The following is a 44,719-nucleotide window of genomic DNA, read 5'->3' as shown; positions in this document are numbered from 1 at the left end:
GACATCAGGGTGCCCGAGCTCTGCGAGGGCGGGTGCCCCTGTAGGAGCGAGGACGAACACCGCCATCCGCACAACCCGTACTCTCGCAAGCTAACGCTTGATAGCGTCTAGCGCCTCACGCTGAGCCTTCGCAATGCGCTTCTCAGACACCGTGTAGGCGGTACCGAGCTCCTGGGCGAAGAAGCTGACGCGCAGCTCCTCAATCATCCAGTTCACGCGGCGGAGCGCATCCGGCACGATGGTGCCTGCCGGTAGCGACTTGACCGCGTTATCGTAGGAATCCTCAAGATCCTGCACCGTGAGCATCAGCTGGTTGTCGCGGTGTAGGTTCGGGCCGAGCTTCGTCAGGCGCACCTGGGCGGCCTTCAGGTAACGCGGCAGGTGAACCAGCTGGTCGTAGCCGGTCTGCGCCACGAACCCGGGGTAGACCAGGTTCTCCATCTGAGCCTTCACGTCGGAGACGGCGTGCATGGTCGTCAGCGAGGTTGCCTTTTTGATTGCCTTCTTCAGCGCGGTGGCTTCGGAGAGGATTTCGGCGACGAGCTTGGTCACGTCGAAGACCGTCTCGATGAGTTCGGCGCGCACGTGCTCGTAGAGTTCGCTGTATTCGGCGTGCGTGAAGATGGGGGTGTGCGGCACGAGGTGGTCGAGCGCCGCGACGGTGCAGTCGCGAATGAGTTCGTCGATGGAGCCGTGCGGGTTCTGCGTGAAGACGATTTTCTCCTTGTGGGAGAGGTGTTCGCTCACGTAGCGCACGGGCGAGGGCACCTGCAGTTGGAGCAGGCGGATGATGCCGCGACGCTGCGCGTGCAGCTGCTCTGCTTCGGTGGGGAAGATGCGCAGACCCACGCTAGAGCCTTCGTCCACGAGGGCGGGGTAGCCGTTAACCGCCTGGGTCGCGATGATGCGCTGTACCTTGCGGGGGATGGCTCCGTCCGGGAACATGTCGGCGGGGAAGGCAGTGAGGCCGGTGACCTCGCGTACTCCGCCGGATGCACCCGCCTCGGCCTGGGTGCCCTTCGCCGGGTTCTTCGCGCCCTTTGCGCTGCCCGGACGAGCGGAGCCACCCGAGTTGCCCGAGCCGCCTGAGTTGCCTGATCCACCCTGCGCGAGCGCAACCATCTTCGCCATGGCCTCGTCGGATGCGCCGAGCGAGTCGGCGAGGGCGCTGCGAATCTCCTTGTGTAGCTGCTGCTGCAGGGCTCGCAGGTCCTTGCCCTCACCCAGGATTTTGTTGCGGGTGTTGCGCACCTGGAAGCCCATCTTCAGGTGCTCGGGCACGGCGTCCCAGTTGAAGGCTTCGGGTTCGACGACCACGCCGCGCAGGCGGCGCAGTACGAGCGCGAGGGAGGGGAGCAGCTCGTCGGTTGCGGGGGAGTAGTCTTCCTCGAGGGCGGCGCAGGCGGCGCGCGCCACGTCGGGTGCGGGCACGAAGTTGCGTCGAATCGCCTTGGGCAGCGACTTGATGAGCGCGGTCACGAGCTCGTGGCGCAGGCCGGGAATCTGCCAGCGGAACGGTTCGGGGCTCAGCTGGTTGAGGAAGAGAATCGGCACCTGCACGGCCACACCGTCGCGCTTGGCGGCTTCGGTGCGGGCGCCTCCTACACCTGCGGTGGGGGCGTATTCGTAGCGCAGGTCCAGGGTGAGTTCGCCGCTGTCGGTGCGCTGCACCCACTGGCGGGGGAACTGGGAGTCGTCGTAGTCGGCAGCTTCCTCGTTGATGAGCTTTTCGGGGTTGAAGTCCAGGTAGTTGTCGTCTTCGAGGCGTGCCTGCTTCCACCACTTGTCGAAGGCGCGCACGTCGGTGACGTGGGCGGGGATGCGGGCGTCGTAGAAGGCGAAGAGCACGGAGTCGTCCACGCGCAGGTCGCGGCGGCGCAGGCGTGCTTCGAGTTCTTCGACTTCGGCGAGGGCGCGCTGGTTGCGCAGGTAGAACTTGTGCTGGGTGTGCCATTGGCCTTCGACGAGGGCGGACTGGATGAACAGTTCGCGGGCTGCGGCGGCGTCCACGCGGGCGTACTGCACGGGGCGGTCGGCGTAGATGGTCAGGCCGAAGAGGGTGCCCTTGGCGTAGGCGACGGCCGCGCCAGAGCTGAGGGACCAGTGCGGTTCGGAGTATTGCACGCTGATGAGGTGCTTGCCGACCTCTTCGATCCACTGCGGTTCGATGGCGGCGTTGGTGCGCGCCCATAGGCGGGAGGTTTCGACGAGTTCGGCGGAGAGCACCCAGTCGGGCCCCTTCTTGAACAGGCCGGAGCCGGGGAAAATCGCGAACTTGGTGCCGCGTGCGCCGAGGTATTCGCGGGGGCCGCGAGTACGTCCCTTGGAGTCCTTCTCGCGTTCTTCTTTGACGCCCACGTGCGAGAGCAGGCCGGTGAGCAGGCTCTTGTGGATGTCTACCTCGTGCGCGGAGGCGTTAATATCGCGACCGCCGCTGGCGTGAATGTTGGCGGTTCGGCCCATTTCGCGCAGCTGGGCGAAGAGGTCCTGCCATTCGCGGATGCGCAGGTAGTTGATGAACTCGCGGTGGCACATCTTGCGCAGCTGCGAGGAAGAGAGCGCCGCCTGCTGCTCGTTGATGTAGTCCCAGAGCAGCAGGAAGGAGGAGAAATCGGAGGTGTCGTCGACGAAGCGGGCGTGCATCGCGTCGGCTTCTGCGCGCACGTCGGCGGGGCGTTCGCGCGGGTCCTGGATGGTCAGGGCGGCGGCGAGCACCATCATTTCCTTGGCGCAGTTGCGGCGGCCGCCCTCGATAATCATGCGGGCCAGGCGCGGGTCCACGGGGAAGGCCGCCATGGCTCGGCCGATGGCGGTGAGGGTTGCGCTGTTGTTACCGCCTCGTCCCTTGCGGCGGGTACGTTCGGTGAGCGCGCCGAGTTCGCGCAGCAGGTTCACGCCGTCGTTAATGGCGCGGGACGCGGGCGGTTGCACGAACGGGAAGCGCGAGATGTCGCCGGGTTCGCGCACCACGCCGATGGCGATCATCTGCAGGATGACGGCGGCGAGGTTGGTGCGCAGAATTTCGGGGTCGGTGAACTCGGGGCGCGAGTTGAAGTCTTCCTCGGAGTAGAGACGGATCGCGATACCGTCGCTGACGCGGCCGCATCGGCCCGAACGCTGGTTGGCGCTGGCCTGCGAGATACGTTCGATGGGCAGACGCTGCACCTTGGTGCGCGCCGAGTAACGCGAGATGCGAGCGGTACCGGTGTCGATGACGTACTTGATGCCGGGCACGGTCAGCGAGGTTTCGGCGACGTTCGTGGCGAGCACGATACGCGGCCGGGAACCGGGGGAGAACACGCGGTGCTGCTCGGCGAGCGAGAGGCGCGCGTACAGGGGCAGCACCTCGTAGTTCAGGCGCGGGGACTTGAGAACCATGGCCTCGATTGCGTCCTTGGCGTCGCGGATTTCGCGCTCGCCGGAGAAGAAGATGAGGATGTCGCCGGGGGCTTCCTTGGAGAGCTCCTTGATGGCGTCGAGAATTGCGTCGGTGGGGTCGCGGTCTTCGGCCACTTCCTCGTCGTCCAGGTAGGCGTCTTCTTCGCCTTCGAGGGGGCGGTAGCGGATTTCGACGGGGTAGGTGCGGCCGGAGACCTCGATGATGGGCGGCGCGTCGTCGGGCAGGATTGCTTCGGCAATTTCGCGTTCTTCGTCGCTGAGGTTCTCGTCGACGATTCCCTTACCCGGCACGTAGCTGGGGGAGAAGTGGCGGGCGAAGCGCTCGGGGTCGATGGTCGCTGAGGTGATGATGACCTTCAGGTCCGGGCGCTGCGGCAGGATGCGCTTGAGGTAGCCGAGGATGAAGTCAATGTTCAGGCTGCGTTCGTGCGCCTCGTCAATGATGAGGGTCGAGTAGCGGCGCAGCAGCTTGTCGTTCTGAATTTCGGCGAGCAGAATACCGTCGGTCATGAGCTTGATGGCGCTGTGTTCGCCGACCTCGGAGGTGAATCGCACCTGGTAGCCGACGGTTTCGCCAATCTTCTGGCCGAGTTCTTCGGCGATGCGTTCGGCGACGGAGCGTGCGGCGAGGCGGCGCGGCTGGGTGTGGCCAATGAGGCCCTTCTCGCCCAGGCCGAGCTCGAGGCACATCTTGGGAATCTGGGTGGTCTTGCCGGAACCGGTTTCACCCGCGATGATGACGACCTGGTTGTCGCGGATAGCGTTCATGATGTCGTCGCGGCGTTCGCTGACGGGCAGCTCTTCGGGGTAGGTGATGACCTCGGGAATGAAGGGCTCGTAGCGGCGAGGTGCCGGGCGGTTCTGTTGCTGGTTACCCTTGTTACCGCCCTGCTGGTTGCCCTGCTTGCGGGCGCGGTTGGGACCGCCTGCGCGTCGGTTGGAGCGGGAGGCGTTGGAGTTGCGTTCGGAGGTGCCCCGGGAGGAGTTCTTGCGGTCTGCGTTATTCTTCTGGGCGCCGTTCTTCTGTGCACCCTTCTTCAGGGCGCCCTTCTTTGGGGCGCCGTTTTTTACCGCGTTGTTCTCAGTAGTTTTATCTGCGGTTTTTTCACCGGTTTTTTCGGAGGATCGTACCTTTGCCGCATGGATTGCGGCGGCCATGCTCGCCATGGTGGGGGCGGTGCGGGGGGCCTTAGAAGTATCTGCGTGTTTCTTCGTGGATTTCTGCTCAGACATATCCTATCCAGTGTACTCGCCTTGCCCGCGGTGAGCTTGGGGCGTGCTTTGTTTGTCATATTTGGGTTTGTCCGCGGGAACCCCGGGGTGGGTGGTGGTGGAATACTGACACCAGGAGAGCATTTAATGTACAATAAATGACATCAAATGCTATTAAGAGAGTTAATAATTATTCATCTGAATTTTATGCACCGTAGATGCGAATTAACTGCGCTTCTTAACTTTCTTTCGATAGTTTCGTTCAACTGCTACAGTGGTGAATAACACAGTAACGAAGGAGTGACTATGCCATCACCAAAGACGTACCCGGCAACACGTGTTGCAGTGTTGGATTGCTACGAAGACGGACAGCACGAAGAAATTCACCACCGCTGCGAAGAACTCTTCCAAGCCCTCGTTCACGCGAGTCTGCGCACCCACTTTGACCGCCTCAGTGCCGAAGAAACCCTCTACCTGGTCACCGGCGACGGCGAGCGCGTACAGATTTCTCCCGAAATGTACGGGCCCCTCACCTCCGTAGCGCGCGCATTCGCCGACCGCAAGGATGTCTGCGTGGTCCGCCAGGACCGCCTCATGACCACGCAGGAGGCAGCAGACTACCTGGGCGTATCCCGCCCGACCGTTGTTCGCCTGCTGGAGCGCGGAGATATTCCGTTCGAGCGCATTAACACGCACCGTCGCGTTGCTTTTGACGACCTCGAACGTTACCGCCTTGAGCACGAATACGTGAACCGCCGCGTTCGCTAACCTGTCGAACCGCTCAGGCTACACAGCGCGGTTGAGAAATCGCAGCATCTGCTGAACAATATCGGGGCTAAAACAGCGCGAATCCCCGTGTTCGGCATCCGGAACCAGCACCAAATCGGTAGGCACCTGCCGCGTGCGCAGCGCCTGATACACCCGCACCGATTGCTGGTACGGCACACACGAATCACTAATACCGTGCACGAGCATGAGGGGCGTGGCACCGCCGCTTGCACCCTGTGCTAAGGCACTTTCGACCCTTTTCACTCGTTTCAGGTTCACTCGCTTCTGGGGGCGTACCGCATCAATAGGATGCGCACGCTCCCAGTTCTTTTGGGCACGCTCGTTGCAGACACCCGGAACCGCCCGCTCACCCTTGGAAGCGTCGAGTGTAGACGCGTCTGCGGGGACCGGGTAGGTGCTTCCCAGTAGTCGCCATTCGGCGCCGTCATCCTCGGGGTGATCGAGAGCGTAGCCAGCCAGGGGACGATCGGTGAAGATGGTCCTCAAATCGCTGACCCCGTAAAACGAAGCCGCCGCAGCCACCTGCGAACTATGGGACGGGTAGGCGCTCGCCGCCCTGCCCTCAAAGTATTCGTCGTGCTCGGGCGCGCTCGCAGAATCCCCAAATGCGGAATCCTCAGATGCAGAGGCATCGGCGGCGGAATCTCCCGTATACGCAACCATCATGCTCAGGTGCCCGCCGGCGCTTCCGCCCGCTACCGCAATGCGTTGCGGGTCAATACCGAATTCGTGCGCGTTGGCGCGGAAGAAACGCACGGCCTCCTTCACATCGTGCAGGGCGCCCGGGAAGAGCGCCTGATGCGAATACCGGTAGTTGATGGACGCGACCGCCCAGCCTGCCTGCTGAAAAGCGGCGCGCATGAGCGCCTGGGTATTGGGCTGCTCCCCGCCAGGGGTGCGCAGGACGGTGTCGCGTAGGGCCTGGTTGGTGCCGAAGCGCCAGGCGCCACCGTGAACCCACACCAGCAGCGGCGCGGGGGAAGAGATATCCCCTGTCGCGGGGAAGAAATCGTAGGCGAACGCCTCGCGAGTTACCGGCGACTGCGCGCCGTAGTCGGGTAGTGAGTGGGCATCGTAAAAGCCCGCCTCGCGGTAAAAACCGGAGCGGTACTCGGTACTCTCAACGGTCGGCGTGCTCTCAGAAATTTGCATGAAGCAGCGCCGCGTTAGGGAACCAGTACGATCTTGCCGCGGGTGCGACCCGTCGCCACCAGGGCGTGAGCCTGCGCAGCCTGCGAAAAATCAAGCACCTGATCCACGTGCACCTTCAACAGGCCCAAGGACATGAGGCGGGCAATCTCCTGCATCTGCGTGCGGTCCGGGTGAACCGTCAGCCACTGCGCCTCGAAGCCGCGCTCACGCGCAACATCCAGCGGGTCGGGGCTGGTCAGAGTGACAATGCGGCCGCCGGGAACCAGCACCTCCAGCGAATCGAGGAAAGTCTGCTGACCGGTGGAATTGAGCACCACGTCCATGGTCTGGCCCAGTACGGCACGGAAATCCTCGGTGCGGTAATCAATAGGCTGGGCACCCAGCGAGCGCACAAACTCGTGGTTCGCCGCGGAGGCGGTCGCAAAAACCTGAGCGCCAGCCTGAGCCGCCAACTGAACGGCGAGATGACCGACACCTCCGGCACCGGCGTGAATGAGCACGCGCTCACCTTCCTTCAATCGCGCCACTTCGGAGAGCGCCTGGTATGCGGTCAGCGCCGCCAGGGGAGTGCCACCCAATTGCGCGCAGGGAACATCGGCGGGCACCTTCACCAGCTGATGCGCCGGGGCGAGAACATACTCGGCGTACGCACCGGCGGGGGAGGGGAAAGAAACAAGACCAAATACGCCGTCGCCCACCTTAAAACCCGTGTAGTCGCCGGCGGTAGCAACCACGGTGCCGGCAACATCCCAGCCGGGCACGAAGGGCTTGTACGACGGGTCGGCAAGCTGTGCGGCAGGGCCCAGACCCTTGCGGGTGGTCAGATCAATCGGGTTCACGCCGGCGGCAACCGTTTTGATGAGCACGTGACCGCGCACCGGCGAGGGGATAGGCACGTTTGCTTCGTGCAGAACGCTTTCGTCGCCCCATTCGGTGAGCTGAATCTGGCGCATGGTGGTCATCGGGTTACCTCCGCTGTTGTGGCTTGAAGCCGTGCTGATGTGACGGGTGTGCGCGTTTTCCCATTCTCTCAAGGCTGTTAGCGTTGCCACAACAGGGAAGCGGGTAGTGTCCACCCTCTGAGGTTGAAGTCTGAGGTTGAAGAGGGAGCTGGCGGGAACGGTCACCCGGCGCAGGCTTTATGCACAACAGGGTGAGCGGCTCAATAAAGTTGAGTTGTTAAATAAAAAGGAGCCGATACCCGAACAATACGCCTCGGATATCGGCTCCCGTGTTCCCTCTCGAATAAGAACATCGTGCCCCTGAAAGGATTCGAACCTTCGACCCCCAGTACCGGAAACTGGTGCTCTAATCCGCTGAGCTACAGAGGCAACCCACCTATGGTATCAGATAAGCACTAGATAAAGGGTCAGGCACCTGCCGAGGCTTGCTAGAATAGTTTGTTATGACTCCTGAAGAACTCTCCGAAGCCATTGCGCTTGCCCTTGAAGAAACCATTTCCTCCGGCCAGCTGACCCTCGTGGAGGGCGCTGAACTGCCCGCCGTCCGAGTGGAGCGCCCCAAGTCCCGCGAACACGGCGACTGGGCAACCAACGTCGCTCTGCAGCTCGCCAAGAAGGTGGGCAAGAACCCGCGTGAGGCAGCAGCTCTTCTGGCAGAGAAGATTGGCGCCATCGCCGGTGTTGCATCCGTAGATATTGCTGGCCCCGGCTTCCTGAACATCACCCTGGACGCCGCAGCTGCTGGTGAGCTTGCCGCCACCATCGTTGAGGCTGGCGAAGCATACGGCCGTAGCGACAAGTTCGCCGGTAAGACCATTAACCTTGAGTTCGTCTCCGCGAACCCCACCGGCCCCATCCACCTGGGCGGTACTCGCTGGGCTGCCGTCGGTGATGCGCTCGCCCGCGTCCTTGAGGCCGAGGGCGCTAACGTCGTGCGCGAATACTACTTCAACGACCACGGCACCCAGATTGACCGTTTCGTGCGCTCCCTGATTGCCGCTGCCCGCGGTGAGGAGACCCCCGAGGACGGCTACGCTGGCGCGTACATTGTTGACATTAAGGACCAGATTCTGGCTCAGCGCCCCGACGCGCTTGAGGCTGAGAACCCCGAAGAGATTTTCCGCGAAATCGGTACTCACCTGATGTTCGATCAGATTAAGGAGTCCCTGGCGGCATTCGGCACCCACTTCGACGTGTTCTTCCACGAGAACTCCGTGTTCGAAGGCGGCAAGGTGGACGCCCTGCTCGACGCTATGCGCGAGAACGGTCAGCTCTTCGAGGCTGACGGCGCATGGTGGATGCGCACCACCGACTACGGCGACGACAAGGACCGCGTGGTCATTAAGTCTGACGGTAACCACGCCTACGTGGCGGGTGATATCGCCTACTACCAGGACAAGATGACCCGTGCAGTAAACCCCGCTGACGTGGCGATTTATATGCTCGGCGCTGACCACAGCGGCTACGTGGGCCGTCTGAAGGCTATCGCCCAGATTCTTGGTTACCGCGCCGACCAGATTGAGGTCATGATCGGTCAGCTGGTGAACCTGGTCAAGGACGGCAAGCCCGTCCGCATGTCCAAGCGTGCTGGCACCGTGGTCACCCTCGAGGACCTGGTCGAAGCTGTTGGCGTTGACGCAGCCCGCTACGAGCTGACCCGCTACTCGGTGGACACCCCCATCGATATTGACCTGGGCCTGCTGACTTCCAAGAGCAACGAGAACCCGGTCTACTACGTGCAGTACGCTCACGCACGTACCGCCGCTGTGGCACGTAACGCTGCGGAGGCTGGCGTGAAGGTTGAGGACGGCGTGGACACCTCCCTGCTCGACTCGGCTGCTGACGGTGAGCTGCTGGCTGTACTCGGCCAGTTCCCCGCCGCTGTGCGTGATGCCGCGAAGTTCTACGAGCCGCACCGCGTGAACCGCTACCTGGAGCAGCTCGCTTCGGCGTACCACAGCTGGTACGGTGTCTCCCGCGTCGCCCCCAAGGCTGATGAAGAGGTCACCGACCTGCACCGTACCCGCCTGCTACTGAATAACGCAGCACAGCAGGTGCTGGCTAACGGCCTGAACCTGCTGGGTGTGAGCGCACCCGAGCGCATGTAATACTCTCATTTCAACCCCCGACCCGGTGCTACCGGGGCGGGGGTTGAACGTATGCCGGCAAGATAGCTAAGAAAGAGACACGATGAGCGAAGCCCGCGCCCTCTACGCCCCCGAATGGCTCACCTACCCCGAGCACCCCGAGACCCTGTCCCGCACCATCTGGACTGACTCCTTCACCCGCAATGAGCAGGGCGAGCTCTGCATTGATGGCGTGACCGTCAGCGACCTGGTTGATGAGCACGAAACCCCGCAGTACGTCTTCTCCGAGACGACCTTCCGTACCCGCGCCCGCGCCTACCGCACCGCTTTTGAGCAGGCTTTCGCCGCGCACGGTGCGAAGGTAAGCGTCTACTACGCCGGTAAGTCGTTCCTGTCCACTGCCGTGGCGCGCTGGGCGACCGAGGAGGGCCTGTGCCTGGATACCGCCTCCGGTGGTGAGTTGGCATTGGCTCTGCGCGCACAGGTGCCCGGTGCGAACATCGCCCTGCACGGTAACAACAAGTCGGAGGCTGAGATTGCCCGCGCGATCCGTAACGGCCTGGGCCGCGTGGTGGCTGACTCGGTGGACGAGCTCAAGCTCATTGAGCGCGTGTACGCCGAGCTTGCCGCCGAGCGTGTGGCGGAGGGCGAGGAACCCTACGCCCCGGTTCCGGTGCTGATTCGCATCACCCCCGGCGTGCATGCCTCGACCCACGAGTCCATTGCGACCGCACACGAGGATCAGAAGTTCGGCATGTCCCTGCAGCCCGGCACCGCCGCGCTTGCTGGTCTGGATGAGGAGGAGCTGGAGCACTGGGGTGTTGAGTCTACCGATTCTTACGCGGCTCTGGCTGCCGCGATTCTGAATGCGACCGATTCCCTGGATTTCTGCGGTATTCACTGCCATATTGGTTCGCAGATTTTTGAGGCGGAGGGCTTCGAGCAGGCGGCTACTACCGCCCTGGAGTTCATGAACCGCCTCAACCGTGACCTGGGCGTGACCCTGCCGGAGCTGGATTTGGGTGGCGGCTACGGCATCGGCTACACCGAGGCGGATCACCCCCGCTCCATTACCGAGGTGACCGAGTCGATTGCCGCTTCCGTCGCGGCGACCTGTGAGCGCCTGGGCATGGCGATTCCGCACATGTCGTTCGAGCCGGGCCGTTCCATTTCTGGTCCTTCGGGTGCGACCCTGTACACGGTCGGCACCATTAAGAACGTGAGCATTGAGGACGAGAACGGCGAGATTCGCGTGCGCCGCTACGTTTCGGTGGACGGCGGTATGAGTGATAACGCCCGCCCGGTGCTGTACGAATCGGATTATTCGGTGACCCTAGCGAATCGTGCCCCGGCGGGGGAGCAGGTGCTCTCTCGCGTGGTGGGTAAGCACTGCGAGTCTGGCGATGTGGTGGTGCGCTACTGCTACCTGCCTGCTGACCTGCAGGCTGGCGATATTCTGGCGGTTCCGGCGACCGGCGCGTACTGCTATGTGCTGGGTTCGAACTATAACTTCTTGACTCGCCCGCCGGTGATTGCCACCGCTGAGGGTCAGCCTTCGCGCGTGATGATTCGTCGTCAGCGTGAGGAGGATATGTTGGCGCTGGATATGGGTTCGGATATCTAAGAACCCTGTCTGACATCATGAAAAGCCGTGAAGTTCCCGTTTCTGCAATGGACGCCGTGAGGTGGCGGTTGCGGGCGGGGTCTTCACGGTTTTGTGCGTTCACAACATGGCAGAAGATAAGGTTCACCTCATAACTGTGAGGGATACCTCATCTCAGAGAGTAAAAGTCGCAGCTTGAGGCTGCTGAGCCGTCCCCGCCTCTTGATAAAGTGGTTGTTGAGTGCGTGCTCTGCGCCGCATCCACGCCGTAGCCCGAAGAGATACCGGGGCGAACCCGGAACAGACCGTAGAAAGAGACTATCGTGGCTGAAAAGATCAAAGTAGCACTGCTTGGTGCCGGTAATGTCGGTTCCCAGGCTGCTCGCATCCTGGTCGAGGATAACGCCGTCCTTGAAAAGCGCATTGGCGCCCCCGTGGAGTTGATCGGTATTGCTGTGCGCGATACTAATGCATCCCGCCACTGGAATGCGGACCCCTCGCTGTACACCACTGACGCTGAATCCCTGATTGATTCGGCGGATGTGGTCATCGAGCTGACCGGCGGTATTGAGCCGGCTCGCACTCGCATTCTGCGTGCTCTGAAGGCGGGCAAGTCCGTGGTTTCCGGTAACAAGGCGCTGCTGGCTAAACACGGTGTGGAGCTGCAGGCTGCCGCTGATGAGTCCGGCGCTCAGCTCTCTTACGAGGCTGCTGTTGCGGGTGCTATCCCGATTCTGCGCCCCCTGCGTGACTCCCTGGCTGGTGACCGTGTGACCCGCGTTCTGGGCATCATGAACGGCACCACCAACTACATTCTTGACCAGATGGACACCACCGGCGCATCCTTCTCGGACGCGCTGGCTGAGGCTCAGAAGCTCGGCTACGCGGAGGCTGACCCGACCGCTGACGTTGAGGGCCACGATGCCGCGTCGAAGGCTGCGATTGTTGCTTCGCTGGCGTTCCACTCGACTTTCACTATTGATGATGTGCACACCGAGGGCATTACTTCCATCACCGCTGATGATGTTGCTGCCGCGGATGCTGACGGTTACGTCATCAAGCTGCTGGCCATTTGTGAGCGTGAGGGTGAGAACGGCGCTAACATTCGTGTGAACCCGACCCTGATTCCGCGTCAGCACCCGCTGGCGGGCGTGCACGGTGCGTTCAACGCTGTATTCGTTGAGGCGGAGAACGCTGGCGAGCTGATGTTCTACGGTCCCGGTGCGGGTGGCGCTCCGACTGCTTCGGCTGTTCTGGGTGACTTCGTGTCCCTGGCTCGTCGCCTGGTGCTGGGCGGTCCCGGTGTTCCGGAGACTTCCCACGCTCAGCTACACGCAACCAGCTTGGACAACGTGATTTCCCGCTACTCGGTGGGTGTTCTGGTGGAGGACCGCCTGGGTGTTCTGGCGAATATTACCCGTATCCTTGCCGAGCACGGTATTTCGGTGGATTCGCTGCGCCAGTCCACCCCAAAGGAGGGCGCGGCTCAGATTCGTATGGTGACCCACTCGGCGAAGGATTCCGATCTGCGCCGTGCGATTGCCGTGATTGATGCTCTGGACACTGTGCGTGAGGTGAACTCGGTCATCCGCGTGGAATCCGAGAAGCACTAAGGCTCAAAAGCGTTATCTATGTGCGGCACGCGCCGCTCACTAAACGTGCGATGTTCGCTTGCGGGTGCATCGCTCACTAACTAACCCGCGTACCCGCTACCGCGCCGGACCTATGGGAGGTCCGGCGGGCGGGGCGCCAAGATTGAAGGAGAAGCCAATGGCACACGTGTGGCAGGGCGTTATCAATGAGTACCGTGACCGTCTGCCTTTCGCAGACGATGTGAAGGCTGTGACCCTGGGCGAGGGCGGTACCCCGCTGATTCACGCGCCGGCACTGTCTGCTGAGACCGGTAACACCGTTTACCTGAAGTTTGAGGGTATGAACCCGACCGGTTCGTTCAAGGACCGCGGCATGACCAGTGCGATGACCGCCGCTAAGCGTGACGGTGCGAAGGCTGTTGTGTGTGCTTCGACCGGTAACACTTCCGCTTCGGCTGCTGCGTACGCTCTGCAGGCTGGTATGCGCTGTGCAGTGCTGGTTCCGGACGGCAAGATTTCTATGGGTAAGCTGTCTCAGGCTATCGCTCACGGTGCTGACATCATTCAGATTGACGGCAACTTCGATAACTGCCTGGAGATTGCTCGCAAGCTCAGCGAGAATTACCCGGTGTTCCTGGTGAACTCGGTCAACCCTTACCGTATTGAGGGCCAGAAGACCGGTTCGTTTGAGGTTGTTGATACCCTGGGTGACGCTCCCGATTATCACCTGCTGCCGGTTGGCAACGCGGGTAACATCACCGCGTACTGGAAGGGCTACAAGGAGTACTCGGAGCCTTACACCAACCGTGACGGTGAGGTTCTGGAGCCGGTTGCGACCAAGCGTCCGATTATGTGGGGCTTCCAGGCTGCTGGTGCTGCACCGATCGTTGCTGGTCACCCGATTGAGGCACCGGAGACCATTGCGACCGCGATTCGTATCGGTAACCCCGCATCGTGGGAGAAAGCTGAAGCTGCTCGTGACGAGTCTGGCGGCGTGATTGAGGCTGTCACCGATGAGGAGATTCTGGAGGCGCACCGCTGGCTGTCTGCCCGCGAGGGTGTCTTCGTGGAGCCGGCTTCGGCTGCTGGCGTTGCGGGTCTGCTGAAGAAGCACCGCGCAGGTGAAGCTCCCGAGGGTAAGACCATCGTGATTACCGTGACCGGTCACGGTCTGAAGGACCCGCAGTGGGCTCTTGAGGCTGTTAACGGTGTGAAGGTTGAGCCGACTAAGGCTCCCTTCGACGTGGTTGCTGTGGCAGATATTCTTGATTTGAACTAGTCTGTTCATATTACGATGTGCACTCCGTCCCGTGTTTGCGGGGCGGGGTGCACCTGCATGACAGCCCCTTTTTGTATCTTTCACCTATTCACTCAGTACGTCACCGATCGCGAGGTTCTTCTCATGTCTTCCCTGCATATTTCTGATATCCCGGTGGGCGCGTCCGTTAAGGTTCGCGTTCCCGCTACGAGCGCTAACCTGGGTCCCGGCTATGACAGCATGGGTTTGGGCCTTGGCTTCTATGATGAGCTGGTTGTTGAGCGCATTGAGTCCGGCCTGGAGTTTGAGCTCAGCGGTGAGGGTAGCGCGGATGTTCCTCGCGATGAGAGCCACCTGGTCTTGCAGGCGATGAAGGCCGGTTTTGCGGCGGCTGGTTTGGATGAGCTGCCGCCGGTGAAGCTGATTGCTGATAATAAGATTCCGCATTCTCGCGGTATGGGTTCTTCGGCGTCCGCTATTGTGGCGGGTGTGGCTGCGGCGAGCGGTCTGCTGCCGGAGGAGCACCGTCTGAGCCGTGAGCAGATGCTGCAGGTCGCCTCCGATATGGAGGGCCACCCGGATAACGTAGCTCCGGCGATTTACGGCAACCTGTCGGTGTCTTGGGGCGAGATGGGTAACTGGAAGACCGTGATTATTCCGGTGCATCCTGACGTTCACCCTGTGGTGGCTGTGCCCGATTATGAGGTGTCGACGAAGCTTGCCCGTTCGCTGATTCCTGCGCAGATGCCCCACGTTGAGGCGGCGGCGAACTCGGCTCGTGCGGCGCTGCTGGTGCGAACCCTCTCTGATACTCCCGAGTACCTGATGGATGCGACCGTGGATTACCTGCATCAGGGGTACCGCGTGACCGCGATGGAACCGTCGGCTACGCTGGTTGCGTACCTGCGCGGTCAGGGTTTTGCGGCGGTGATTTCTGGTGCTGGCCCGACCGTTTTGACCTTTGCCCACGGCGATGAGCAGGTGCGACAGGTTCAGGACGCTATTGCCGAGTTTGAGGCGACCCACCCTAGTAGCGTTATTGCGGATCGCCGCCTGAACTGGCGGGTTCTTCCCCTTGAAATTGACACTGAAGGTGTTATAGTTACTCAGTAGGACGTTATTAGTTCGTCCTACGTTGAGGTTCGCCCGTCGTTCAATGTAGACCGTCGATACTATCCTTCGTAACGTACTTCCGTTTCCCCTGATGCCTCAGATGCTTTTTGTGTCTGAGCGGGAACCGGCAAGGTTCGGGGGAGTGCCTTTGGGATTCATGTCTTTCTTTATTTCTGACGCATAAGGAAGACTGTTCTGAGGGTTCGGTTTCGCGGCGGGTGCCCTTTCAAAGTGACCAATCCATCCTCTTCATCTCGCGTAGATGGTTTGTATAGATGATGGTTTGGGCTTACCCACATTTGTGATAGAGCGCCTTATCTTCCGTGTGTGCTCGCTGTGTCTGAATCAGCGGGTACGGTAAGAGACGCGAACCGCCTCCAGCGCGGTTCGAGGGAGTCGAAGGTGCAGACTGCTGTTTTCTTTCGGCAGTGTCTAAACCTTTGACCGCGCTATAGCGCCCGCCCGATCTTTATTCTGAAGATTTTCAGGGCTTATAACCAAAGGAATTGTAGTTGGCAAAGAATATTGTTGTCACCGATGAGTACGGTACGGAAGCTGCCGCACCGGAACTTGCAAACTTGAAGGTCGCGCAGCTGCGTGTCCTCGCCCAGCAGCTTGGTATCCGCGGCTACCTGAAGTTGAAGAAAGCTGAGTTGGTTCAGGCTCTTGAGGAGCATCAGCGTGGTGGCGCCGTAGCCGCTCCTGCTGCACCCAAGTCTGAAAAGCCTACGTCTGAAGCACCCGCTGAAGCTGCTGAATCTGCCCAGGATCCCGCTGCTGAGAAGGCTGAAGAATCTAAGCCTCGCCGTACTCGCCGCACTCGCGCCCAGAAGGACGCCGAGGCGAAGGCTGAGAAAACCGAAAACACTGAGGCTGCTGAAGCCCCCGCTGAGGGCGTTGAGAAGGCTGAAAAGTCTGAGAAGCGTACCCGCTCCTCTCGTTACGAGACTCCCGCTCAGAAGCGTGCGCGCGCTCGCCGTGCCGCTGAGGGTGAGGACGCATCGGCTGAGATGAACGAGAAGGCGGAGAAGCGTACCCGCCGCACCCGTAAGGACGAGAATCCCGCTGAGCTTCCTCCGCTGGATGTGCGCGCTGAGCTGGCCGCTGAGCGTATTGGCGAGCGTTCGGAGCAGATTGATCTGCCCGGTAACTCTGCTGAGCTGAAGGCTGCTACCGCTGACGGCACCGCGAGCCTGGACAGCCTGAACGCTGCCCTGGATATGACTTTTGGTACCCCCGACGGTGAGAAGAGCTCGAAGCGTACCCGCACTCGTGAGCGTCGCCGCGATCAGGATGGTGAGCGTACCGAGCGCCGCACTAAGCGTGACCGTCAGGCTGAGCGTGCAGAGCGCAGCACTGAGCGTAGTGAACGTGCCGAGCGTAAGGCTGCTGAGCGTGCAGAGCGTGCCGAGCGCACCGAGCGTACTGAGCGCCGTTCCAAGCGTGACCGTCAGGCTGAGCGTGCTGAGAAGCAGGCTCGCCGCCGCGAGGAGAACGAGCCTCGCCTGAGCGAAGACGATGTGCTGGCACCGATTTCGGGTGTTCTGGACATTCTCGATAACTACGCTTTCGTGCGTACCACCGGCTACCTGCCCGGCACTAATGACGTGTACGTCTCCCTGGCTCAGGTGAAGAAGTACAACCTGCGTAAGGGTGACCACGTGCTCGGCGCGATTCGCGTGCCGCGCGAGGGCGAGTCGAATAACCGTCAGCGTTTCAACGCGCTGGTTCAGGTTGAGGCGATTAACGGTCAGAGCGTTGAGGAAGCAGCGAACCGCCGCGTCTTCTCGAAGCTGACTCCGCTGTACCCCAAGGAGCGTCTGCGTCTGGAGACCACCCCGAAGAAGCTGGGCACCCGCGTGGTGGACCTGGTGTCCCCGATTGGTAAGGGCCAGCGTGGTCTGATTGTGTCCCCGCCGAAGGCGGGTAAGACCCTCATGCTGCAGTCCATTGCGAACGCGATTACCGTGAACAACCCGGACGTGTACCTGATGATGGTCCTGGTGGATGAGCGTCCTGAAGAAGTGACCGATATGCAGCGCACCGTTAAGGGCGAGGTTATTGCCTCGACCTTCGACCGCCCGGCTGAGGATCACACCACTGTGGCTGAGCTGGCTATTGAGCGCGCAAAGCGTATGGTGGAGCTCGGCTACGATGTGGTCGTGCTGCTGGACTCCATGACCCGCCTGGGCCGCGCATACAACCTGGCGGCTCCCGCATCCGGTCGTATCCTGTCCGGTGGTGTAGATTCTGCCGCGCTGTACCCGCCGAAGAAGTTCTTCGGTGCTGCCCGCAATATTGAAGAGGGCGGCTCGCTGACTATCCTGGCTACCGCCCTGGTTGAGACCGGCTCGAAGATGGACGAAGTGATCTTCGAAGAGTTCAAGGGCACCGGTAACATGGAGCTGCGCCTGTCCCGTCAGCTGGCGGATAAGCGTATCTTCCCGGCGGTTGATATTAACGCTTCTGGTACTCGCCGCGAGGAGAACCTGCTCTCCCCGGATGAGGTCAAGATTATGTGGGGTCTGCGCCGTGCCCTGGCGGGTATGGAGCCCGAGCAGGCTCTGGGTGTTCTGACCAACCAGCTGCGTAAGACTGAAAGCAACGTGGAGTTCCTTCTGACGGTTCAGAAGAACGGTCTGCGTCTGGTCGACTAAGGCTCGTATCTCACGCGCCCCACCTCCTCATGTGGGTGGGGCGCGTGAGCCGTTCGTTTTGTGCATCCCCGTTGTGAGGGGTGTGAGATGTCTAGTGCCTGCCCGTGCGGCGTAAAGTGCGGGAGATGGAAGAGAGAACAGAATGTTTGAATCTATTCAGGTTCTGCTGGATGAGCACGCTGACCTGCAGAATCAGCTGGCGGACCCCGCCGTGCAGGCGAACCAGGGTAAGGCACGCCGTGTGGGCCGCCGTTACGCGGAGCTGACCGGTATTGTGACTGCGTACAACAAGTACACTTCGCTGAAGGATGACCTTGAGGCTGCTCGCGAGATGGCTGATGAGGATCCGGACTTCGCGGCGGAGATTCCCGGCCTGGAGGAGGAGCTGGAGGTTGCTCAGGAGAAGCTGCGCCGCCTGCTGATTCCGCGTGACCCGGATGATGGCCGTAACGTCATTCTTGAGGTGAAGGCTGGTGCTGGTGGCGACGAGGCGGCTCTGTTCGCTGGTGACCTGCTGCGCATGTACATGCGTTATGCCGAGAACAAGGGCTGGAAGACTGAGATTATTTCTTCGACCAGCACCGATGTTGGCGGTTACAAGGACGCACAGATCGCTATTAAGGGTTCCTCGAATGAGCCTGCTGAGGGCGTGTGGGCGCACCTGAAGTACGAGGGCGGCGTGCACCGCGTGCAGCGCGTTCCGGCGACCGAGTCTCAGGGCCGTATCCACACCTCCGCTGCTGGTGTTCTGGTGTTCCCTGAGGTGGATGAGCCCGAGGAAATCGAGATTAACCAGAACGACCTGAAGATTGACGTGTACCGTTCTTCGGGCCCCGGTGGTCAGTCGGTGAACACCACCGACTCGGCGGTGCGTATTACCCACCTGCCCACCGGTATTGTCGTGGCGATGCAGAATGAGAAGTCTCAGCTGCAGAACCGTGAAGCTGCAATGCGCGTGCTGCGTGCGCGACTGTTGGCTCACCAGCAGGAGCAGATTGACGCTGAGAACGCGGCGCACCGTGCTTCGCAGGTGCGTACTATGGACCGTTCGGAGCGTATCCGTACCTACAATTTCCCAGAGAACCGCATTGCGGATCACCGTACCGGCTACAAGGCGTACAACCTGGATGCTGTACTGAATGGTGACCTGGAGCCTGTGGTTCAGTCCGCTATTGAGATGGATGAGGCGCACCGCCTCGCTCAGGTGGGCCAGGAACAGAAGTAGTTCTGTATAACTTTCACTTGTTAGTGGCTTTGGGTTTGCGATAGCAGACCGGTATAGGCGCGTGAGTTTAGCTTGATTGCTGAACTCGCGCGCCTTTTTTGCGCCTATCACCGGGCGTCGAGCGGTGAATGACCAAACGCCGCGCGTGTTTGAAAGCTTCACCCTAGACTAGAGGTGTAGCTAGCGTTGCCGTGGGGTTTATCGCGGGTGAGAGCCCCGGTAGCGGTGTTCTTTGAAAAACGAATAGAGAAAAGATGGAAGCCGCTTTAGGGGTGCCGGGCAGCGTAGTCCGGCGCCGGTAATTTTTGAGATTTCGATACTGATGATTTTTGGTTAGCTATTGAGCGAAAGGCAGAGAATATGGGCGTTATTGTTGACCTTCAACCGGGTGATGGAATTCTTGTCGAAATTAGTGATTTGGACGATGGTAAAGACGGACGCGAGCTGCTTGTTCTTGAAGTTGCGGGAGTGGAGGGCTCGAAGTTCTCGGCACGGTTGCTGAACCGCTCTCGTGTTGGTCAACCCTATGAGTATTGGGATGATCGGTACGTCTTTACCGGCGAGGTGAGGGAAGACGATCCATTTGATATTGTCTTGACCTGCTATGACTGGGAGGGCGAGAAGATTAGGTACCCCGTCATCTGCCGGCACGCTTTTTACCTGGGGGCAACTCTCGACCATACCTCCGTCACCATGATGACGAGAGACGGCAAAGGCCGAGAAATCGTATGCCGTATCGGTGACCATGTGCTGACCTCTGACGGCCCGCGTATTGTGAAGGTGGTCTACGAGAACGTGGTTGTGGTGAAGGACCACAACTATGTTTATCTCGGCAGGTATCTGCAGAAGAAGCTGATTTCCAACCACTGGCCGGATGCTAGGCATCAGCAGACGTGGAACTTTGGCGGGGCGGTGGCTTACATCTTACCGATTACTCCGGAGGTGGCGGACTCTCTGAACGCTCTCAAGTATTCAAAGGAATATGCGGAGCTTCAGGAGAGCCATCCGGAGTTCTTTGAAGGGGTGCATAGCGCTAGGAGCTACTGGTTCCGCTGGTATTTTCCGCCGCTGGCTGATGAGCCGTATCCTTCCGAATTGCTGAATGCTACGGCACCTCACATGGTGTTGGCGCTGGTGGATTCGGGGTACTTCTTCAGCAAATCCACCGACGTTTCCCCTCCGGACAGGATTAGCCCGTCCGATCCGTTCAAGGTTTACCCGTCCTGGTACGAGGAACGAGACGATCGGAGCTGGCTGATGCGCACCGCTACCCGTGCGGTTGTTGACCGGTTGGAGTCACTCGCGGGGCTTCTGCACCGGGAAACGAAAGAGACCACGCCGTTCGAGGTTCTTCTTTGGCATGAAGCATCCTATCTAAAGGGAACTTACGAGTACCTGTCTATCGGAATTCCCGGTGAAACATGCGGTGCAGCTTATTGCGATAGTGAGTGCACTTACTGCGGCGGAGGCGACCCAAACTATCGGGGTGAGGACCTCTGGTACTAGGGCGGAGCGTCTACGGGATATCCCCGTAGCGCATAGCGTGTAGGGGAGGGGTGGTCGTGACAGGCTGTTACGGCTGCCCCTCCATCCTCGGCAGATGTAAAGTTTGCTGGGTTCTATTGTCTTCTTTTGGATGACGGATAGTCCGGTCTGAGAAACTAGCTACCCGCATCGACGAATTAGGGAATTGGAGGAATGGTACTCTGTGAGGTGCTACTTAGCGAGGAAATATCGGTTGTGAAAGCAAACAATACGAGCTAGCGTAGCCGCTATTTAGACATGTCCAAGGGCAATTCCTAAAAGGGGATAATTTCTAAAGGTAGAAGAGAGCATAAGGAGAGCTCATGAAGGTGAATGTGCACGACCCGCGCGGGGAAGAACTCGCGCAGGTACTCACGCGCGCCACCGCGGCACTGGCGCAGGTGCCCAGCCCCCGCGTCGATGCTGAGCTACTCGCCGCGCACCTGCTCTACGACGGCTCACGCTCGCGCCTCCAGCACGCCGCGCTCATGGGGGAACGGCTCACCCCCAACCAGGTCGCAGAGTACGAGGCGCTAGTCGCCCGCCGCGTCTGCCGCGAACCGCTGCAACACATCACCGGCTCCGCTCCCTTCTACCGCCTAGAACTGGCAGTCGGACCGGGCGTGTTCGTACCCCGACCCGAAACCGAACTGCTCGTCGAAGAAGCCCTCAAAGCGCTGAACACACGCACCGATTCGGCAACCGGTGCGCTGCGCATCGTCGACCTGTGCACCGGCTCCGGCGCTATCGCCGCGGCAATCAAGAGCGAACTGCCGAACGCCCAGGTGTTCGCGGTGGAACTCTCCGAAGACGCCATCCCCTACACCCGTAAAAACCTGGAGCCGCTCGGCGTGCACCTGGTACAGGGGGACGCTCTCACCGCCCTGCCCGAACTTGCCGGAACCTTCGACGCAGTACTCTCGAACCCTCCGTACATTCCGCCGGCGAATGTACCCGCCGACCCGGAAGCCGCCCTGCACGACCCGGACATGGCTCTGTACGGCGGGGGAGAGGACGGCATGCAGATGCCCTCCGCGATTGCCGCCCGCGCCTTCGAACTTCTTACCCCCGGCGGTCTGTTCATCATGGAGCACGACGACACCCAGGAAGACGCCGTCGCCGAGCTGTTGGCGCGCGTCGGCTTTGAGAGCTGCTACCCGGTGCGTGACCTGAATAATCGTCCGCGTCATAGCGTCGGTTATAAACCGCGCCCACTAGAGCCTTTAGACTAGTAAATGCACCACCTAGCCCGTGCCGGGCTGCATGAAGGCAACGCGTCCGCCCCAGTAGTCAGCTCAGTAGCCAGCTCAGAGCCGGCGAAATACGGTGAACCCCCGGAAGAGTGCTTCCACATGGCGCGTTGTGGGTGCCGGTGTCTCGCCGCATCCAGAAAAACATGAGAGAATAAGACCCGTGACTGCAAAGCTGTACCCCGTAACGACTGAAACTGAGACCCGCGAGGCCATCGAAGCTGCCCGTGAGGCGCTGAAGGCGCACGACACGATTGTGATGCCCACCGATACCGTCTACGGTATTGCCGCCGATGCTTTCTCGCATCAGGGCGTTGCCAAGCTGCTGGCAGATAAGGGCCGCGACCGCACCATGCCGCCGCCCGTGCTGATCTTTGATCTTGCTGCGCTCGCTGGCGTGGTCGACGACGTTCCGGACGATATTTACGATCTGGGTGGTCGCTTCTGGCCTGGCGCGCTGACTATGATTCTTCACGCGTACCCGTCGCTGAGCTGGGATTTGGGCGAGACTCGCGGCACTGTTGCCGTGCGTGTTCCCGATGACGAGTTCGCCCTAAAGCTGCTGACTGAGCACGGTCCGCTGGCGGTTTCTAGCGCGAACAAGACCGGTCAGGAAGCCGCACTGGACGCACAGACCGCCATGGATTCGCTGGGTGAGGATGTTGCCGTGGTTATTGACGGTGGCGTTCGTCCTAAGCCGCTTGAGTCTGAGCCGAATGAGGACGGCGTGGTTGTGGTGACTGAGCGTGACCCGGCACCGTCGACGATTCTGGATTGCACTTCCTTCCCCTACGTGGTGGTTCGTGAGGGTGCGATTTCGGTGGAGGAGCTGCGTGAGGTCGTTCCGACTATCCTGACTCGTGCGGAGGCTGATGAGCAGGCGGCTCGTAAGGTTGAGGAGGCTGAGGCTGCTTCTTCCGTGTCGTCTGAGTCGACTCCTTCTGAGCGTGCTCTGGACGAGCAGGCTGACCTGGATGAGGCGTACGAGCAGTGGGACAGCACCCACACCGTGAGCGGTGAGCCTGCTCGTCGCGCTTCGGCACCGGTTGCCGGTTCTGTCGCTGCGTCTCTGCTGGGCGCTACTTCGGCTCTGTCTTCTGCTTTCAGCACCGGCGTGGATCAGGAGCGTTCGCGCGGCTACCGTGACAACACTCCGAAGCCGGTTCGTGCGGATGAGCCGCAGACCAACCCGGTTCCTGCTGATACTGCTCGCGCGCTGGTCTTTGGCGAGTCGAAGATTGAGACTGCCGCTAAGAGCAAGCCTGCTCAGAGCGAGGCAAAGACTGCAGAAGCTAAGGCTGAAGATGCTGGACCCGCAGCAAATGCTGAGGCAAAGACCGAGCCTGCAAAGACCGAGCAGAAGGATGCCCCGGAGGACCAGCTCTAAAGCTTTTGTGAGCATTAAACGTATAAGGGAACGCCCGATATATCAGCTGATATATCGGGCGTTCCCTTTATGTCTTATAACGTTGACAAGCCCTGGAGCGTGAAGCTCGAATCAGGTGTCTGCTTAGTTCTTCTCGAAGCGGCGGTCCTTCTTCTTACCCAGCGCGGTGTGGGCGTTGCGCAGTACTTCACGCACGCGCGGGGTGGGCAACAGGTTGTTGTCACGTGCCCAGGAGTCGTCGATGCCCTGGCCGAACCACATGACCTCGACCTTGCGCACGGAACCTGCGAACTTGTCATTCATCAGCTCGGAGACGGTGTAGCCCGCCTTGACGGCCGCCCGGCAGAGCCACTCGGGCAGGCGGTACGGGTGGCGGCGACCAGCATCCACGGATGCGGAGGCAACGGTTGCGCCTTCCCAGGGCTGCAGCACGATGGTGGGTAGCTCGCCGGAGAAGGTGCCGAGCATGACTACGAATTCTGCGAGGGCGTGCACGCTGGAGACCGGGGACTTGCCGGTGCCTGCACCCGCAACGGACGCGAAGGGGGAGGAGGCCATCTTGGCGAAGAGTTCGGTGGTGCGTCGGCCTCGGCCCTGCACGCTGGTTGCGCGAAGGATGCACAGTTCGGGTGCGCAGTCGGGGTGCTCTTCGAGGAAGTAGTCCTGCAGATCGAGCAGCGCTTCTTCACCGAGTGCCTTGGAGAAGGAATAGGCGCTGAACGGGTTGGTCTCTTCGGAATCATCCAGCACGAGGCGCGGGCCCTGTACGGCCGCGGAGGAGAGGTGGATGACGCGGCGTACGCCGGTGCGCTGCGCGGCGATGGCGATCACGGCGGGAAGCAGGGCGTTTGCGCCGACGAGCGGAGGTAGATCCTGCATGTTGGGTGCTGCGAGGCCTGCTGCGTTGACGACGACCTGCGCGCCGGCGAAGGCTTCTGCGAGGGAGTCGATGATGCCTTCAAGCTGGTCTGCTTCGTCGATGATGCTGTCTACGTCGAGGGCGCGGGTTGCGAGTCGAGGTGCCTCAATGGGGTCGACGCTGATACCTTCTGCGTTTAGACGCGCGACGATGGAGGAACCAACGAAGCCGCTGGCGCCAATGACTTTCCACTTGGATTCGGACATCTCTTTTACCTCTCACGAGCCCGCGTACGTTGCGGGGAAAAATGGGGTCATTTCAACTTTCCCATATTTGAACAGTTTATGGGGAATTTGTGGGGTTTTATTCGGTCTCTGGTCGTTTTTTCGCACGGGGTGCACAGCGCAAACACAGGCTGTGAAGCTGGTAGCTTGATGGATACCCAAAACTGGGTGTGCCGGTACGTCCGCTATGCGGATAAATCAACTGAATTCGGTTGTTTATTTGTCATAAAGTGCGCCTTTTGGGGTGATGGTTCACTCTCTAGTGGAGACCGCAGGTAGAATATTTTCTTTGAGTGATATATCCACACGGTTGAATACCGCGGGCGCGAGAAACACCACAAGCGCCCAGTTCGGTATGGGTATATCGCGTATCGGCTGATTCAGGCGCATCGCGCCGTGGAGGGAGAACTTATGGCAGAAAAGTACAGCGACGTGACCGCTTTTGCCCAGCCTTCTTCCGATCAGTCTTCATCTTGCGATTCTTTGAACGAGTACCCCCGCACGGTTGCCGTGGTGGTGACCTATAACCGCGAGGACCTGCTACCGAAGACCCTGGCTGGTATCGCTTCGGGTGAGCGCGTGCCTACGGCGGTGGTGATTGTTGATAACGCCTCCACGGATGGCACCGCCGAGTATCTGCGCACCCTGGACTATGAGCTGCCGGTGGATTGCATCCGCCTGGAGAAGAACATGGGTGGTGCTGGCGGCTTTGCGGTGGGCATTGACCGTGCCCTGGAACGCCACAACCCGGACCTGGTGTGGGTTATGGATGATGACACCGAGCCAACCGAGAATACCCTGTCGGAGGCGGTTGCCGCCTGGCTGAACTATTCGCCGGTGCCTTCGCAGCGCCCCGCGGTGGTGGCATCTCGTGTGGTGTGGACGAACGGCGAGGACCACCCGATGAACACTCCGCGCACGATGTTTGCGGCGGGTCAGCAGCGTCATGCTCGTGCGCAGGCTGTGGGTGCCCGCCCGATTCGTAGCGCCTCGTTCGTGTCGATTCTGATGGATGCGCAGGCTATTCGCCGTAATGGTGGTTTGCCGATTGCTGAGTTCTTTATTTGGAATGATGACTTCGAGTTTTCGACTCGTCTGATTCATCACCGTGACGGCATTGCGGTGCCTTCTTCGGTGGCTAAGCACCACACGAAGACTTTTGGTACAACGAACGCTGACCCGGGGCCGCGTTTCTATAACGATGTGCGCAATAAGCTGTGGGTCTTTACCCGTTCGCGTACCCTGAACCCGCTGGAGAAGCTGCTCTACGGTGGCTCGTCGGCGCGCCTGTGGATTTCTACTGTTCTGCGTACTGATGACCGCCGAACCTACCTGGGGTATTTCCTCAATGGTGTGCGTGATGGTTTGCGTGCGCCTCGCCCGAATGCTCAGGTGCTTGAGGGCATTTACCCGCTGACTTTCCCCGGCCGCTACGGCGTGCCTGCATCCGTTGAAAGTCACGCTGATTCTGAGAAGGCGCGCGGTTGCGTGAGCTCCGTACCCGATTTTTCGGTGCTGATGAGCGTGTACGCGAAGGAGAACCCCTCCTATCTGGATCAGGCGTTGGAGTCGAATCTGCTGAACCAGACGGTGCGTCCTTCCGAGCTGGTTTTGGTGAAGGATGGTCCGCTGACCCCCGAGCTGGATGCCGTGGTGGACCGCTGGGTTCAACGCGCCGAGAATCTGGATTGCCCGCCGATTCAGGTGGTGGATCTGGCTCAGAATGTTGGTTTGGCGGAGGCGCTGAACGCCGGTCTGCAGGCGTGTTTGTATGAGCTGGTTGCTCGTGCTGATTCTGATGATCTGTCTGAGCCGACTCGTTTTGCGCGTCTGATTCCTGCCCTGGTGCAGGGCGGCTACACGGTGCTGGGCTCTGCCATGCTTGAGGTGAATGAGAGCAATACTTCGGTGGAGTCGACCCGCGAGGCGATTGTTGATTCTGCGCGTCTGCTCAGCGCGATGGATTCGCGTAACCCGATTTATCACCCGTCCGTGGCGTTCGTGAAGAGTGCCGTGCAGCAGCTGGGCGGTTACGAGTTCGTGCCCGGCGCTGAGGATTGGTGGCTGTGGATGCGTCTGCGCGATGCCGGCTATCGTCTGGGTAATATCCCTGAGGCTCTGGTGCGTTACCGCGTGGGTGCGGGCGCGTACACGAAGCGCGGGGGAGTGGACGCCTGGTTGCAGGATGTGGCGATTCAGCGTCGACTGTACACCGGTCACGGTATTTCTAAGCTTCAGTGGGCTCAGAATATGGCGGTGCGGAGTGTGTACCGTTTTGTTCCTGAGCAGGCGCGCCGTTCGGCGTTTCGTGCGTTGTCGTCTTTGACGGCTCGTGCTTCTTCTCGTTCTTCTGGTACCGCATCTGAAGGAGGCATGTAGTGGCTCAGTTGAAACCTCACGCTCATGTGGTGATGCAGAAGGCAGCTCAGCGCGGCACGATGGTGACGGAGGGTGACTCTGGCACGATGCTGGTGAACCGCCTGTATGAGCGTAAGCCGTGGTGGCTGATTGCGCAGGCGCTGATTGATTCGAGTGCCTGGGTTCTGGCGGTTTTGTTTGCGTACATGCTCCGCTATAGTGTGCTGCTCAGTAACGGTTCGGTGTTCGATATTATTCACCCGGCGTCGTTGACGATGACCGCTACGTTGGCTGTGGTTCTGCACCTGGTCATTGGTCTGGCGGGCGTGAAGATTTATAACGGCGTGTATTCGTACGGTTCGTTTGACGAGTCGTGGCGTGCCGGCGCGGCTGCTTTGAGCGCGGGTGCGGCGTTGACTGCTTTCTCCTTTGTGGATGAGCTGTTGGGTCTGCCGCATATTCCGCATAGTGTGCCTGCGATTGCGGCGGCATTTAGCCTGATTATGATGGCGGGCGCCCGCATGGCGAAGCGCGTCTACACTGAGCGCGGTGCTGTGCGTGAGTTGACCGGTGAGCCGGTGATTGTGTACGGTGCTGGCTTTATCGGCGGCATGGTCATGGATTCGATGCTGCACGATGAGGATGCGAAGCTTCGCCCGGTTGCGGTCTTCGATGATGACCAGCTGAAGGCTGGTACGAAGTTCCACGGCATTTCGGTGATTACGACTTACCGCGAGCTGGAGCAGGTGATTCGTGAGTCGGGTACCCGTAAGATTCTGGTGACGATTTCGGATATGTCGGAGGATTACTTCGAGTCCTTCTGCAACCGCATGCGTAAGCTTAAGGTTGAGGTTCAGCGTATTAGTAGCGCGAATGCTCGACTGATGGGTGAGCGTCTGATTACCGCGAGCGATAACGACCTGATGCGCGTGATTCGTGGTGAGATTAACTACGATATTGACCGCGATATTCTGCGTTCGTACCTGCACGGTAAGCGTGTGCTGGTTACGGGTGCGGGCGGTTCGATTGGTTCTGAGCTGTGCCGTCAGATTAGCGAGTTTGAGCCGGAGACCCTCATGATGCTTGATCATGATGAGACTCTGCTGATGGAGACGAAGGTTTCGATTACTCACGAGTCGAGCCTGGACGATGACCGCATTATTCTGGCTGATATTCGTGAGGGCGATAATCTGCTGGAGATTTTCCGTGAGCGTCGCCCCGAGGTGGTGTTCCACGCTGCGGCGTTGAAGCATGTGTCGGCGCTGGAGGCGTACCCGCAGGAGGCGTGGAAGACGAACTCCTTGGGCACTCTGAACGTGCTGCGTGCCGCGGAGGCGGTGGGCGTGAAGACCTTCGTGAATGTTTCGACCGATAAGGCGGCGGATCCGAAGACTGCGCTGGGCCAGTCCAAGCGCGTGGCGGAGCGTCTGACCGCGTACTTTGGCGAGAAGACCGGCAACACCTACGTGTCGGTTCGTTTCGGTAACGTGTTTGGTTCGCGCGGTTCGATTAAGCCGCTCTTTACGAAGCAGATTCTTTCGGGTGGTCCGATTACCCTGACGGATAAGCGTGCGACCCGTTACTTCATGCTGATTACCGATGCCTGCCTGCTGGTGATGCTTGCCGGTGCAATTGGTCGCCCGGGCGAGGTCATGGTGCTGGATATGGGCCAGCCAGTCAAGATCCTGGATGTTGCGAAGGCGATGCGCCAGGCGTATGAGCGGTATGACGTGGAGATCAAGGAGATTGGTCTTCGCAAGGGTGAGAAGCTGGATGAGACTCTCTTCGGCGGTACCGAGAAGCTGGTGCCGAGCGAGGAGAACCGGTATATTTCCCGGTCGAGTGCCCCGGCACTTGACCCTGATGAGCTCGATTATAAGCTGTGGATTCAGAACTATCGGGAGCACAGCGGCTATGAGCGTCATGGCCTGGAGCGTGCCCCTGATCCGCGTACTTTGGCGGATGCACAGACGTTCTAATCTTTACGGAAATGACACCGGATGCTGCACTTGCGTGGCGGGTGCGGTATCCGGTGTTTTCTCTTTCTCGGGTGTAGAACATTTCAGGACGCAGAATATGCAGAACGTATGGAGAGAATCTGTAACGTTTAGTCCCGGGCTACTGAAGAGTTCTATAGAATACGAAGTAAACACACACTACGCACACATCGTCCTTTAGCTGCGATTCTGGAGTTTGCGTCCAGGGGAGCGGCGCCAATGCTTTGGAGCTGGTATGACCTCCTTTTCTGAGCTGTTGAGTATTTTTGCTCTTGCTTTTGTTTTGGGTGCCCTTTTGCCGTTTGCGGTGCGCCCGATTTTGCACCGCTACAACATGGTGGATGTTCCTAATGAGCGTTCTTCGCATACTGCTCCGACCTACCGCGGTATGGGTTTGGCGACTGCGGCTGCGACCTTTGTGGCGTTTGTGGCGGCTACCCTGTTCGGCTGGACATACCGTTCTGCTGAGTCTTTGCAACTGGCGGTGACGATTGCCGCGGCGATTCTGTGTGCTCTTGCCCTGGGCTGGCTGGAGGATATTCGCGGCGTGAGCATTGTGCGTCGTGCGGGCCTGCAGCTGGTGATTGGTGTGCTGGTGAGCGTGAGCTTTGCGACGGTACAGGGCACGAATATTCTGCTGCTGATCCTTGGCGCGATTTTTATTGCCGGCTACATTAACGTGGCGAATTTTATGGACGGTATTAACGGCATTTCTGGTGCTCACGGTCTGGTGGCTGGTTTGGCGTATGCGCTGACCGGTTGGATGGTGAACCTGCCGTGGCTGGCTTTGGCTGGTGTGGCTGTTGCCGGTGCTTTTGCGGCGTTCCTGCCGTGGAATGTGCGCCCGGGTAAGAACGTGTTTTTGGGCGATGCGGGTTCTTATGTTTTGGGCGCGGCGCTGGGCACGTTGGCTGTGGGTGCGTGGTTTGCGGATGTTCCGTTCCTGCTGGCTTTCGCTCCGCTGATGACTTATCTGGCGGACGCGGGTACGACTCTGTTCCGTCGTTTTATGGCGGGGGAGCAGTGGTATAAGCCTCACCGCACGCACACCTATCAGCGTCTGACGGACGTTGGTTTCAGCCACCTTGGCTCGACCGCCGTGGTGACCGGTACGACCATTCTGGTGTGGGTGCTGTTGGCGTTTGCCTCTGATTTGTTTGCTTCGGGTGCCGTGCTGGCGGCTGTTGGCGTGGTGCTGGTGGCTCTTGCCGTGCTCGCCGTGTACCTGCGCATGCCGCAGCTCTTTGGCGGCGAGGCACCTACCTCCACGATTGACCTGTCGAAGCGCTTTGCTTCTGCACCTAAGGAGAAGAAGACTATTTCGGAGCCTGCTACCGGCTCTTTGACCTCGGCAACTGGCGTTCCAGCGACTCCCGAGAACGTGGAGCCGACCTCGTTGCATCCGGAGCCGATCATGCCGGATTCCGTGAAGGATCGTGCGGGTCGTCCTTCTTCTGCTTCCTCTTCTTCGCCGCAGCCTAATTCGACTCAGTCTAATCAGAATCGTGGGGAGAAACACTAATGGCTTCTGAGCAGCCTAAATCTCAGGCCCCCGCAGAGCCTCTCTGGAGGCGCGTGGTGGACGTTCTGTGGTATCCGCCGGCGGAGCGCAAGAAGCAGCAGAAACGCCGCCGAGAGCGTGCTCAAGCAGGTTTAAAGGCCTCTTCTTTCGAGAGTCAAGAGCTTTCCTGGAAATTTTTGTTCTACAGGGTATCGGCTTACTCTCTGCTGGCTTGGTTGGGCGGTATGATGAGTGCGTACCTGTTTGCGGGCCCCGTGGGCGCGCTAGGAATAACATTGGGCTTTCTGATAATCTATATATGCTTCACTCTGGGCGTATTAGTTATGTTGGTTGCTCCCATTTTCGACTGGGGTGTACCCAAATCGCTGGTGGTGAGCTACCTCGTGAAGATTGCCCTACTCGGTCTGGTATTGATGTTTGTGCCATTCCCCCAGAATCTGAGGCACGGTTGGACTCTCGCAGGCGCATGTACCGGCGTGATTCTGTGGATTGTTATTGAAACAGTCAGCATCGCACGACTGAGAATTCTATACTTCGACACCGATCTGGAAGACCATGGTCGGTAACGCGATTGGTGTTTGAAAGGAAATACGTTTGGCCGAAGAGAAGAAGTGGTGGGACGGAGATAAAAAGCTCCGCACTACCGGAGAATTGGTGTCTGACGGAGGGCTCTCCGGTGCAGTCATGTCGATTCTCTATCTGATCATCGGTATAGCAGTGTGGGGCGGCATCGGTTACCTCGGTGACCTGGTCTTCTCCACCACCTGGCTGGTGTGGGTTGGTGTCTTGATTGGCGCTATCGGAGGTTTGACCCTCGTCTTTACCCATATGACCAGGCAGAATAAAGACCGCTAGGTCATTGAACGCGGACCGCTAGGTCACACATTCATCCATGTAGTTAGCATGTCAGTCGTTTATAGGCAGACATGGGCTCTTGAAGCCACTAGTAGCAAGAAAGGACTTGCTTTGATCGAGAACGGGTTGATCCTCGCGGAAGCCTATGTGCCGCCGACCCCCGAAGACATGCATCTGCCACCCTTCTTCACCATTGGTGATTTCGCTTTCGGTAAGCAGAACGTACTGATTCTGCTGTCCGTGGTGATTATCGCGGTCTTCTTCCTCACCGCAGCACGTAAGCGCGCCATGGTTCCCGGCAAGACTCAGTTCATCGCTGAGTCCGGCTACATGTTTGCTCGTAACTCCCTCGGTAAGGAAACCCTGGGCGTACAGCACTACAAGCCGTTCGTGCCGATTCTGTTCGCCTCCTTCTTCTTCGTTCTGGTGAACAACCTCTACGGTTCGATTCCGTTTGTTCAGTTGCCCACCTTCTCGCACCCCGGTAGCGCCTACGCACTGGCTGGCGTAGCGTACCTGACCTGGGTTGGCGTTGGTATCAAGCGCAAGGGCCTGGGCGGCTTCTTCAAGGACATCACCATGCCCTCGGGTCTGCCGGTGTGGATTTACCCCATCCTGATCCCGATCGAGTTCTTCTCGAACCTGCTGATTCGTCCCGCAACTCACGCGCTACGTCTCTTCGCGACCATGTTCGGTGGTCACCTGGCGCTGATGGTTGCATCCAGCATGGTGACCTACATGGTTGAGACTCTGGGTGGTATCGGCTACCTGGCTGCTATTGCTCCCGGTGCTCTGGGCCTGTTCCTGTACTTCCTGGAATTCATGATTCAGTGCATCCAGGCTTATGTGTTCGCTCTGCTGCTGGCTGTGTACCTGCAGGGCTCGGTTTCCGAGGGACACTAAACTCTCTAGTTTTTTAGGTTTTCGCGTTCGTCATTGGGCGTGAATAAAGCAACCCACACGTTCACTGTGCGGGCTATTAACTCAAATCAAACTCTGTTCGGTCCGGGTATGTTCCCGGTCGAACACTGTTGAAAGGAAAAATAATGGTTGGTTCCATCACTGCGGTTGGCTACGGTCTGGCAGCTATTGGCGGCGGCATCGGCGTGGGTCTGATCTTCGCGGCATACATGACCAGCGTTGCTCGTCAGCCCGAGTCCCAGAAGACCCTGCAGCCCATGCTGTTCCTGGGCTTCGCACTGGTCGAGGCACTGGCAATTCTGGGCCTGGTTCTCGTCTTCATCAAGTAACCGGCTCTGCCACATCCTAAACGACCCATCCCATAGAACAGGATTCCCTCCATGATTTATCTGGCAAGCGACGGGGGAGCGGAGGCAACTTCGAACCCCCTGATTCCCGACGTCGGGGAAATTGTCATTACCCTCATCGGATTCCTGATCCTCTACTACATCGTTGCTAAGTACGTTGTCCCGGCGTTCGAGAAGATCTACCAGGACCGTAAGGAAGCAATCGAAGGTGGCCTTGCCAAGGCCGAGAAGGCACAGGCAGAGGCTGCAGCGGCTCGCGATGAGTACACCCAGCAGCTCGAAAGCGCTCGACTGGAGGCTCAGAAGATTCGTGAAGAGGCACGCGCAGAGGGCGAGGCAATCATTGCCGATGCTCGCGAGCGTGCAACCGCTGAGGCTCAGCGCATTAGCGATAATGCAGCAAAGGCTATCGAGGCAGAGCGTGCGGCAGCAGCAGTGTCCCTCCGTTCCGAGGTTGGCACTCTTGCTACGACCCTTGCCGGCAAGATTGTGGGCGAAGCCCTCAACGATGATGAGCGATCGGCCCGTGTGGTAGATCGTTTTCTTGCTGACCTTGAAACCGAGAAGCAGAACGCAGGTGCGGCTCGGTAATGGCAGGAGTATCTACTGAATCACTGAGCAAGGTGGAAGAGGTGCTGGAAGCTCACGCTTCCCTGCAGCCCCTGAACCTGGCGAGCGAGCTTTTCGCTGTGGTTGATGTTCTCGACCACAACGGCACCCTGCGCCGTGCTGTCACCGATTCTTCGCGTGATGCAGCAGCACGTCAGGGTATCGCTAACACCGTCTTCGACGGTAAGATCTCTTCGCAGGCTATGGCTGTTCTCACCAATGCGGTGGCTCAGCGCTGGTCTGATGACGCAGATCTGGCGGACGCCCTGGAGCGTGCAGCAGTGCTCGCCGTGACCGCATCGGCTCAGTCTCGCGGTGGCGTGGACGCCCTGGACGAGGTTCTCAACGAACTACTCACCTTTGTGCGTACCGTTGATTCCAACGCTCAGGCGCAGGAAGCGCTGTCCGACCATCAGGCAAGCAAAGAAGCAAAGAAGAAGCTCGCCGTGGCGCTCGGTGGCCCCGCCACCACCGCCGAAGGTGTGCTTCTGCTCGAACGAGTTGGCTCCAACCCCCGCGGCCGTCACGCTGCACGGGTAGCCGATGAGTTCGCAGAAATCATCGTCACGCGACAGAACCGTTACATTGCGCGAGTAACTAGCGCGATTGCGCTGTCGCAGGCACAGCTTGAACGTCTCGGTCGCGCGCTCAACGCCGTGTACGGCCGTGAGCTGAAGCTCGACGTTTCGGTGGACCCCGCCGTTCTGGGCGGTCTGCGTGTTCAGGTGGGCGACGAGGTGATCGACGGTACCGTCGAGACCCGCATGTCCGACCTGGCTCGTTCCATCGGCTAGCGGCTCAAGCTAGCGACGCTGAACCGTTCGTCGCAACGGTGATTTAGAAGATACCTCGGGTTGCGGGTGCGTGGCAGATGCCTCCTTCGCAGAAGCAGTGGCATTGCCCGCCCGTTCAACCCGAATTGCAAGTTTCGGTTGGTTCCGTTGACGGAACGCAACCACAATGAGAGAGCAGGGACACAAGATGGCCGAACTGACCATCAATGCCGACGATGTCCGTAATGCGCTGAACGAGTTTGCAGCGTCTTACGAACCCGGCAATGCAGAACGTGTTGAGGTGGGTCGAGTTGTATCGGCCTCCGACGGTATCGCTCGTGTCGAGGGCCTTCCCTCGGTTATGGCGAATGAGCTGCTTCGTTTCGAAGACGGCACCCTCGGCCTCGCACAGAACCTGGATACCCGCAATATTGGTGTGATCGTCCTGGGTGACTTCACCGGTATTGAAGAGGGCCAGGTCGTACACCGCACCGGTGAGGTCCTCTCGGTGCCCGTTGGCGACGCGTACCTCGGTCGCGTTGTTGACCCCCTGGGTAACCCGATCGATGACCTGGGCCCCATTGAGGCTGAAGGTCGCCGCGCACTGGAGCTGCAGGCTCCCGGCGTGACCCAGCGTAAGTCGGTTCACGAGCCGCTGCAGACCGGTCTGAAGGCAATCGACTCGATGATTCCGATTGGTCGCGGTCAGCGTCAGCTGATCATTGGTGACCGCCAGACCGGTAAGACCGCTATTGCGATCGACACCATTCTGAACCAGAAGGACAACTGGGCTTCGGGTGACCCCAACAAGCAGGTTCGATGCATCTACGTGGCTGTTGGCCAGAAGGCATCCACCATTGCAGCTGTCCGCCACACCCTTGAGACTCGCGGCGCGCTGGAGTACACCACCATCGTGGCATCTCCCGCATCCGACGCAGCAGGCTTCAAGTACCTGGCACCCTACACCGGTTCGGCTATCGGCCAGCACTGGATGTACGGTGGCAAGCACGTCCTCATCATCTTCGACGACCTGTCGAAGCAGGCAGAAGCATACCGCGCTGTGTCCCTGCTGCTGCGCCGCCCGCCGGGACGTGAAGCATACCCCGGTGACGTCTTCTACCTGCACTCCCGCCTGCTGGAGCGTTGCGCTAAGCTCTCTGACGACCTGGGCGCAGGCTCGATGACCGGCTTCCCGATCATTGAGACCAAGGCAAACGACGTTTCCGCCTTCATTCCGACCAACGTCATCTCCATTACTGACGGCCAGATCTTCCTGCAGTCCGACCTGTTCAACGCTAACCAGCGTCCGGCAGTCGACGTCGGTATCTCCGTCTCCCGTGTTGGTGGTGCCGCACAGACCAAGGCTATGAAGAAGGTCTCCGGTACCCTGAAGCTGGAGCTGGCACAGTACCGTGCAATGGAAGCGTTCGCAATGTTCGCATCCGACCTGGACGACGCTACCAAGGCACAGCTGACCCGCGGTTCTCGCCTGACCGAGCTGCTGCGTCAGCCGCAGTACACCCCGTACGCAGTTGAAGAGCAGGTTGTCTCCATTTGGGCTGGTACCTCCGGTCACCTCGACGACATTGAGGTTTCCGACGTGCTGCGCTTCGAGGAAGGCTTCATCGAGTACCTGCGTCACAAGACCTCGGTACTGACCGATATCGCTTCCTCCGGCAAGCTTGAGGATGACACCGTTGCAGCTCTGAAGTCCGCAGTTACTGACTTCAAGCAGGGTTTCAAGTCTGAGGGCAGCAGCCACCTCGTCGACGCAGGTCACGAGGAGCACAAGGCAGCTCGCGATAGCGACATCACTCAGGAAACCATCGGTTAGCGATTAGTCCTCGCCTTCTCCCCGCCTCAGCTATGAGGCTGGGGCGGGGCAGAAAGCAAGGAGAAAGGAAGCTCTATGGGAGCCCAGATTAGGGTTTACCGACAGAAGATTGCTTCGACGTCGTCTATGAAGAAGATCTTCAAGGCGATGGAGATGATCGCGACCTCCCGCATTAACAAGGCTCGTAACGCTGCTCAGGCAGCCGGCCCTTACGCGAACGCTCTGACCCGCGTGGTGACTGCGGTTGCAACTCAGCACGGTATTAAGCACCCGCTGATTCACAAGCCGAACGAGTCCGAAGCCTACGAACACCGCCGCTCCGCAATCCTGGTTGTTACCAGTGACCGCGGTCTGGCAGGTTCGTACTCCTCCGCTATCCTGCGTCGTACCGAATCTCTGATTGAGAGGCTGCGCTCTAACGGCCAGGAGGTACAGCTGTACCTGGTTGGTCGTAAGGCAAAGGCTTACTTCGAGTTCCGTGAGCGCCCCTACGCCCGTGCGTGGGAGGGCCACACCGATGCACCTCGCGTCGAAACCGCCGTCGAGATTCGTGACGCGCTGCTCGAAGCCTACGACCTGCCCTTCGAAGAGGGCGGCGTGGACGAACTGCACATCGTATACACCGAGTTCAAGTCGATGGTTGTTCAGGAACCCAAGATTCTGCGCCTGCTGCCCATCCACGTGGGTGATGCAAAGGCTATGGGCGAGGAAATCGTTCCCGACCAGGAACTGACCAAGGCTGAGTACGAGCAGGCGGCATCCTTCGAGTTCGAGCCCTCCGCTGAGGAAGTGCTCAACGCGCTGTTGCCGCGCTACATTGCATCGCGTATCTTCTCCTGCCTCCTGCAGGCAGCAGCAAGTGAGCTGGCATCCCGCCAGCGCGCAATGAAGACCGCAGGTGACAACGCTGAGACGCTGATTACCAAGTACACCCGTTTGATGAACAACGCACGTCAGGCGGAAATTACTCAGGAGCTCTCCGAAATCGTGGGCGGCGCAGACGCCCTCGGCTCCTAGTACTTGTACGCCAACGAAGCCATCAACTGTCCAAACTTTCTAAGTAAGTGAGAAATATGACTGCCACCTACAACGAATCGGTCTCCGCACCGACTCAGGGCGCAACGGGTCGTATTGCCCGCGTCATCGGCCCCGTGGTCGACGTCGAGTTCCCCGCCGGTCAGGTCCCCGAGATTTACAACGCTCTGACCACCGAGCTGACCCTCGACGGCCGTACCCGCACTATCACCTTCGAGACCGCACAGCACCTGGGCGACTCGATCGTTCGCGCTATCTCCCTGCAGCAGACTGACGGCCTGGTCCGCGGTCAGGCTGTAGTCGACACCGGCGCACCGATCTCCGTCCCCGTTGGTGACGGCGTGAAGGGCCACATTTTCAACGTTCTCGGTGACGCACTCGACGTGCCGAACTCCGAGATCAAGGCTGACACCTACTGGCCGATCCACCGTGCCGCTCCCGGCTTCGCAGAGCTGGAAGGCTCCACCGAAATGCTGGAGACCGGTATTAAGTCCATCGACCTTCTGACCCCCTACATCAAGGGCGGTAAGATTGGTCTGTTCGGTGGTGCAGGCGTGGGTAAGACCGTGCTGATCCAGGAAATGATTACCCGTGTGGCTCGTAACTTCGGTGGTACCTCCGTGTTCACCGGTGTTGGCGAGCGTACCCGTGAGGGTAACGACCTGTGGGTCGAAATGGAAGAAGCAGGCGTTCTGAAGGACACCGCTCTTGTGTTCGGCCAGATGGATGAGCCCCCGGGAACCCGTCTGCGCGTGGCACTGACCGGTCTGACCATGGCGGAGTACTTCCGCGATGTTCAGAACCAGGACGTGCTGCTGTTCATCGACAACATCTTCCGTTTCACTCAGGCAGGTTCTGAGGTTTCCACCCTGCTGGGCCGCATGCCCTCCGCAGTGGGTTACCAGCCGAACCTGGCGGACGAAATGGGTCTGCTGCAGGAGCGTATTACCTCCACCCGCGGTCACTCCATCACCTCCATGCAGGCAATTTACGTGCCTGCGGATGACTACACCGACCCGGCGCCGGCAACCACCTTCGCGCACCTGGATGCGACCACCGAGCTCTCTCGTGAAATCGCATCGCGCGGTCTGTACCCGGCAATTGACCCGCTGTCCTCCACCTCCCGAATTCTGGACGCACAGTACATCGGTCAGGAGCACTACGACACCGCAATTCGCGTGAAGGCTATTCTGCAGGAAAACAAGGAACTGCAGGACATCATCGCGATTCTGGGTGTGGACGAGCTCTCCGAGGAGCAGAAGATCGTCGTGGCACGTGCACGTCGTATCGAGCAGTTCCTCTCCCAGAACACCTACACTGCAAAGCAGTTCACCGGTGTCGAGGGTTCGACCGTTCCGCTGAAGGATACCATCGAGTCCTTCCAGATGATCTGCAACGGCGATGTCGACCACATCCCCGAGCAGGCGTTCTACAACATTGGTGGTATGGACGACGTTATGCGCCGCTACGAGGAAATCAAGGCACAGACTGGAGCTAAGTAATCATGGCTCTGAAAGTTGAAGTTGTTTCCCGCGAACGCGTCGTGTGGACTGGCGAAGCGAAGTACGTTCGTGCACGCTCCGTCAGCGGTGACCTCGGCATCCTGCCGGGCATGATCCCCACCTGCACGCTGCTGGCACAGGACGGCGAGCTGCTCATTGAACCTGTTGAGGGTGAGACCATTAAAACCATCCTCAACGCAGGTTTCTTGACCGTCTCGAACGATCACGTGACCATCGCTGCAAAGCACGCAGAGATCTAAAGCCAGTTCCCCATAAGGGGAATTGACCAGTGTGTACACTTCGCCGGTGTTCCACCCTGAAAGGGGAGGGGCACCGGCGATTGGTGTATCCGGGGCAGGTTATGTGCGCAAAAAGAGAGCGCGCAGAAAGAGCGCGCGTGCAGAACGACAGCGTGCATAGAAAGATGATGCGCAGAAAGATCGGTATACGCAGAAAAGGGGCGCCTCCCATGTATCGGGAGGCGCCCCTCAAGCTATGTGTAGCCGCTTAGCTAGAGCCGTTTAGAACAGGCCGGTCAGCTAGAACAGGCGGTCAGCCGAATCGTCCACGCCGCGCATCGCGTCGTAGTCCAGGCTCACGCAGCGGATACCGCGGTCCTCAGCCAGGGTACGAGCCTGCGGCTTAATCGTCTGCGCCGCAAACACGCCGCGCACCGGTGCCAGCAGCGGGTCACGGTTGAGCAGCTCCAGGTAACGGGTCAGCTGCTCCACACCGTCAATATCGCCCACACGCTTGAGCTCGACCGCCACGGAGACGCCGTGCGCATCCTTCGCCATGATGTCGACCGGACCGATAGCGGTCGGGTACTCGCGGCGTACCAACGAATAGCCCTCACCGAGAGTGTGGATCTGCTCGGCGAGCAGACGCTGCAGGTCAGCTTCCACACCGTCCTTGATGAGGCCGGGGTCAACACCCAGGTCGGTGGCGTGCTCGTGCTCAATCTTGTAGATACGAATCATGAGGCGATCATCGCTCTTAGCTGCCTGAACGGTCCACAGCTGCTGAACATCGGACTCCAGGTCCTCACGGATGCTCTGCGGAACGTCCTCACGCTCAGCCACCAGCAGGGAGCAGGGAGGGCTCATCCAGTTCAGGGGCTTGTAGGAACCGCCGTCGGAGTGAATGAGGACGGAGCCGTCATTCTTGACCATCAGCAGGCGGGTAGCGCGGGGCAGGTGGGCGCGGAGGCGGCCCTCATAATCTACGGAGCATTCAGCAATGACAATACGCATCCGTCCACTCTAGCAGGTACGAGTGTTTGGCTCTAGCAGGTGAGGGTATGAGATAGGGAACCTGAGCTTGGTACAGGTCGCGGACGGGGCACAGCAGGGAAGTACGGCACAGAGCGGGGGAGTACCGCCTCAACATGAGTACCACGCCAGTATGTGGAAGAGCGTAGAGCGAACAGCGGCAGGACCGATAGGTAGAGATAGCTGAGCGGCGCGGTAGAATAGGGCTCATGGCACGTAAGAATCATCCCGGCAGGCGAGCATCCGGCACCACCAGCGATAAGTGGCACCGTCAAGCACCCGCAGGGCGTGATATCAGCAGGATCCTCGACCCTGCGCCCCGATTGGAACGTGACCGATACGGTGACTGGCTGGTGCAATACATTCCCGCCGTCAACGCCCAAAAAACCTACACCTGCCCCGAATGCTACCGCCCGATTCCGCCCAGAACAGCGCACCTGGTGGTGTGGCAAGAAAGCCACACGATGGGCCGTAGCCGCGCCATTGACGAGCGCAGGCACTGGCATCAGCATTGCTGGCGCACCCGCCGCAAATAGGCTGAACACTGCACTTGAGGTGCAGCCCAAGACCCAAGACCCTAGACCCTAGACCCTAGTCCACATTCTCGAATCCAATTCTTGAAGGAACGCAATGAGCAACACCGCCGATATCACTCGCGAGCAGGAATTCGATCCCGCCCGCTACGTCTTCAGCACCGCTGCTGAGCCCACCCCCATTAAGGCACGTACTGTGCTTCCTGCACGCCGCGAGAACTTCACCGTCATCACCGCGGACGGTAAGCGCCTCGTCGGTGAACTCGCCCTGCCCGAAGGCGAAATCAAGGCAACCCTGGTGACCTTCCACCCGCTGCCCACCCACGGCGGCTACATGGACTCGCACGTGTACAAGAAGGCGTCCTTCCGCCTGCCGGCGCTGTCGAACATTGCGGTGCTGCGTTTCAACACCCGCGGTACCTCCTCGATTCGCGGCACCAGCGAAGGCGTCTTTGACGGCGGCTTTGCCGAGAAGAAGGACTTTGACGCAATTCTGAAGTTCGTACGCGAGCGCGCCCTGCCGAACCCCTGGCTGGTCGGCTGGTCCTTCGGCACCGAGCTGGTGCTCAAGTACGCGCCCGAATACGCGAACGAGTTCACCGGCGCCATTCTGCTCTCCCCGCCGTTGCACCGCGTGCACCCGGCTGAGCTGGACGAGTGGAACAAGATCTCGAACCCGCTGTACGCGCTGGTGCCCGAGCATGACGACTACCTGCAGCCTCCGGCAGCGCGTGAGCGTTTCGCGGCTGTACCGCGTACTCGGGTAATTCCCTTCGAGGGTTGCAAGCACCTGTGGGTGGGCGAGAAGTCCGTGCAGCAGGTCCTGAACACTATTGTCAGCATCGTAACTGGTGCACCCACCGAACTGCCCACCGAATACAGCGGCCCGGTGGCAGAAGAAATTACTGAGCTCTAAAGGCTCGACACAAAACGTAAAGGCGGCGGCTTTGGATAGAACATCCAAAGCCGCCGCCTTATGTCTTAAACGCCTGCTCGGTGGAAGAGCCGTGAGCGCGTAGAGAACCTAGAGGGGACTCTACAGCTGGGAGGCGACTACAACTGGGCGGTGACTACAGTTGGTCCTGGCGAGGAATGAACACCTCACGCACCAGAATCAGCATGGAAGCCGCCACCGGAATAGCAATCAGCGCACCCAGCACGCCCCAGAGCGCGCCACCGGCAGCCACAGAAATAATCGCAACACCGGCAGGAACCGAAACAGCGCGAGCCATAATACGCGGAGAAATCAGGTACGCCTCCACCTGCAAGTACAGGAAGTACGCCACCGCAAACCACAGCGCCAGACTCCAACCCTGAGTCAGCAGAATCAGCGAGGTCAAAATCAGCGCAATCACGCCACCAACCAGCGGAATGAACGCCAGAATCATGACGACCAAAGCCATCAACTGCGGGAAGCTAAAGCCCAAAAAAGCCATAATCAAGAACGCCACAAACGCGTTCAGCACAGCAACCAGAGCCTGACCCATCACGTAGTTACCCACCGACTCGGTAATCTTGTCGGTAATGTACTTGACGCGCACACGCTTGGACGCCGGCGCCAGGCGCACACCCCACGCCTTGATGGTGTCCATCGAGGTGAGGAAGTATAGAGACAGGAACAGCACAATAATCACGCCGGTCACGCTCTGCGCCAAAGTAGACCCAGCAGAAACCAAGCTCGACATGAAGCTATTGACCTGTGAAGAGGAGAACGTTGACTCCAAGAACTTAGGGACGTTCTCATTCACCCAGGTGCTGATGTTAAAACGCTGATCAAGCTCGTGGTACCAATCAGAATCAATTGTGTTCTGATAGATACCCGGCGCGTACTGCACAAACTTAGATGCCTGCTCGCTAATAATTGGGCCAATGGTCATGACCAGACCGGTCACAGCGCCAGCAAAACCAGCAAGCACAGCAATCACGCCGATACCGCGCTTAATGCCCCAAGACTCCAGGCGGCGCACAATCGGGTCTAGACCCAGAGCAATGAAAATAGCACCGGTCACCCAACCCACCAGGGCACCCACATTGTTGAAAATGTAGTAGGCGAAGAGCGCCAGACCCACGCCCACGGTCATGAGGAAACCAAAAGCGACCGGGTTGTGCATCATGGATGCCTTGCCGTTGCCGACCACCTTCGGTGCGGGAGGCGCATCCTCAGAAGCGGCGGGAACCACCGGAATGGTATCCGTAGGAGGCATAGAAGCGCGGCGGCGGTTGGAACGCACCTGGCTAATGCTTTCGGTCAGCTCGCTGAAGGTCTCCGTTAGCTGATCGGTGAGGGATTCCTTCTTGCGCGTCTCGGGGGACGATGTCGTCTCTGCGGGAGCTTCTGAGGCTTTCTTCTCGCTCATGCTCTTCCTTTCCGAATCATTCCGGGTATTTTTTCTCTACTGTGCCATTCTACCGGCTGGTTTACTTTGTTACGGCGTCCACGGTGAATCCCAAGGACAGGGGAGTGCATGTGGGAGAGATATTTGCGGGACGGATCGGGCAATAGCCCAAACGCTATCCCCGGCATGAGCTCAGAGCGTAGGCGACAGAGAACGGGCGCTCGCAACGGTGCGTTGTGGGGATAATAGAGGAAGGAACGCGTGAAGGATTTAGCCCGCACGCAACAATAGGTACAGAACGTAAAGGAGCCCAGGATGAGCATTATTTTTGATCCGGCAGACCGCGGCGCATCCCAGAACGCGGCACAGGGTCATGTCGCGCAGGGTGGTGCAGTACAGAACGGGGCAGTACAGGAGATTCCCGCCTCGGTGCGCAACGCCGTGGAGCTGAACCCCACCTCCGGCACGCAGGGGTCCGCAGCATCCTCGGGTAATCAGCCCGATGCCCCCGCCGCCCCCACCTGGCGCTACGACGTGAACACCCCTGAGGAGTTCCAGAAGTTCGTGCAGCTCTCCAGCCAGGGGGCCGTGATTTTTGCGCTCTACGCGCCGCACTCGCCCTCCTCCCTGCAGATGCTCGAAGGCGTGCAGAAGCTCGTCGACTCCGCCGCAGGCACCATGATTTGCGCCGCCGTGGACGTTACCAAGCTCCCCGAAGCTGCCCAGGTATTCGGCGTGAGCGGCGTGCCCGCGGGCGTTGCCGTTCTGGCGGGCCGCCCGGCACCGATTTACACCGGCCCGGTCAGCGCAGAAGACCTCGGCGATGTACTCTCCCAGGTTCTGCAGCTCGCGGCACAGTACCAGCTGCCCGGCGGCTTCGACCCGGTCGTTCCCGACGATGAAAAGCCCCTGCCGCCCCTGCACGCAGAAGCCGTCGCCGCCCTCGACCGCGGCGACCTGGAGGGTGCCCGCGCCGCATACCGCAAGGCAATCACCGAGAACCCCGGCGATAAGGAAGCGAAGCTCGGCCTGGAACAGGTTGAACTGCTCGCCCGCGTGAAGGACCTGGACATGGCAACCGAACGTGCGGCGGCCGCGGCAGACCCCATGAACATTGAGGCGGCGTTCAACGTAGCCGACCTGGACTTGGTCGGTGGCCACGTGGAGGACGCGTACAACCGTCTGCTGCGCCTGTTCAGCGCGGTAGGTCCCGACGATAAGGCGCGTGTGCGCGAGCGCCTCGTGCAGCTTTTCGACGTGGTGGGTGCATCTGACCCGCGCACCGTCAAGGCGCGTGCGGCACTTACCATGGCGCTGTTCTAAAAACGGCTGTCACCCCGGAAACCTCTTGAGCCGGTCTAACCGGCTGAAACGTTGAATACGGACGGGCTATCGTCTACCCCTGCACTCGGGCTGTAGGGTAGGCGGTAGCCCGTTCTGCATTTGCGGTTTTCGGCGGTTTTGAGGGTGGGGAGAGCTTATCGACTCAACCTGTCTGATAGCGCGGCTGGATGGTATCTATAGCACTCCGGAATGTCCATAATATGCGTTGTGAGTACTTAATAATGCAGGTTTCATCACCAAACCTGCTAGACCTCATGGGGGGGGTGGTAGGGTAAAAATATGAACACTAGTCACTTTCCCCAGGACCCGAACCCGCAAGAACCAGGTTCACCGCAGAACCCGGTACAAGAGACCAACCCGGTACTAGAGACCACAGTAGAGGCAACCCCCGCCGCGGCAGTACCTCAAGCTATAGTCCCCGAATTTGCAGCGCCGGAAGCTACAAACCTCGAGCCTGTAGCGCCGGAAGCTGTAGTTCCCGCATCGGTAGCACCGCAGCTACCCGTCACCCCGCAGACTATACCTGCAGCTGGCGCTCGCCCCGCCATCGAAATCCGCGGCCTCACCAAGGCATTCGGTCAGAAGGTCGCCGTCGACCGCATCAACCTCGACATCCCCTCCGGATCCTTCTACGGACTGGTCGGCCGCAACGGCGCCGGTAAAACCACCACCATCTCCATGGTCACCGGCATGCTCAAGCCCAATGAAGGCACCGCCTACGTGCGCGGCATCGACATGTGGGCCGACCCGCTCAAAGCCAAAGCGCACCTGGGTGTGCTGCCCGACGGCGTGCACCTCTTCGACAAGCTCACCGGTGAACAGCTCATCACCTACTCCGGCTACCTGCACGGGATCGATAAGGAAACCGTTGCCTCCCGCGTCAAGGACCTGCTCGCCGCAATGGACCTGACCGACGCTGCGGGCCGTGCCGTTGCCGACTACTCCGCCGGTATGACCAAGAAGATTGCGCTCGCCGCCGCTCTCGTTCACGCGCCCTCCGTGCTGATCCTGGACGAGCCCTTTGAGGCGGTCGACCCGGTTTCCGCCGCTAATATTCAGGACATTCTGCGTGGCTTCGTTGCCTCCGGCGGAACTGTCATTATCTCCTCGCACGTGATGGACCTTGTCC

At 59.8% G+C, this 44,719-nt stretch carries 34 protein-coding genes and 1 tRNA gene (1 of these 35 only partly in view); 28 read left to right on the top strand and 7 right to left on the bottom strand.

Annotated elements, in window-relative coordinates; genetic code table 11:
* Positions 1–90: 90 nt before the first annotated feature.
* Complete coding sequence (gene hrpA, locus HMPREF2527_RS04500) at positions 91–4,632, bottom strand: ATP-dependent RNA helicase HrpA (protein ID WP_070506694.1); 4,542 nt, start codon at positions 4,630–4,632, stop codon at positions 91–93.
* A gap of 285 nt (positions 4,633–4,917) precedes the next feature.
* Between hrpA and HMPREF2527_RS04495 the strand changes: the two genes are divergently transcribed.
* The gene (locus tag HMPREF2527_RS04495) at positions 4,918–5,379 is read left to right on the top strand and encodes a helix-turn-helix domain-containing protein (RefSeq protein WP_044150579.1); all 462 of its coding nucleotides are present in this window, start codon (positions 4,918–4,920) and stop codon (positions 5,377–5,379) included.
* 18 nt (positions 5,380–5,397) lie between these two features.
* On the opposite strand, the gene HMPREF2527_RS04490 is transcribed toward HMPREF2527_RS04495, so the two are convergent.
* The 3 genes from HMPREF2527_RS04490 to HMPREF2527_RS04480 all read right to left on the bottom strand — a co-directional run bounded on the left by HMPREF2527_RS04490 (position 5,398) and on the right by HMPREF2527_RS04480 (position 7,883).
* The gene (locus HMPREF2527_RS04490; RefSeq protein ID WP_070506691.1) at positions 5,398–6,552 is read right to left on the bottom strand and encodes an alpha/beta hydrolase; all 1,155 of its coding nucleotides are present in this window, start codon (positions 6,550–6,552) and stop codon (positions 5,398–5,400) included.
* 14 nt (positions 6,553–6,566) lie between these two features.
* Positions 6,567–7,514 (bottom strand): NADP-dependent oxidoreductase, encoded by a 948-nt coding sequence (locus HMPREF2527_RS04485; protein ID WP_070506687.1) that lies wholly within the window; start codon positions 7,512–7,514, stop codon positions 6,567–6,569.
* Between the two features lie 295 nt (positions 7,515–7,809).
* Positions 7,810–7,883: transfer RNA gene (locus tag HMPREF2527_RS04480), tRNA-Arg, on the bottom strand.
* 74 nt (positions 7,884–7,957) lie between these two features.
* Here HMPREF2527_RS04480 and argS point away from each other — a divergent pair.
* The 10 genes from argS to HMPREF2527_RS04430 all read left to right on the top strand — a co-directional run bounded on the left by argS (position 7,958) and on the right by HMPREF2527_RS04430 (position 23,210).
* A complete protein-coding gene (gene argS / locus HMPREF2527_RS04475) occupies positions 7,958–9,622 on the top strand; it encodes an arginine--tRNA ligase (RefSeq protein ID WP_070506685.1) in 1,665 nt (554 codons plus the stop codon).
* An 82-nt stretch (positions 9,623–9,704) separates the two neighbouring features.
* On the top strand, positions 9,705–11,225 hold the full coding sequence (lysA, locus tag HMPREF2527_RS04470) for a diaminopimelate decarboxylase (protein ID WP_070506682.1): 1,521 nt from the start codon (positions 9,705–9,707) through the stop codon (positions 11,223–11,225).
* Between the two features lie 302 nt (positions 11,226–11,527).
* Complete coding sequence (locus tag HMPREF2527_RS04465; protein ID WP_070506679.1) at positions 11,528–12,817, top strand: homoserine dehydrogenase; 1,290 nt, start codon at positions 11,528–11,530, stop codon at positions 12,815–12,817.
* Positions 12,818–12,974: 157 nt separating this feature from the next.
* Positions 12,975–14,075 carry a threonine synthase gene (thrC, locus tag HMPREF2527_RS04460; protein ID WP_049337338.1) on the top strand — a complete coding sequence of 367 codons (1,101 nt, stop codon included), beginning with the start codon at positions 12,975–12,977 and terminating at the stop codon, positions 14,073–14,075.
* A gap of 123 nt (positions 14,076–14,198) precedes the next feature.
* The gene (gene thrB, locus HMPREF2527_RS04455; RefSeq protein WP_049363912.1) at positions 14,199–15,167 is read left to right on the top strand and encodes a homoserine kinase; all 969 of its coding nucleotides are present in this window, start codon (positions 14,199–14,201) and stop codon (positions 15,165–15,167) included.
* A gap of 512 nt (positions 15,168–15,679) precedes the next feature.
* The gene (rho, locus tag HMPREF2527_RS04450) at positions 15,680–17,824 is read left to right on the top strand and encodes a transcription termination factor Rho (protein ID WP_070506677.1); all 2,145 of its coding nucleotides are present in this window, start codon (positions 15,680–15,682) and stop codon (positions 17,822–17,824) included.
* Positions 17,825–17,966: 142 nt separating this feature from the next.
* Positions 17,967–19,049 carry a peptide chain release factor 1 gene (gene prfA, locus HMPREF2527_RS04445; RefSeq protein WP_049337341.1) on the top strand — a complete coding sequence of 361 codons (1,083 nt, stop codon included), beginning with the start codon at positions 17,967–17,969 and terminating at the stop codon, positions 19,047–19,049.
* 360 nt (positions 19,050–19,409) lie between these two features.
* The gene (locus HMPREF2527_RS04440; protein ID WP_070506674.1) at positions 19,410–20,555 is read left to right on the top strand and encodes a hypothetical protein; all 1,146 of its coding nucleotides are present in this window, start codon (positions 19,410–19,412) and stop codon (positions 20,553–20,555) included.
* Positions 20,556–20,896: 341 nt separating this feature from the next.
* Entirely contained in the window at positions 20,897–21,805 is a 909-nt protein-coding gene (prmC, locus tag HMPREF2527_RS04435; RefSeq protein WP_070506671.1) for a peptide chain release factor N(5)-glutamine methyltransferase, read from the top strand.
* A gap of 181 nt (positions 21,806–21,986) precedes the next feature.
* Positions 21,987–23,210, top strand: a complete 1,224-nt coding sequence (locus HMPREF2527_RS04430; RefSeq protein WP_070506668.1) for an L-threonylcarbamoyladenylate synthase — start codon at positions 21,987–21,989, stop codon at positions 23,208–23,210.
* 123 nt (positions 23,211–23,333) lie between these two features.
* Here the strand turns inward: HMPREF2527_RS04430 and HMPREF2527_RS04425 are convergent, their stop codons facing one another.
* Entirely contained in the window at positions 23,334–24,335 is a 1,002-nt protein-coding gene (locus HMPREF2527_RS04425; RefSeq protein ID WP_070506666.1) for an NAD-dependent epimerase/dehydratase family protein, read from the bottom strand.
* Between the two features lie 429 nt (positions 24,336–24,764).
* Between HMPREF2527_RS04425 and HMPREF2527_RS04420 the strand changes: the two genes are divergently transcribed.
* The 13 genes from HMPREF2527_RS04420 (at position 24,765) to HMPREF2527_RS04360 (ending at position 38,366) form a co-directional block, all read left to right on the top strand.
* The gene (locus HMPREF2527_RS04420; RefSeq protein ID WP_070506663.1) at positions 24,765–26,732 is read left to right on the top strand and encodes a glycosyltransferase family 2 protein; all 1,968 of its coding nucleotides are present in this window, start codon (positions 24,765–24,767) and stop codon (positions 26,730–26,732) included.
* Positions 26,732–28,690 (top strand): polysaccharide biosynthesis protein, encoded by a 1,959-nt coding sequence (locus HMPREF2527_RS04415; RefSeq protein ID WP_070506661.1) that lies wholly within the window; start codon positions 26,732–26,734, stop codon positions 28,688–28,690. Before HMPREF2527_RS04420 ends, HMPREF2527_RS04415 begins: the two co-directional genes overlap by 1 nt.
* Positions 28,691–28,943: 253 nt before the next feature.
* Positions 28,944–30,230 carry an MraY family glycosyltransferase gene (locus HMPREF2527_RS04410; RefSeq protein WP_070506658.1) on the top strand — a complete coding sequence of 429 codons (1,287 nt, stop codon included), beginning with the start codon at positions 28,944–28,946 and terminating at the stop codon, positions 30,228–30,230.
* Positions 30,230–30,796 (top strand): hypothetical protein, encoded by a 567-nt coding sequence (locus tag HMPREF2527_RS04405; protein ID WP_070506656.1) that lies wholly within the window; start codon positions 30,230–30,232, stop codon positions 30,794–30,796. The genes HMPREF2527_RS04410 and HMPREF2527_RS04405 overlap by 1 nt, the downstream gene beginning before the upstream one ends.
* A 28-nt stretch (positions 30,797–30,824) precedes the next feature.
* On the top strand, positions 30,825–31,085 hold the full coding sequence (locus HMPREF2527_RS04400) for a hypothetical protein (protein ID WP_012903763.1): 261 nt from the start codon (positions 30,825–30,827) through the stop codon (positions 31,083–31,085).
* 111 nt (positions 31,086–31,196) lie between these two features.
* Entirely contained in the window at positions 31,197–31,988 is a 792-nt protein-coding gene (gene atpB / locus HMPREF2527_RS04395) for a F0F1 ATP synthase subunit A (protein ID WP_049347485.1), read from the top strand.
* A 143-nt stretch (positions 31,989–32,131) separates the two neighbouring features.
* Positions 32,132–32,335 carry an ATP synthase F0 subunit C gene (atpE, locus tag HMPREF2527_RS04390; RefSeq protein WP_005506461.1) on the top strand — a complete coding sequence of 68 codons (204 nt, stop codon included), beginning with the start codon at positions 32,132–32,134 and terminating at the stop codon, positions 32,333–32,335.
* 51 nt (positions 32,336–32,386) lie between these two features.
* On the top strand, positions 32,387–32,944 hold the full coding sequence (locus HMPREF2527_RS04385) for a F0F1 ATP synthase subunit B (RefSeq protein ID WP_005506460.1): 558 nt from the start codon (positions 32,387–32,389) through the stop codon (positions 32,942–32,944).
* The gene (locus HMPREF2527_RS04380) at positions 32,944–33,756 is read left to right on the top strand and encodes a F0F1 ATP synthase subunit delta (protein WP_070506653.1); all 813 of its coding nucleotides are present in this window, start codon (positions 32,944–32,946) and stop codon (positions 33,754–33,756) included. The genes HMPREF2527_RS04385 and HMPREF2527_RS04380 overlap by 1 nt, the downstream gene beginning before the upstream one ends.
* 187 nt (positions 33,757–33,943) lie before the next feature.
* Entirely contained in the window at positions 33,944–35,569 is a 1,626-nt protein-coding gene (gene atpA / locus HMPREF2527_RS04375) for a F0F1 ATP synthase subunit alpha (RefSeq protein ID WP_070506650.1), read from the top strand.
* A gap of 75 nt (positions 35,570–35,644) precedes the next feature.
* Positions 35,645–36,586 (top strand): F0F1 ATP synthase subunit gamma, encoded by a 942-nt coding sequence (locus tag HMPREF2527_RS04370; protein ID WP_070506648.1) that lies wholly within the window; start codon positions 35,645–35,647, stop codon positions 36,584–36,586.
* 56 nt (positions 36,587–36,642) lie between these two features.
* Entirely contained in the window at positions 36,643–38,106 is a 1,464-nt protein-coding gene (gene atpD, locus HMPREF2527_RS04365; RefSeq protein WP_005507810.1) for a F0F1 ATP synthase subunit beta, read from the top strand.
* A 2-nt stretch (positions 38,107–38,108) separates the two neighbouring features.
* Positions 38,109–38,366 carry a F0F1 ATP synthase subunit epsilon gene (locus HMPREF2527_RS04360; RefSeq protein WP_070506644.1) on the top strand — a complete coding sequence of 86 codons (258 nt, stop codon included), beginning with the start codon at positions 38,109–38,111 and terminating at the stop codon, positions 38,364–38,366.
* 279 nt (positions 38,367–38,645) lie between these two features.
* Here HMPREF2527_RS04360 and nucS read toward each other — a convergent pair whose 3' ends face one another.
* A complete protein-coding gene (gene nucS, locus HMPREF2527_RS04355; RefSeq protein WP_005506450.1) occupies positions 38,646–39,359 on the bottom strand; it encodes an endonuclease NucS in 714 nt (237 codons plus the stop codon).
* A 227-nt stretch (positions 39,360–39,586) separates the two neighbouring features.
* On the opposite strand from nucS, the gene HMPREF2527_RS09575 reads away from it, so the two are divergent.
* Positions 39,587–39,913 (top strand): ATP/GTP-binding protein, encoded by a 327-nt coding sequence (locus tag HMPREF2527_RS09575; RefSeq protein ID WP_080562540.1) that lies wholly within the window; start codon positions 39,587–39,589, stop codon positions 39,911–39,913.
* Between the two features lie 94 nt (positions 39,914–40,007).
* Positions 40,008–40,826, top strand: a complete 819-nt coding sequence (locus HMPREF2527_RS04350; protein WP_070506640.1) for an alpha/beta hydrolase — start codon at positions 40,008–40,010, stop codon at positions 40,824–40,826.
* A 154-nt stretch (positions 40,827–40,980) separates the two neighbouring features.
* Here HMPREF2527_RS04350 and HMPREF2527_RS04345 read toward each other — a convergent pair whose 3' ends face one another.
* A complete protein-coding gene (locus HMPREF2527_RS04345) occupies positions 40,981–42,267 on the bottom strand; it encodes an AI-2E family transporter (RefSeq protein ID WP_012903752.1) in 1,287 nt (428 codons plus the stop codon).
* Between the two features lie 294 nt (positions 42,268–42,561).
* Here HMPREF2527_RS04345 and HMPREF2527_RS04340 point away from each other — a divergent pair, with 294 nt between their 5' ends.
* Together HMPREF2527_RS04340 and HMPREF2527_RS04335 are read left to right on the top strand one after the other, a co-directional pair.
* Entirely contained in the window at positions 42,562–43,569 is a 1,008-nt protein-coding gene (locus HMPREF2527_RS04340) for a tetratricopeptide repeat protein (protein ID WP_070506637.1), read from the top strand.
* Between the two features lie 300 nt (positions 43,570–43,869).
* Positions 43,870–44,719: the 5' portion of an ABC transporter ATP-binding protein gene (locus HMPREF2527_RS04335; RefSeq protein WP_070506634.1), read on the top strand. It continues 167 nt past the right edge of the window; only the first 850 of its 1,017 coding nucleotides appear in the window; its start codon is at positions 43,870–43,872; the stop codon falls past the right edge of the window.

The organism is Rothia sp. HMSC071B01 (assembly GCF_001808945.1).
In the GTDB taxonomy this organism is placed as follows: domain Bacteria; phylum Actinomycetota; class Actinomycetes; order Actinomycetales; family Micrococcaceae; genus Rothia.
Note: the sequence above shows the minus strand (reverse complement) of the source record. Positions and strands in the feature narration are given on the sequence as shown.

What these genes read in the sequence shown, in the direction of transcription:
- hrpA (WP_070506694.1), bottom strand. Translation starts at nt 4,632, where the DNA reads ATGTCTGAGCAGAAATCCACGAAGAAACACGCAGATACTTCTAAGGCC.
- HMPREF2527_RS04495 (WP_044150579.1), top strand. Translation starts at nt 4,918, where the DNA reads ATGCCATCACCAAAGACGTACCCGGCAACACGTGTTGCAGTGTTGGAT.
- HMPREF2527_RS04490 (WP_070506691.1), bottom strand. Translation starts at nt 6,552, where the DNA reads ATGCAAATTTCTGAGAGCACGCCGACCGTTGAGAGTACCGAGTACCGC.
- HMPREF2527_RS04485 (WP_070506687.1), bottom strand. Translation starts at nt 7,514, where the DNA reads ATGACCACCATGCGCCAGATTCAGCTCACCGAATGGGGCGACGAAAGC.
- argS (WP_070506685.1), top strand. Translation starts at nt 7,958, where the DNA reads ATGACTCCTGAAGAACTCTCCGAAGCCATTGCGCTTGCCCTTGAAGAA.
- lysA (WP_070506682.1), top strand. Translation starts at nt 9,705, where the DNA reads ATGAGCGAAGCCCGCGCCCTCTACGCCCCCGAATGGCTCACCTACCCC.
- thrC (WP_049337338.1), top strand. Translation starts at nt 12,975, where the DNA reads ATGGCACACGTGTGGCAGGGCGTTATCAATGAGTACCGTGACCGTCTG.
- thrB (WP_049363912.1), top strand. Translation starts at nt 14,199, where the DNA reads ATGTCTTCCCTGCATATTTCTGATATCCCGGTGGGCGCGTCCGTTAAG.
- prfA (WP_049337341.1), top strand. Translation starts at nt 17,967, where the DNA reads ATGTTTGAATCTATTCAGGTTCTGCTGGATGAGCACGCTGACCTGCAG.
- HMPREF2527_RS04440 (WP_070506674.1), top strand. Translation starts at nt 19,410, where the DNA reads ATGGGCGTTATTGTTGACCTTCAACCGGGTGATGGAATTCTTGTCGAA.
- prmC (WP_070506671.1), top strand. Translation starts at nt 20,897, where the DNA reads ATGAAGGTGAATGTGCACGACCCGCGCGGGGAAGAACTCGCGCAGGTA.
- HMPREF2527_RS04425 (WP_070506666.1), bottom strand. Translation starts at nt 24,335, where the DNA reads ATGTCCGAATCCAAGTGGAAAGTCATTGGCGCCAGCGGCTTCGTTGGT.
- HMPREF2527_RS04420 (WP_070506663.1), top strand. Translation starts at nt 24,765, where the DNA reads ATGGCAGAAAAGTACAGCGACGTGACCGCTTTTGCCCAGCCTTCTTCC.
- HMPREF2527_RS04410 (WP_070506658.1), top strand. Translation starts at nt 28,944, where the DNA reads ATGACCTCCTTTTCTGAGCTGTTGAGTATTTTTGCTCTTGCTTTTGTT.
- HMPREF2527_RS04405 (WP_070506656.1), top strand. Translation starts at nt 30,230, where the DNA reads ATGGCTTCTGAGCAGCCTAAATCTCAGGCCCCCGCAGAGCCTCTCTGG.
- atpE (WP_005506461.1), top strand. Translation starts at nt 32,132, where the DNA reads ATGGTTGGTTCCATCACTGCGGTTGGCTACGGTCTGGCAGCTATTGGC.
- HMPREF2527_RS04385 (WP_005506460.1), top strand. Translation starts at nt 32,387, where the DNA reads ATGATTTATCTGGCAAGCGACGGGGGAGCGGAGGCAACTTCGAACCCC.
- HMPREF2527_RS04380 (WP_070506653.1), top strand. Translation starts at nt 32,944, where the DNA reads ATGGCAGGAGTATCTACTGAATCACTGAGCAAGGTGGAAGAGGTGCTG.
- atpA (WP_070506650.1), top strand. Translation starts at nt 33,944, where the DNA reads ATGGCCGAACTGACCATCAATGCCGACGATGTCCGTAATGCGCTGAAC.
- HMPREF2527_RS04370 (WP_070506648.1), top strand. Translation starts at nt 35,645, where the DNA reads ATGGGAGCCCAGATTAGGGTTTACCGACAGAAGATTGCTTCGACGTCG.
- atpD (WP_005507810.1), top strand. Translation starts at nt 36,643, where the DNA reads ATGACTGCCACCTACAACGAATCGGTCTCCGCACCGACTCAGGGCGCA.
- HMPREF2527_RS04360 (WP_070506644.1), top strand. Translation starts at nt 38,109, where the DNA reads ATGGCTCTGAAAGTTGAAGTTGTTTCCCGCGAACGCGTCGTGTGGACT.
- nucS (WP_005506450.1), bottom strand. Translation starts at nt 39,359, where the DNA reads ATGCGTATTGTCATTGCTGAATGCTCCGTAGATTATGAGGGCCGCCTC.
- HMPREF2527_RS09575 (WP_080562540.1), top strand. Translation starts at nt 39,587, where the DNA reads ATGGCACGTAAGAATCATCCCGGCAGGCGAGCATCCGGCACCACCAGC.
- HMPREF2527_RS04350 (WP_070506640.1), top strand. Translation starts at nt 40,008, where the DNA reads ATGAGCAACACCGCCGATATCACTCGCGAGCAGGAATTCGATCCCGCC.
- HMPREF2527_RS04345 (WP_012903752.1), bottom strand. Translation starts at nt 42,267, where the DNA reads ATGAGCGAGAAGAAAGCCTCAGAAGCTCCCGCAGAGACGACATCGTCC.
- HMPREF2527_RS04340 (WP_070506637.1), top strand. Translation starts at nt 42,562, where the DNA reads ATGAGCATTATTTTTGATCCGGCAGACCGCGGCGCATCCCAGAACGCG.